The sequence below is a fragment of the Pedobacter sp. CG_S7 genome, from assembly GCF_040544395.1.
Taxonomy (GTDB): domain Bacteria; phylum Bacteroidota; class Bacteroidia; order Sphingobacteriales; family Sphingobacteriaceae; genus Pedobacter.
The window spans coordinates 1-57,671 of the sequence record NZ_JBEONS010000022.1; the positions used below are offsets into that span (position 1 = coordinate 1).

The following is a 57,671-nucleotide window of genomic DNA, read 5'->3' on the forward strand; positions in this document are numbered from 1 at the left end:
CGTTCTATTACCGACACCTGCAAGAAAAATGAGCAGGCCATCTTAAATGCTTTCTTGACTATTGCTTCATCATAGAGGTACCTGAGTAGTTACAATGAATTAAATAATATTTTCTTTAAAAGAAAACAATATGATAAAAATAATTACTATTAACCAAAAAGAAGAATGGATTGCTTATGTTGCAAAATCAAAAAAATATGACTTTTATCATTCCTGGACATACCATGCTATTGAGAAGATAGGATCAGCTTTATTATTTGTTTTCGAAGAAAATGGTGATTTTATTGCACTTCCATTATTTAAACGTAAGATTCCTGATACAGAATATTATGATTTGTGTTCTGCTTATGGTTACGTTGGTCCAATTTCAAATAATGAATTTGAAGATTTGAATGAACAATTTATCAATCATTTTAAAGAATCTTTACTTGATTTTTTGAAAGAAGAAAAAATAATTTCCATATTTTGTAGGTTACATCCGTTTATTAACCAAAATATATTACTTCAAAAATTTGGGGGAATATGTGCTAATGGAAAAGTTATAGTTTTAGATCTGAGCACGCCTATTATAGTTCAAAGGGCTAAATATCCAAAAGTTTATAGTAAGATTAAGCAGCTGAAACGTTTAGGCTATTATTTAAAAGAGGCAAATTCTTTAGAAGACATTAAAATATTCATCACTATTTACGAAGAAAATATGATACGCCTGAATGCAGATGATTCCTATTTCTTTACCGAAGAATATTGTATTAAACTCCTTCATTCAAAAGAATATGAAGCAAAGTTATATTTTGTTTATAATGAGAATGGAAATCCGATATGTGGGACTATTATTGTATTTACTAATCAAATTATACAAGGTCATTTATTAGCTACAAGAGAAGAATTCAAATCCGTATCACCCGCCAAACTATTAGTTGATGAGATAAGCGTGATTGGACGCAATAAAGGAATGAAATATTACAACCTTGGGGGGGGACTTGGCTATAAGGAGGATTCATTATATAACTGGAAAATAAAATTCTCTAATTTAACATTTGATCACAAATCCTGGAGGTATATTGTAAATCCAAAAGCTTATCACTTTATTTTAAATCAATTCGCGATTGATCCTTCCTCAAACATTGATTTTTTTCCTCTATATCGTAGTATTTTCAAAGCGGTATAACTTCCTTCTTCAAATTATATTTATACATCTTACTATTTCCTTTTCAGGTTGAATAGAAAATAAACATAAATCCAGGATCTTAACTCTTATTATAAATAATATGCATAATGGTGAAGTCATAGAGTTAGCAGTTCGACGTGATAATATAAGTATCAGTGAACTCTCTAGAAAATTAAAGGTTAGTAGAAAATCAATATATAATTGGTTTAAAAAAGAAAACCTTAGTCTTGAAATTATTAATAAAATTGGTGATATTCTCAATCATGACTTCATGAAAGATTTGCCAGAAAAGTATGGGCAATTAAATATTGAATTAAATAAACTTAAAAATGAAAAAGAATCAATTGTAAATTTTGACCCCAATTTAGCTCATTATTGGAAAACAAAATATATAAACCTTCTTGAAAACTACACTAATTTATTAATTAAGTGCAGGTCTTAGAATATCTTTATTATAAATAAAAAACGATAATTAATTATTATGTTTTTGTTCTTTTATTTTTCTAATTTTAAGTCATATTGGATGTTATACTCACCGCTTGTTATCACATTTACATAAAGACATGAAGGTTAAAAAGTTGAATAATAATTGTACGATTACCTCGAATAATCAAAATAGAATGCTAAATAGTCAGTTGCAGATGGTTCTTGTTATGATAGATGTTGATTTGAATTGTTTAATTATATCCAAAAATTGAATATTAATAGCTATTTATTGAGCACTAATAGGTTTACATATATAATAAAATTATATATTTTTAATTATGTAACCCATTTATTTATTGTATAATAAATTAGATAAAAAAAATTAATTTTTTTTATTATTACATTAATATCCATTAAGAATTAAAAAAGGTTTTAATTGGTTTGAATTTGAATGATCATATTATGAAATTAAATGCTGGAGAGATAGTTGAACATGCAGTTCGACGTCAAAATGTAAACATTAGTGAATTATCAAGAAGAATGAAGGTTAATAGAAGAACCTTATATAATTGGTTTCAACAAAAGAGTTTAAATGCTGATGTAATTTGTGGAATTGGAGAAGTCATAAACTATGATTTCTCCAAAGACTTCAATGAAGAATTAGAAACCAACAAATTAAAAAGCAAAGAAAGAGTACTAAATGCTAAAATAAATAAAGAATATGGATCTCAGGAATCCGTATATTATTGGATGGAAAAATACATATCCCTACTTGAAGATTACAAAAAATTATTGCAAAAATCATCATATGAATCTAATTATGAAAATATCAATCGTAAACAAAACGACTGATAAATCTTACTTATTAAAGATATCATTTTTTAGAATATTTCATCTCTATGTCATCTTTGAAACGCTTAGCTTTATCTATGAATTCAGGAGCCTTATGTTTAATATCATCAATAATAGATTTTCCATTAATGTTTTTTTTTGTAGCAAATTTAAAGGCGCCATATACTGCTGCGCCTATTAATGCCGTTTTAAATAATCCCATATAATTAGTGTTTTAGTTATTTAAAAAACACCATACTGATAAAAAAGTTTAAACTAATTTATTTTTCAAGGCTAACTTGTTGTAATAGTGTAATAGTATAGGATAAAAACACATAATTAAGTTATAGCTTCTAAACCAAACTTTTTGAGCATTTTAACATGTGATCTCAAGGCACCTATAAGTGTTGGGTTTTCGATATAAGGGATATTATGTTCCTGAGCAGTTTGTTTAATTATCCGACCAATGTTTTCATAATGGATATGACATACTTTTGGAAAAAGATGATGCTCTATCTGACGATTCAAACCACCTAAGAAGAAGGCTGCAAATTTGTTATGTGTTGCAAAGTTTGCTGTTGTTCTCATTTGATGCTCAGCCCAAGCCTCTTCAATATGGCCTCTTGAATCTGGAACTGGAAATTCCGTACCCTCTACAACATGCGCTAACTGAAATACTAATCCCATTGTTAATCCCTGTACAAAATGTAAGGCTAAAAAACCAATAATAAACTGCCAAAAGGTTATATCCAGAAAAATTAAAGGTGCAACAATAAAAAGCAAATAATATATGCCTTTATTAAAAAAAAGATTAAAATATTCTTTTTTAGGGTGTTTTGTCTTATGTTCCCCAATTTTAGGTTGAAAGAATTTTTTAAAATCCTTTCTAAATACCCATGAAATAGATGCAAGACAATAAAGAGGAAAAGCATACCAGTGTTGGTAACGCTGTAAACTATTTATTGGTTCATCATTAGATATTCTAATTAATCCAGGAGCAATCTCAATATCTTCATCGTGCCCAGGGATATTAGTGAAAGTATGGTGAACAATGTTATGCGTTATGCTCCACACATAAGGATTAGCCCCAACTAGGTTAAATATAAAGCTGAAAAATTTATTTACTTTTTGATTGGCAGAAAATGCCCCATGTATTGCATCATGACAAATATTAAAGCCTACAAATGCACTTGTCATTCCCAGTAAACAAGCTAGCAGAAACATAATCCAAATATTGAACAGATTAGCTAAGATCAGGGTGTACAAAATACAAAATGCACTTAGAAAAATAACCGCCTTAATCCACATCGAATCATTTGCAAAACGAGAAATATTTCCTTCTTTGAAATAGGCATCAACTCTTGATCGAGTAGTCGCAAGAAAAAGTGATTTAGATGTGTTGTTAAATTTTAGTTTTATAGTCATTAGATTTAAAGGCGGAACTTTTTCACAATCCAAAGACCTCTAGAAATTCTGGTTTTGCTGCTAAGTATGATTGTATGTTTAATTTTCGTATATATTTAAAATAGTGTTCGAATCAAAGTACACCCATTTAATTTATTAAAGTTAACAATAAACAAGCCAAATTTTATAAACTTTAAATATCTTTAATTCAACAGATAGGATATAACAACGCCCATAATAGCTGATGAGGTGAAACTTACTAGTGTTCCTACTAAAACATATTCCGTTTTTAACTGTGTGTTTGTTTCCTTTTCGCTAAATCTTAAAATAGATTTAGCTGTCATTAAGAATCCAATTGCAGTGTATTGATGTAGCAACATAAAAGTTAATATTAAAACTCTTTCGCAAATACCTATCCATTTACCGGCACTCGCCAATCCTAACCCTTGTTCTTCCTCTTGCAAATCCACTTGCTGTTCAGCCCCCTCTATCTTCCCCTCCATGCTCGCTTTATATAATTTATTAAATTGGACTTTCTCTTGCTCCTTTGCAATTTGATTTCTCCACTTTTGAGTTCCTTTACCGATCATGATGCCCAAGGGCCAGGTAACAAAAAGGTATGCAACCATAATTAACCAAAAATCTGTTTTAACCAATTGATCAGAAAGTAGAATAAGCCAATCACTCCATCTATTATCTATTGTTAACCAGATTATAATAATAACTAGAACATGTAGAAATTGATCAATAATAAAATTCCTGAAGCTATCTTGAAGGTGCGTTTTTAATAAATCAATACAGTAATGTGTGATAAAGATGGTCATCGGAATAAACCAATTCATATAATAACCGGAAAAAACGTAGGCCATAATTGCAGTAAGGGTAACGTGCATCAAAAACTTTACAGATTTAATTTTTTTTAAGGCTTTATCATCGACCCAATCTTTAGGTTGCAAAATAAAGTCGGTCAACAAATGTGCAATCAGAAGCCGAAGTAATAAGTTTATTTCCATTATTTTTCTTGTGCTAATTCTGAAATATAATTTAAAGCAATTTCGATCTCCTTCCAGTTAGATAATTTTATCCTACTGTTCACTGAAGGTTGAGATAGTGACAGCTCATTAGCAATTTCCTGTTGCGTTTTTCCTTCCACATGCAGAAGAATCACTTCCGCTTGTGCCAAAGTCCATTCTTTAATTAATTTATTAACAAAATTAAGGATGACCTGAATCGCTTTGTTTTCTGACTCATCGTTGGTCTTAATCGCCAATAATTCGCCACTTTTCATTTGATCGAAACTCCGGCCTGAAAGGTGAAAAGCTTCTCCATCCGAGCTCAGTACATTTTTCCCCCGATAGGAAACTTCCCCAATTCCGATAGAAATCTTTGTTCCCAAATAAATTTTATTAACCTGATCTGAACGAAGTTTAAACCAGCAAATTAATTGTATACTTCTGTACAAAGCCTCCTTAACATCTTCAAATAAAACTTGGAAACTATCGCCACGGTATATTTCAGCATCCACACTTTTTTTTATCCAACTTTTGAGTAATATTTCAGAATCTTCAATAAGAGATTGTCTTTTTGCTGGTGCCAACATTGTGAAATTAATAATATCACCAGTAATTACCGCATATATTTTCATCAGATATAATTTGTTTTTCAAATTTGATGAAGCTATCATGAGCAAAATTTAATGCTATTCCTAGGTATTTGCTCATGATGGTTTCATTAAAATGATTTTTCTTCTCTAAATATAGATTAAATAATCTATAATCTATATTTATATAATTTTTGTTGAATAATAACCATTTAGAGTATATATGTTATATAATTGTATATACAAACCCGTTGGGTGAAATTAAGTGATTTGAATTTTAATATTATTTATAGATCTATCAAATATAAACTTGAATTTGGAGGCTAATATCTGTCTAATTTTGTTTGTAAACCCGAACAAATTTCTTCAACGTTTATTATATTGACTTCGTTCAATCGAATAAGGTAAATCCACACGATTGATTTGTCTGAATAATGAATTTTCACTGTCTATTGACATATATTCAGATGTAAAACTTAAAGAAACAACCTCTAAATCAGATATTTTTGGTTTTTTTCCTGATTTATTTATAGGGTGATCCATTTCTAAAGAATTTAAAATTTCTAGTATTTTGATGTAATTTTTTATTGAATTTATCATGAATGTTGGGCTTGTTTAGTGATGTTAAGATAATTAATTTCAGTATCTTAACCAATATTTATGTCTATTTATTCTATTTTTACATTTCACCCAACGGGTTATATAAAAGTATTTTTGAATAAATAAAACAGCATTTTCTAAATATTGTTTTGATGTATAATACCTATGCAATAACGTAGAGCAGTATTTTCGCAAAAATGCTTGTTATATAATTATAGTAATAAATATAAGCTTCATCAACTTTAAAACAAATTACACCAATAAAAACCATTTTATTTTTTGGTGATAGCCACACTGCAGGCTATGGTCTTATGATGTGTTTTTAGAATTCCTACCAGCGCGAATTCAAAGAAAAATTAATGCAAATAATTTACCTTTTAAGGTTATCAATATAGGGTTAAGCGGAGAACCATCGGCAGTAGAGCTTGAACGGGTTGATTTATATATAGATCAGCATTTTGATTTGTTTGTTTTGGAGTTAGGAGCTAATGACATTCTAAAAGATATCCCATCTGAAATTACACAAAGGAATCTTCAAGCCCTTATCGATAAAGTTAAGGCAAATTATCCAAGTATCACAATGTTATTTCTTGGCATTAAAATCACATTCTGTTTGGCTGAGGCTAGAACAATTCCATTTAACTTTGTATTTAAAAAATAACAAAAAATAATGATATGGAATTAGTTCCTTTCTTATTGGAAGGCTAGGCTTGAGTTTCACACTTAAATGTGAATGATGTCTTTCATCCATCTGCAAAAGGTTATCAGGTTATAGCCCATAACATTTGGCCTCAATTAAAACAATTAATCTACTGACTTCTGAAAGTATCTGATGCAAAAAATGAAGATCAAGAAAAAAAATTAGTATAAATTATTGTCTTTTTTTTACTCCCATAATACTAATAAGACTTGTCAGCAAGCAACCAGTCAAAATAAATAGTGCTAATAACTAGTTTCAAAACCTATCCATGTAATCATATTCAAAATTCATACGATGCAAAAATTGCAAAAAAACTAAATAACAGGGTTATAAAACCAATGGTGTCCTAAACGTTTTAGAAATATGTAAAAGTAGGTGATTGAATTGAAACAGGGGTTATTTTATGATTATTTAGAAAAGAATCCCCTGTATGCAGAGATTTGGCTTCACTTTTGGCGGTTCATCAAATGGTTTATCAAGCCATTCCTGCAGGTTTATTTTAACAAATATGTTAAGCCTTATAAAAGCGACCAGGTTTGAGAGGTGCCACTTATATTTAGCCATAGCCTTGAACGCTTTTAAGATAAGTATGGTAATCAGAGCGGTCCATATTTGTATCATCACGGCATTTTCAGTAGTTCCCACAAATGATTTAATATGCAGGTTCTGCTTAATTTCCCGAAAGAAAATCTCAATTTGCTATCTGCTTTTATAAAGTTCGCTAATGGTATTGGCTGTCCATGTCATTTGATTGGTGATGAGTTCTATGGTTTGCTGGTTCTTCTCATCCCAGATGGCTACCCTTCTGAGCCTGTTACCATATTTCTTCTTAGAAGCAGGGGTTTTAAGTTCAATTAACTCATCCATGATGATGTTCTGGTGCCTGTTTTCCGGCAATAGGTTTTCTTTCAGGGATTCGTACTGAAGGTTTTCTTTATGTCTGATCACAAAATACACACCCTTGCTGTCCCAGACATTCAGCAGATAAAAATCATTGTAAAAACGGTCCGCTACAATGACGCTTACTTTATGAAGAGGCACCTGATAGGCTCCTTTATTATCGGCTGTTTTAGCCATCTGTTATATTCACGTAAGCTGGCAGGTTACCATCGTAATACAATAAGGTATGCATTTAATAGCTCCTTTGGCTGTTTTGTATTTAGCCCAATCAAATAGGGACAGGCATAAACTGATCGTGGTCGAATCCAGCAAAAAGATTTTGGACTTGATCCTGAACTTTACCTGCTTAAAGCCAGCCTGCTGTCCCAGACTTTGCAACAAGCAGAAATAATAGTCTTTAAATAGGTTATGGTCCCTATGCTTATTCTGATAGCTGACACTGGATTTTGACGGGCCTTTTTGCACGCCCATATGATTTAAATTACCTGTAGCTGAACGGAGTCCATTACTGATGTCACGTACCGATTGACTTTTTGCGAATTAGCAGAACAAAATGGAAACCAAATGCGTCCAGCTGTTATAACCTTATTGTGCTTGTCTGTTCCTTTGCTTAAAGAAAGTTTATTGAACTTCGAACGGTCCAACTTTGAAATAATTTGTGAAAACAACGTTATATTTACTATCGAGAAAGGGGTCGGTTTTTTTTGCACCTCAAAGGTAAACTTTGAGTTAAAAAACCCCCTTTCTTTTTTCAACGTTTAGGACGCCATTGTTATAAAACTTAATTGTTAGTGGTTGCTGTGAATAAAATTTCCGATATTGGTAATGTAAACCCAAATATTATGGAAAGAATAAACAAAAATAATGTCATTGCTGAAGTTATAGCACTTCAAAAGGCGCTTACTAAAGCAGACTTAAAAGTAAAAGAGTTAAATGAAATGATCGCTATGGCCGAACAGCAAATCAAAATAAATAAAATCAAAAAATATCCGGGCAGTTTACCTTCCTGATTAAACTAGTATTTTAATAAGAAATTAATAGTTCGTTTAGATCAGTAAAAATTTTCACCAAACCAATTGATATTAAAACGAGGTATGGTGTATTTTAATCTATATGTTCCTGTTTAGAAATCCTTGGTAGGTCGTGGTAAGTCCAACTTACCACGACCTACCAACTACATGGAGACGATCACCCCATCATAATCTCTATTCATGATGCAGAAACTATCAGGCAAGCAAGATTAAATTCGAATACTTCTATATTAAAAAAAGATGTAGATGATGTAGCAAAATACTGGTTGCTGGATTTTATCCAGATTGCTAGTGATGGCAGTCATACCATTGGCAAGGCTAAAATAGTTGAAGATTGGAAATCTATGTTTTTCCAAAGCAGTCCGGTTTTTGAATGCTTACCTAATGAAATTATATTCAATCGAAGCGGATATGACGCTTGGGAGCAGAGCACATGGTCATTTAAAGAGGAGGCATTCCATAAGAATTATACAACTATGTGGCGAAAAATAAAAGGACAATGGTTTACACAATGTGAATTGTATGTAAAACTCCATTAGTTTGCAAGAAAAAGATTGAATTCTCTTGTAAGTAAATTTTTTATTTATAAAAATAATAAAATACAATAAGTTAAAAATTATCAACTTATAAATCAAAATAATATCTTTATACTTAATGATAAAAATGTTGAATGAGAATATTATTTATAGCGCCACGCTTTCATACAAATCAAGCCTCACTAGTAAATAAATTATTAGAGGAAGGTCATCAGTTGGACTTTTTTGTACTAGGTAAAGGAAACAGTGAGGATTACACGGCAATTAAGCCTAAAGTTATTCCCATTTCTATTATTACCCGGAAATACATTCAATATTTTAAAAAGAAATTAGATATTGTTGAATTTCAACAATTCGCTATTCCAAAACTTTTTCAATATTATGCTATGATTAGAAAGTTCCACCCTGATGTGATAGTGATTAGGGGTGGGCCAGAACCTGTTTATGCTTGGTTTCTATTTCCCTTCCTTTTTTCTAAAACTAAATTGGTTTATTATACACAAACACCTAAGTTGGTAGTTAAAGGAAGTCTTTTGCGAAAAACTTATGACTATTTACTCTCCAATAGATATAAAATTAAATGGTATACCCCGGTATTACATACATCAAATAATACTGAAAAATTAACTGACTTAACTTATATGGAATATTTGCCGTTTTTTATTTATCCGAAAACTGTAGAAATTATTGATAATTCGGCAAATAATACTGTTCATTTCCTGTGTGTTGCTAAATATGAGCCCAGAAAAAACTTAAGTATGCTGATTGATGTAGTCATTAAATTGCATCAAAAACATAAAAACTTTAGATTAACCATAATAGGGAGTACAGGGACTGATAAAAGGGAGGGGATTTATAAAAATATTAAATCAAAAATTGACGGAAATAAATTACAAAATTTCATTAAGTTATTAAAAAATATTCCACATCCTAAAATGGAAGAATATTACCAGAAGCACCACGTTTTTTTAATGCCCAGTATTCAAGAACCAGCTTCTGTTTCACAATTAGAAGCAATGGCCAATGGCTTGGCGGTAATTTGCTCAATAGATAATGGTACTGCACATTATATCAAAGATAAAAAAAACGGCTTTTTAATCGAGGCAACACCAAAAAAACTTGAACAAGCCATGGAAAAATATCTATTACAACCAAGCCTAATAATGAAACACCGGCAGGCAAGTTTGGATTTAGTAAAAACAGATTTTTGTATCGATAAAAATTACGATAAATTCTTGGAAATTATCCAGTCACCTTAGGCTATTAAATATAGCATAATCACTTTAAAAAGCGATTTGATAATCTTAATTTCATTAAATTATCTAATAATATAATGAATTTCAAATAAAAACCAGCAATTATTACTTAATTTGGAATATGTATTTAAGTAATTTCTATGTTACCATCAAAATAATAGTGTAAAATGATTTCTGAACCTCAGAACGATAAATTACTTTTAATCGCATTGAAGTCTGGAGATCAACTTGCGTTTGAAACATTGTACAATAATTACAAAGGCATACTTTATGTATATGCTTATAAAAAGCTTCATGACAGAGAACAGGTTAAAGACATTATTCATGAAATTTTTCTCAGTATTTGGGAAAGAAGGAGAACACTTTCGATAAGAGACGGTTTTGCTAACTATTTATATCATGCCGTTAGGTATAAAGTTATTGATATAATCGAATCAAAATACACAGTAGAAAAATATAAAAACTTCCAGTCTTTTTTAGACAACAAAACAATACCTACAGATTACTTAGTTAGGGAACGGATATTTGCATCAATTATCAATAGAGAAATCGAAAGCTTCCCTCCTAAAATGAGGGAGGTATTTAAACTCAGTCGCATAGAAAACCTTAGCCATAGCGAAATAGCAGAAAAACTGGGCCTTTCTACTCAAAGCGTCAGAAGCCATATAAAAAACGCTTTACGCATCTTACGTGTAAAAATCAACACTTACGCTCCTTTTTTATTCTGGCTATTTATTTAAAAATAATTTCAGTTCCTTACCCCCCTAGGCTTTACTTGGCCGACTATTGTAGTATTAAGGAATTAATATATGGCAATTTCAAATTTCGATGCAAAAAAAATAATCAATAAATATAAAGCTGGGACCTGTACCGCAGAAGAAAAACTACTTGTAGAACTTTGGTATGGGGAGCTACCAGAATTTAATATTGATTTAGATACAGAACTTGTTGAAACTGACCTTAAAGGTGTTTGGCAGAGTTTGAAATCAGATATAAATCCCCATAAACATTTCCTATTTGCAGATTTTCTCATTAAAGCGGCAGCCATATTTTTGGGGGCTATGCTGCTATTGGGTGGTTCATTTTATTTCTTAGGTAAACCTAAAAATGCTATAGTTCATTATGTTAAATCGCAGATCAAACCAGGTGGGAATAAAGCTACCCTTACCCTTGCTGATGGCAAAACCATATTTTTAGATAAGGTAACCAAAGGTCCACTTTTTAGCGAAAAAAGTATTAAAATCACGAAAACTGGTGATGGACAAATTGAATATAGTTATAACTATGCTCAGAAAAATGCAAATACCAACAAAGGAAATCATCGTATTTCAACTCCAGTTGGGGGTCAGTACCAGGTAACATTACCTGATGGATCCAATGCTTGGCTAAATGCTGCTTCATCAATTACTTATCCTATAAATTTCGAAAATAAGGAACGCATTGTTGCTATTACAGGAGAAGTCTATTTTGAAATTGCAAAGAATAAGTCTAAACCATTTAAAGTAACAGTTAATGATATGACTGTTAAAGTGTTGGGTACGCATTTTAATATTGCAGCATACCAGGATGACCCAATAATTTCCACCACTTTATTTGAAGGTGCTGTTGAAATAAAAACGGCAAAAGACGTAATGAGGTTAAAACCCAGACAAATGGCTAAATGGAATAAAGGCGAGGAGAAAATTAAACAAATGCCTGCAGATTTGGAACAAGCATTAGCATGGAAAAACGGATACTTTGCATTTAATGACGAGAATATAAAAAGCATTATGCTCAAGTTGTCACGCTGGTATGATTTTGAAGTCGTCTATCAGGGTAATATTGCTGCGTTGAACTTTAGTGCCAAAATATCCCGGAGAAGCAACATTACCGAAGTTTTGGAAATATTTCAATCAACAGGAACGATAAAATTTAAAATCAAGGGAAGGAGGATCATCATTACTCCATAAAAAGATAAAAATAAAACATATATGGAAACCTATTTAATCTCAACACTTTAAAATTTATTTCTTTAGAATATTCGATTACTATTGAAAAATTAAACTGAACTTAAATAAGCTTAAAGGTTGCTACTGACTATTCAATAAGAGCGACATAAGAAAGAAGCCGTAATAAGTCTAGTGCTTAAAATAAAAATCAACCGAAGCTTTATAAACTTTTAAAACATATATATACCAATGAAAATAGAACTAAAAAAGGAACCACTATTTTTTAAGCCGTTAATGATATGGATGCTGTCACTATTTCTTTTAATTTCTACACATTGTGCAGCCAGTTCCGCACAAAAAATTACACTCAAAGAAAAGAATACCCCACTTAAAGAAGTACTTAAGAATATTAGACAACAATGTAATTATGAATTTGCATTCAATTCTGAAATCTTGAATAATGCCAACCCCGTAAATGTAGAATTAAAAAATGTATCTCTTAATGAAGCACTTACCAAAATTTTCAAAGTTCAACCATTAACTTTTATAATTAAAAATAATACCGTTGTGATCAAAAAGTTACCTAAAATTTTGAGTAAGGTTATTAAAGAAAAGACCATTGCACAGGAAATAATAACCGGACACGTAAAAGATTTGAAGGGCACACCTTTGCCAGGTGTTAACGTCATGATTAAAGGCACCTCAGTAGGTACGGTAACTGACGAGTTAGGTAACTACAAGCTAAATATTACACAAAGCTCTGTCGCACTTGTATTTAGTTATGTGGGTTACAACCGTCAGGAAGCTGAAATTGCGAATAGAAAAACCGTTGATATCATCTTAATAGAAGAAGCTTCTTCTTTAAATGAAGTGGTTGTAGTTGGTTATGGTACACAAAAGAAGTTAAACCTAACCGGCGCAGTTTCAACAGTTGATTTCACAAAAGAATTGGATAACAGGCCAATTACTAATGCTTCTCAAGCACTCTCTGGAAAAGTATCTGGGGTATGGGTTAGCCAAAATTCAGGTTCACCTGGAAGTGATGGCTCCACGTTAAGAGTTAGAGGCTTTGGAACATTAAACGATGCTAATCCCTTAATATTAATTGATGGTGTAGAAGGGAATTTAAATGAGTTGAACCCAAACGACATTGCTTCTATGACCGTACTTAAAGATGCTGCATCTTCAGCTATATACGGTTCTAGAGCAGCAAATGGAGTAGTATTAGTTACCACAAAAAAAGGAAGCTACAATGCTGCACCTCAATTAGCTTACAACGGCTATTACGGCTTACAAAAACTTGGACGTCGTTTCAATATTGTGGAAAATAGTGCTGAATTTATGACTATATGGAATAAAGCCATTCAGAATAATGGTGGTGATCCACTCTTTCCTCAAGAAGTAATCAATGGTTTTCAAACAGGCGGAGATCCTTTTATTTATCCGAATACGAACTTTTTTGATGAAGTTTTTACCGTAGCACCAATCCAGGAACATAACGTTTCGATAAAAGGCGGGTCAGAAAAAAGCAATCATTATTTATCCTTCAATTATATGAATCAGGATGGAATAATAAAAGAAACCCAATCACAGCGTTTTGGATTAAATTTAAACTTAAATTCTAAAATAACAAACTGGCTGGAAGTAGGAGGGGTAGTTCAGGCAACTAGAAAAGTTACCGAAAGACCTTATGATGATATCAATAGAATCATGTACCTGATGTCGAATGGTGGATATCCATTTACAGCCCCCTATACTACTGATGGAAATTTTGGTGCAACCCAAGCTATGTACCTCAGTGGAATTAATAAAGGGCAGCCAATTGTAGATACCAGAAACCCTTTGCCAGATATGTATAATGGGCTAACTCAATATGCAAATAACTTTATTAAAGGTAGTTTGAATGCAACGATTAAGTTCAGTAAAGACCTATCTTTTAAAACTTTATATTCTGGTCAATTTAACAACAACAGGATAGATCGTTATAATGAAATGAATTTTGCTTATACCAACACAGGTATAAAGACAAGTGTTCTCGATTATCCATCAACTATTAATAATTCCAGAAATAATACAGAGCGTTTTTACTGGGCCTTTTTCAATACATTAAATTACAATAAAACAATTAACAAGGCACACAACATCACAGCAATACTCGGTACACAAGTGGAGGAGGACCAAACAAAAACCATGCTTAGTCAGCGTTCAGGACCACCAAAAGAGGGCTTGCATGAAGTAGATGCAGGAACATTTAATGCAATTGCAAATGGAAATACCACAAGCTGGCGTATGGAATCTTATTTCGGCCGATTGAATTATAATTTTAATGAAAAATATCTATTTGAAGCTAATTTAAGAGCCGACGGTTCTTCGAGGTTTAATTCAGGAAATCGCTGGGGTATTTTTCCAGCCTTTTCTGTTGGGTGGCGAATAAGTGAAGAGTCTTTCATGAAAAATGTACAGGTAATTCAAAATCTAAAACTCAGGGCATCATGGGGCCGTTTAGGTAACCAGAACATCAATGGTATTGCCGGTGATTACCCGTATATACAATCCATTACGCAAGATTACGGTACCAGTTATAATTTTGGAGGGTCTCTGGTTCCCGGTGCGGCAATTACAAATTTAGTTGATCGCAACATTTCATGGGAGACCACTGAAAGTACCGATATAGGTTTAGACTTTAATATGTTTGATGGTAAATTGAGTGTTGAGTCCGATTATTTCACCAAAAAAACAGCGGATATCCTGGTAAGGTTACCAATTTCCCAAATTTTGGGTGGTGTGGGTGCACCAGTTGAGAACGTAGGTGAAATGATGAACAAAGGTATAGAAGTAGCAACTACCTACCAGTCGAGAAATGGAGATAATACTTTAAATTATAGAATTGGTGCAAACCTTACTTATATAACCAATCAGGTTACAAAATTTAGAGGTGGCCAATCACCAGATCAATTGTACTTAATTAGAGAAGGTTATTCTTACCAGTCGCTTTATGGTTTCAAATCAATTGGTGTTTTTCAAACAAATGAAGAAGCAAAGGGCTATATGGTAAACAATGGTTATACACCTACAGCAGGAAATTTAAAATATGAAGATGTGAATGGTGACGGCAAATTAAACTATCTGGATAAACAATCCTTGGGAAATACTATTCCAAAGTTCATCTTTGGTTTGAATCTAGGTTTCAGCTTTAAAAACTGGACACTAGATATAGTAACTTCTGGTGCAGCTGGTGTAAATGCTTTTACAAAAAGCAGTTGGACACAGCCATTAGGAATATCTGGTGGTGTAATTACAGAACGTTGGAAGGATGCCTGGACTCCAGAAAACCAAAGCAACACTTTACCTCTCATCAAAATCAATGATACATGGAACAGGTATGACTCCTCTTTTTGGGTGTCCAATCTTTCCTATTTTAAAATCAAAAATGTACAGTTAAGTTATGCACTCCCAAAAAATTTGATGAGTAAATTAAAAATGGGTAGCGCAAGTGTATATGCTAATTTCCAGAACCTGCCAGCTGTTGTTTTTGGCGACTATGAAGGCTTCGACCCAGAGCGAAATACATTTGACAGTGGCGGCAGTCTATATCCTACACCATTTATAAGCTCGTTAGGCATTAATTTACAATTTTAAAAAGGAAAAAATGAAACATATTTTAAGTTTAATATTAGGTGTTGTCGTTCTGTTTTTTGCCTCTTGCAGTAAGGACTTTCTGGAGGTAAAACCTGAAGATAGAATAACAGAAGAAAATTTTTGGAAAAGTCAGGACGATACTTATCTGGCACTATATGGTATTTATAATACCTTGCAAAAACCCAAAGTTTATGGCTATGGCGGTGGCTTGGATGCCGCAACACCCAATGCTTTCCAGTGGGCACATTGGGAAGGAATGGAAATGCAAGTAGGTAACGGTTCCATTCAGGCAGGTGATGCTGGAATTGTAATTGATAGATGGAGGGATTGTTATAAAGGCATCAACCGAGCTAATTATTTTTTAGATAACGTTGAGAAGGTACAGATGGATGATGCTTTAAAAATGACAATGAAAGGGGAGGCTTATTTTTTGAGAGGGGTATTTTATGCGCTTTTGGCAGATAGTTATGGTGGTGTACCCATTATCACTAAAACAATTACTGTAGAAGAATCAAGAAATTTAGAACGCTCAACGGCTACAGAAACCTGGGCGCAGGTGCACATGGATTATGATAAAGCAGAAGAACTGTTACCTATTACTGCGCCCCTAATGGGAAGGGCTACTAAAGGTGCTGTTTATGGAATGAAAATGCGTTCCTATTTATACCAGAAAAACTGGGAAAAAGTTATTGAATACGCTAATAAGGTTATTGGTATGGGAATTTACGACTTGTTTCCAAGTTACCATGGACTGTTCCAGGTGGCTAACGAAAACAATAAGGAAGTTTTATTTGACGTGCAATTTATGAGTGGACCTTTCTCTCAAGGAAGCATATTCGATCGCTATTGGCAGCCTCAAAACTTGAAGTATGGCATTATTGGTTCTAACTCTGTCGTTCCTATTCAAAATCTAGTGGATGCTTATGAAACATTAGATGGAACACCTTTAGATCCAAATCATCCGTATGACAATAGAGATCCAAGGCTAGATTTCACTGTTTTGAGGCCAGGAGCATACTTCCAGGGACAATTATACCCCGATGAAATTAAAAATCATACAGGACAGAAAGTTGGCTTTGCAATAAGGAAATACACTATTGAAGATCAACAAGTTATAGCTTCCCAGTCACCATTAAACTTTATCGTATTAAGATTTGCTGATGTATTGTTAACTAAAGCAGAAGCACTGATAGAAGGACCTAACAAAAATATTACAGAGGCGATCAATTTGATAAATAAAGTTAGAAACGGAAGAAATGACGTTAAGCTTCCAGATTTAGCTTCAGGCTTATCATTATTGCAGGCAAGAGAAAAATTAAGGAAAGAACGGAGAGTAGAGTTCGCAATGGAAGGCTTGTATTGGAGTGACATAAGACGCTGGGAAATCGGCATGGAAATTTATCCAATAGCTGTTAAAGGCCGAAATGGAGAATTGGTAGATACAAAATTTGCAAATGGATACAGCCTGAATAAAAACCAGTTGTTACCAATTCCAGATAGTGAAATTTCTTTAAATCCTAAACTAAAACAAAATCCAGGGTATTAATTTGCATTAAAGTTGGCTTATCAAACAACCTTCACAATTATAGCGGCCTATAAAAGCTTTCCAATTTAATGACGGTAAATTTCCTAAAGTTACTAACTTTAAAAATCAAAATATAAAACACATTAATCCACTAATTATAAATGAAACCAAATCAACCAAACCAAAGAAGAGAATTTATAAAAAAAACTGCTATTGGACTGGCAGCATTTACCATCGTTCCTAGATATGTATTAGGGGGGGCAGGTTTTATTGCTCCAAGCGATAAACTGACCAAAGCCGTAATTGGCGTAGGCGGAATGGGAAGAAACCATTTCCCTTATGATGGCACACAGGTTGTCGCCATTTGTGATGTAGACAAGAGACACATTGCCAAGTCATTACCTATGCTAGATAAAGGAGTGAAAACCTTTAGTGATTATCGGGAATTGATAAAATTACCTGAAGTAGATATAGTACATATTGCGACACCACCACACTGGCATGGAATTATGGCTGTTGATGCTGCCAATGCTGGTAAAGACATTTGGTGTGAAAAACCAATGACCCACACCATTGGAGAAGGTAAAAGAGTGATGGAGGCGGTACAACAGCATGGCAGCATATTTAGATTGAATACCTGGTTCCGTTTTAAAGATAATTTCTATGGAATGGGTACTCCCGTTCAGCCGATTAAAAAACTTGTAGATAGCGGCTTATTGGGTTGGCCATTAAAAGTTACCGTAAGTAAGCATACTGGTTTCGACTGGAAATTTTATTGGGTTGGTAAAGATAATTTACCCGTAGAGCCAGTTCCTTCAGAATTAGATTATGATGCATGGCTTGGTCCGGCACCTTTTAAACCTTATAGTACACACAGAGTACATCAAACCTTCAGGGGTTACTGGGATTATGATGGTGGTGGATTGAGTGACATGGGACAGCATTATTTAGACCCCATTCAATACTTTTTAGGTAAAGATGATACCAGTCCAGTTTCAGTTGAAATTGATGCACCACAACAACATACTGATGCCGTTGGAACATGGAGAAGGATTACTTTTACCTATGCAGATGGTTGTCAGATCATTTTAGACGGTGAGGGTAAAGATACTAATGTACCTTATATAGCAGGCACCAAGGGTAAACTTTATCCAGGATTTAAATCTGACATTCCTGATTTAGAACGTAAATTAGCTGCCTTTCCAGAGCCGGCTCCACAAATGACAGACTTTAATTTTGCTGTTAAAAACAGGAAACAATTTGCTTTAAATGAACAGAATGGTCACCGTTCCTGCACATTAATTAATATAGGATTAACTGCCTTAAGATTGGGTCGTTCATTAAAATTCGACCCAATTAAACAGGAATTTATTGATGATGAAGCCGCTAACAGGCTGATCAATCCGGTAATGAGAGCACCTTATATACTTTCATAACCACATATATATAATTCTGCAGAAACCTTTATTTAAAAAAAATGATTAAAAAGATATTCTTCATCCTGCTGGCTGCTGGATGGTTACAAAATTCAGCGATTGCTCAAAATAGTACTGACCAGCGTACTTTAACTACAAAAATAGCAGATTTACTCGCGCAGCTTCCTGCAAAGGATGCAAAACAACTTCAAGGTAATATGCTTGAAATCTCTCAACTAGGCGAAGAAGGCTATGTTACTTTGATTAATGGCCTCAGCGCAAACGGTAAAGGAAACAATTCTTCATTAGAATATGCTATTGGCGGATATTCTGCTTATGTAATGCAAACGGGAAAAGACCAGGAAAGAAGTAAGAGCGTTAACGCTTATTGTAAAGCTTTAAATAATGCAACAGATAAACAAGTTAAGCAATTCTTAATAAGTCAGTTAGAACTGGTTGGCAAAGACGATGCCATTGCTTGTCTTCAAACTTATTTAACAGACCTACAACTTGCTGATGCTGCCTCCAGAGCTTTGGTTAAAATCAATTCTCCAGCTTCAAAAGCAGCATTATTAAATGCTTTTCCAAAAACTAATGGGCTCGCGCAACTTTCAATTATGGAAGCCATGGGCTTAAGCCAAATCAAGGAAGCAGCGCCTGCCTTAAATCTTGTTGCTGTAAACGGAAACCAAAACCAGGCAAAAGTAGCTTTAATAGCCTTAGCAAATATTGCAGATCCCTCATCAGCACCTATTATGACAGCAGCTGCAGAAAAAGCAAATTATTTCTATGAAAATACTAGTGCTACAGTGGCTAATCTATTGTATGCAGAAGGACTTTTAAAAGCAGGTAATACCGAGCTTGCCATAAAAATAGCAACTCAGCTGTCTGAAAAGTCTTTAGCTAGTAATCAGGTTCATACCCGTATTGCGGCTTTAAAAATCCTTATAGAAAGCAATAAAAATAACAGTACAGCATTGCTTTTAAAGGCAATGGATGACACCAATTCAGCTTTTCGTATGGCAGCTTTAAAATTTGCAATTCCCTACATTACTCCAGCTACAACAGCCCTTTGGCTTAATAAATTGGGAAAAGTAAATACCCAGACGAAGGTTGAAATTATAGATATGCTTGCAATAAGCAAACCGAAAGAAGCTTTACCACAGTTAATTAAATTATTGAAAAGTAAAGATCAGCAATTGAAATTTGCTACAATAGCTGCAGCGGTTCAAATTGGGCAGGTACAGGTATTACCTGATTTGTATAAAGTGATGCGTAAAGGTGATTCAACAACCATTACGGAAGTGAAAAATGCGATCTTAAGGATGAAGGGAAATGGAATTCCAGAAAAAATTGCAGCTTATATTCCTAAGTCAAAACCTCCGGTTCAAATTGCATTAGTTGAAATTTTAGCTTCGCGTGCAGCTAACCAACAGATTAGCAGTATTTATGGCTTACTAAATCATAAAAATCCTGCTGTAAAGCAAGCAGCATATGCAGCTTTAAAGCAGACGGTAACCAATAAAGATCTACCTCAATTGTTTAACTTGTTAAATGAGACAACAGTTCAAAATGAACTAATGGAATTACAGAATGCCATTATTATGGCCGTAAAAGGAACTGAAAATAATGATGCTCAAGTTGATATGGTATTGGAACGCATGTCAGCTGCCCCACAAGAAAAAAAGCTGGTGTTTTATAACATATTAGCCAGTTTAGGTGGTGAAAAATCGTTAAAAGCGATAGCTGAAACTTATAATACTGGTGATGCCCAAAGCAAAAAAGCCGCTGTTACTGCTTTAGCTTTATGGACGGATAATGGTGCAACAGCATTGCTAATGAAAATTAGCCAGGAGTCTAAAGATGCTAATGAGGTCAACAATGCTTTAAGAGGTTACCTAGATTTGGTAAGGACTGCTTCTTATACTGATGTACAACGGTTTTTGAAATTACGTGAAGCAATGGCCATTGCGCAGACTAACGCACAAAAACTGTTAATATTGAAAGATATGGAAAAAGCAAAATCTTTTAATGCAGCAGTTTTTGCTGGAATATATCTTGATGATGCTGCCTTACAACAAACTGCTGCAAATGCAGTGATGAACATTGTTTTAGCTGATCAATCTTATAATGGTGAAATCATTAAACGTTTGTTGAATAAAACCATCAATGTAATTAAAGGTGGGGATAGCGAATATCAAAAAGAAGCAATGCGCAAGTATCTTGTAGAAATGCCAAAAGGAGAAGGTTATGTTGCGTTATTTAATGGAGTTGACCTCCAAGGTTGGAAAGGCTTAGTAGGAGACCCTATTAAAAGGGCAAAAATGGATGCTAAAACTTTAGCTGTTGCACAAGAAAAGGCAAATGTGGAGATGCTAGACAGTTGGAAGGTGATGGATGGCGAATTAAGATTTGCCAGTAAAGGAGAAAACCTGGCTACAGTTAAAAAATATGGTGATTTTGAAATGCTTGTTGATTGGAAAATTATAGATGACAAGAAACAAAATGGTGATGCAGGTATTTATTTGCGTGGTACACCTCAGGTTCAAATCTGGGATAATGCCAGAATTAAAGACGGTGCTCAAGTTGGATCTGGAGGTTTATACAACAATCAATCTAACCCAAGTAAACCACTTACAGTAGCCGACAATAAATTAGACGAATGGAATACATTCTACATTTCAATGAAGGGCGATCGTGTTACCGTTTATTTGAACGGAGTATTGGTTACTGATAATGTGATTTTGGAAAATTACTGGGATAGAAGTTTGCCTATTTTTGCAGAAGAACAAATTGAATTACAAGCACATGGATCTCCTATCGCTTACCGTGATATTTATATAAGAGAAATTCCACGCGTAAAACCTTTTGAATTAACTGCACAGGAAAAGAAAGAAGGTTTTAAAGTGCTTTTTGATGGTACCAATATGCATCAATGGACGGGTAATACAACTGACTATATTATTGAAGATGGAAATATTGCCATAAGACCAATACCGGGTAAAGGATCTGGTGGTAATTTGTTTACCAAAGAAGAATTCAGTGACTTTATTTATCGTTTTGAGTTTCAGTTAACACCAGGTGCCAATAATGGGTTAGGTATCAGAGCTCCACTTAACGGCGATGCGGCTTATGAAGGTATGGAATTGCAGATTTTGGATAACGATGCACCTATTTATAAAGACCTTCATATTTACCAATACCATGGTTCAATTTATGGAACTTTACCTGCAAAAAGAGGTTTTCTGAAACCAATGGGTGAATGGAACTATGAAGAAGTGATTGTGAAAGGACCTAAAATTAAAGTGATTTTAAATGGTACAGTAATTCTTGATGGAGATATTACGGAAGCCCGTAAAAACGGTGCTGCAGATGGCAAGTCACATCCAGGATTGTTACGCGAAAGTGGTCATATCGGATTTCTTGGTCATGGCTCTCCGGTACAATTTAAGAATATCCGAATCAAAGATTTAAGCAAAAAATAACCATTATTAAAATATAAAATAATACCATTCCAAATATATGACTGAAGGCAATAAGGATTCAACTTCTATAAATTCAAGAAGAAGTTTCATTAAGACCACTGCACTGGCTGCAGCAGGATTTATGATCGTTCCTAGACATGTTCTTGGTGGAAAAGGTTTTTTAGCCCCCAGTGACCGGCTTTATGTTGCTGGGATAGGCGTTGGTGGAAAAGGCCAAAGTAATTTAAGTAACATCTATAAAGGGGGAAAAGCAGAAATTGCTTTTCTCTGTGATGTTGACGACCGCAGAGCGGCAACATCAGTTATAAACTTTCCCAAAGCAAAATATTATAAAGATTACAGGGAAATGCTGGATAAGGAAGCCAAAAACATTGATGCCGTTGTGGTTTCAACCCCAGATCATAACCATGCGATGATAGCAATGGCTGCGATGCAATTAGGTAAACATGTTTATGTAGAAAAACCGCTATCTCATGATATCTTCGAAGCTCGTCAATTAACTCAGGCGGCTAAACACTACCAGGTAGTTACCCAAATGGGCAACCAGGGGGCGTCTGGTGATGGAGTTAGACAATTAAAAGACTGGGTGGATGCAGGAGTTATCGGGAAAGTAGAAAAAGTCTATTGTTGGACCGACCGTCCGTCATGGCCACAAGGCATAATGTGGCCTCCCACAACTGCTGAAATCCCAAAAGAGCTAGATTGGGATCTCTGGCTGGGTAGTGCCCCAGAAAAGTCTTATATAGATAAACTTGTTCCTTTTAATTGGAGAGGCTGGTGGGATTTCGGCACTGGAGCCATTGGTGATATGGGCTGCCATTTGGTAGAACCACCATTCCGAATATTGGAATTAGATACACCAACAGAGGTACAGTGTAGTGTGGGAAGTATTTATGTTGATGAATTTAAAAGAGGCTATTTTCCAGATAGTTGTCCACCATCAAGTCATGTTATCATGACATTCAAGAAAACAAAGAAAACTAAAGATGATTTACAAATACACTGGATGGATGGGGGTATTAAACCTGCACGTCCAGAAGAATTAGGAGCCAATGAACCATTTGGTGCTAATGGTGTCTTGTTTGAAGGTACTAGAGGTAAAATGATTTGTGATGTATATGGCGCAAACCCAAGGCTTTTACCTTTATCACGTACCAATGAAGTACGAGTAAAACAAAGTATAGAAAGGGTACCTGGTGGCGTAGACGGCCATTATTGGTCGTGGGTAGAAGCTTGTATTGCCGGTTATGGCAAAAAAGAGCTAAGTTCTCCGTTTGAAATTGCAGGGCCACTTACAGAAACTTTATTAATCGCTAATCTGGCTATAAGAGGAACAGTTGTACAAATACCAAAAGTGACTGGTAAAGGTTTTAATTATCCAGGTAGAGATATTAAACTGCTATGGGATAAAGAAAATTTAAGGGTAACAAATTTTGATGAGGTAAACCAGTTTGTGAAAAGGGAATATCGCCAGGGTTGGAGTTTAGGTGTTTAGCAATAGAATTATGAGACTGGAAAATAAAAACTTACGCGTATTAGTTGTTGGTTGTGGAAACATGGGTTCATCACACGCAACTGCATATCATGAACTAGATGGCTTTGAAATATGCGGATTGGTATCAACAGGAAATAGTAAAGTGGTATTAAATGAAAAACTAGGCGGACAGTATCAACTATTTAATGATTACGAAGAGGCTTTGGAAAAAACGCTGCCTGATGCAGTATGTATATCCACTTATCCAGATACCCATGAAATTTACGCTATTAAAGCTTTTGAAAAAGGCTGTCATGTCTTTATAGAAAAACGACTTGCGGACTCTTTAGAAGGCGCTATACGGGTAGCAGCAGCAGCGAAAGTGTATGGTAAGAAATTATTGGTTGGATATATTTTACGTTACCACCCTTCATGGCAACGTTTTATTGAGTTGTCTGGCGAAATGGGTAAACTTTAGTGATGAGGATGAACCTCAACCAGCAAAGTTCTGGTGCCAAATGGTTGGTGCACCGTAACCTGATGAAAAGTTTAAGTCCGATTGTTGATTGCGGCGTACATTATATTGATGTAATGTGTCAAATGACCCGTTCAAAACCTGTGCAGGTTTCTGCAATTGGGGCCAGGCTAAGTGATGATATTCCAGAAGGTAATTACAATTACGGACAGTTGCAGATCCGTTTTGAAGATGGATCTATAGGTTGGTATGAAGCAGGTTGGGGGCCTATGATCAGCGAAACTGCTTTTTTCATTAAAGATGTTATTGGCCCTAAGGGTTCTGTCTCTATTTTGGCTAAAGAAGCTGGATCAGCAGGGAAATCCGCCTTAATTGATGCACATACTAAAACTGAATCTATTAAAGTACATTATGCTGCACTTAATGAAGACAATGGTTTCGCTAAGCAAGATCTTTGGATTGATTTAAGTGATGAGCCTGATCACCAGGAACTTTGCAATCGGGAACAGCGCTATTTCCTTAAAGCAATTTTGGAGAATATAGATCTTAATGATCCAACAACAGATGCAATTAATAGTTTACGTATTGCCTTTGCCTGTGATAAATCCGTTAGAACTGGTCAAATCATTGCGCTTTAAATAATATAGCCTAATTTGAAAAAATTGAGTAACTAAAACTATTTTCGTAAAGGCTGGTTATAGCGTAACATAAAAGCTGTAAAGATGGAAACAAATAGTGAAATAATTAGTGATTTAAAAGATTTATTATCAATCGTGAATGATGGCAAAGAAGGCTATGAATCTGCTAGTGAGGTTACAGACAAAATTGATTTACAAGGCGTATTTTTAAAATATGCAGCACAGCGCGCGGATTATGCAGTGGAGTTGAAAGCCCATATTGCCACACATGGAGGTCTTGCCGACAACGAAAGTGGTGGTATTTTAGGTGCATTCCACCGAACCTGGATTGACCTAAAGGTAGCCTTGAGTACTAAAATGGATGTTGCTATTCTGAAAGCCGTGGTTACAGGAGAAAAGGCAGCTATAGAAAAATATGATAAATACATAGCTGATTATGTAGACCATGCTGATCATATGCTTTTACTAGAAAAACAAAGAGAAGGTATAGTGACTGCTTTAAAAGAAATAGAAAGTTTACTTCTTCAAAGAGAGTTACATTGATTTTAAAATAAGTAAGCATTAAAACAGTGAGTTAATAAACCTTTTTAATGCTTACTTTCCAGTATTTACCTTAAGAACACGTAATAAATTACCGCCAAGAATTTTATGAATGTCCTTTTCCGGATACTTCAATCTCAATAAAGCTGCTGTTATTTTCGGATAATCTTGAACACCATCCATTTCCAGAGGATAAGATTCAGCTCCTTCAAAATCTACACCACTCACCATTTGGTTTAATAAAACATCATTATGAGTATCAATAACAAATGCCTTTTCATGAAATTGTTTTGTCTTTTGTGCAGACAATTCAAAGGTCTGCAATAGGAGTAAGAATAGTAGTAATCTTTCCATTTCCGAAAGTCAATAATTTATCGAAAAATTATAACAGAATGGATAAAATTTAATTTCTAATATATCTTTTATAAAAAGAGCTCATTCTAATAGAATTGTTCAGATCTATTAAAATCTCCTCTTCAATTAATTAATCATAACATTCTGAATTCCATTTTAAGAACAATACCACTAAAATCGCATCATAACAAAAAGGTTTTTTTACTTAAAAATGCACTTTAAATGCTAACTATAGGTGTTTTTTTAGTAAAAAGTATATATTTGGGAATAAATTAAAAAGCAAAAATGGAAAAATTCACAAAACTTAAAGAACTTATCGCTTCTATTGAGGCAGATATGGAGAAATTTTACAATTCAGGAAATGGTGCTGCAGGAACAAGAGTTCGTAAAGCAATGCAAGATTTAAAGGTTCTTGCTCAAGATATCCGTACCGAAGTAACTGAAAAAAAAAACACAGCTAAATAATTCATCTTAGCTATACATGAAAACAACCTACACTAAAACAGGTTGTTTTCATGTATATAATCTGGGCTTTACATCTGTTCTAAAGGTTTTTAAGCCATGCTTTAACCAAGCTATTTTCACAACATATTTTTTTGATTCAATAATATATAATTAAAAACACTTCATTTAGCAGGTTTTTTATACCTTGTCAGGAGGGCTGTGTCATTATATATTTTGCATCCAGGCCTTTAATAATTTATAAAATGAAATATACACCTGCATCAAACAGATACCAGCAAATGCAATATCGCCGTTGTGGTAACAGCGGAATTAAACTACCAGCCTTATCACTTGGTTTGTGGCATAATTTCGGACATGTTGATGTCCTCGAGAATTCAAGAGATATACTTAAACTAGCTTTTGATCAAGGTATCACACATTTTGATTTGGCAAATAACTATGGTCCACCTCCAGGATCTGCTGAAGAAAATTTCGGAAAGATTCTTCAAGAGAATTTTAATGGCTACCGTGATGAAATGATTATTTCCACAAAAGCAGGATATAATATGTGGGAAGGACCTTACGGTGATTGGGGATCTAAAAAATACCTGGTCTCTAGTTTGGATCAAAGTTTAAAAAGAATGAAACTGGATTATGTAGATATTTTTTATCACCATCGTCCCGATCCAGACACTCCATTAGAGGAAACCATGGCCACACTTGATTTAATTGTGCGTCAGGGAAAAGCATTATATGCTGGTATATCAAATTACGGTGCAGAAGAGGCTAGCAAAGCTATCCAAATGCTGAAGGAAATGGGAACACCATGCCTTATTCACCAACCGAAGTACTCCATGTTCGAGCGTTGGCCAGAAGATGGTTTATTAGACATATTGGAACAAACAGGGGTGGGCTGCATACCTTTTTCGCCTTTAGCACAGGGATTATTAACAAATAAATACCTTAACGGTATACCTGCAGATTCTAGAGTTGCAAAAGCACATGGATTTCTTCAGGCCAACCAGCTTACAGCAGAAAAATTAGATCAGATTAAAAAACTAAATGATATTGCTGAATTGCGCGGACAAAAATTAGCTCAAATGGCATTATCATGGCTATTGAAAGATAATAGAGTAACCTCTGTTTTGGTTGGCGCAAGTAAACCAGCGCAATTGGCAGATTCTTTAAAATGTTTGGAAAACTTGGATTTTAGTACAGCAGAATTAACATCTATAGACAATATTCTTAATCAGAAATTGCTTTCTTAAGCTATATTACTAGACGGAAATGCCTAATGGCAATACCCTGAGCCGATTTTAACATCAACTCAGGGTATTAATTCTCAAGAGAATTACTTTTGCTGGCCATAATCAAAATTTATCATCCAATAAATGCCGAATTTATCTTTGAAGGTTCCGAAATAGGCATTCCAAAAGGTATCTGCCATGGGCATCTCAATAGTACCACCAGCGGAGAGTCGATTAAATAAGTGATCTGCTTCATCCTTATTTTCAGGATGAAGAGAAATATAATTATTATTACCCTCTATAAGTTTCTGACCCATTGATGGGCAGATATCAGACCCCATTAGGGTATATCCTTCGGCAATGGGTAATGAAATATAAAACACCCGGTTTTTTTCTTCTTCTAGAAGGTTTTCCATACCAGGTGCATCACTCATCCTGCTGATGCTACCCTGGAAATCACCCCCAAATATAGATTTATAGAAATTGAAAGCTTCTTCGGCATTACCGTCAAAGTTTAAATAAGGACTCATCTTTGCCATAACTTTAAATTTTTGAATTTTATATTAATGATTTAGCGATTTAAAATAAATGCACGTAAATTAAAAGATCAAATTAATAAACAATAAACAAGCTTCATTGTTTAAAACAAACAACATAAATTTAATTACCTCGTTACGGTATTGGATATTTTGGTGCCATTACCGAATCTGCTTCATCGTTAAAAAACGCATAAATAAGAAGTTTATGGGCAACTATAAGTCAAAAATCCTAACAGGAAAAACGGTAATCATTATTGATGATGGAATGGCAACAGTTTGAAAAAAGAACCACGTGCAGTGAAATTTGCAGCAGATCGAGCAGAAAAGTTGCTATTTAAGTATTATTGAGAAGATCAGAGCCAACTGATTAACTAATTGCAAGTGGTGCTGATATAGCATTTATTGCAGACGATAATCTTAAAAAATACCATCTTATCGCATTGATTATGCTTTTATTAATATTATATTAGAAATATGCCATATCAATTCAAAGTTATTGAGTTATGAACATCTTAGTTTTTGGATTACCCGGTAGCGGAAAGACCTTTTTTGCTAGTCAGCTAGCTTTAAAAATTAATGCCTTGCACATTAGTAGTGATGCGATTAGAAATGAATTAAAACAAATGGGCAAGTATGACGAAAAAACTAAAATTGCTATTTATGATGCAATGCTTGAAACGATGAAAAAGGGTATAAAGAGCCAAATAAATACAGTTTTAGACGCCACTTTTTATAAAGGAAACATTCGTAAAATTTTTAAAGAAAAATGCCAGGAACTTCATAGTCCCTTATATTTTATTGAAATTAGTGCAAATGAGGCGCTGATTAAAGAACGGATTGAAAAAAAAAGGCCTAATAGTGAAGCTGATTTTGACGTTTATTTAAAAGTAAAAAATGAGTTTGAGCAATTAAAGGAGAATCATTTAGTGTTACATTCAGACCAGGAATCTATAAAAGACATGCTGGAAAGCGCATTGAACTATATTAAATATACCAGTAATGGAGCAGCGAGAGATTGATAAACTTATTAAGTGCAAAGATTTGCAAGAGCCTGAGCACCAACCAATTTTAGTTGAAACCCATATCTCATGGGTCATCCTGGCTGGCAATTATGCCTATAAGATCAAAAAACCTGTAAAATTTTCCTTTCTTGATTTTTCTACACTTGAAAAAAGAGGCTACTATTGCGATCGTGAAGTATTGTTGAACAAACGCCTGGCTGCTGAAATGTATTTGCGAACTATTCCAATCTTTAAGCGTGATAGAGAAATTTCCTTTAGCAATCAAGATGGTGTATTAATTGATTATGCGGTGCTAATGATGCGGATGGACACCAACATGGAAATGGATAAACTCCTCCTTAATGACCAAATAAGTGAAGTTGCGATAGAAAAGTTAGCAATTAAAATTGCGGAATTCCATCGGCAGGCTAAAGTTATTGACCATCATAGTCCTATTGAAAGCTTAAAAAACAGGTTTAATGATATTGAAGATATTGCGGCAAATGTCCTGCATCACCTGGGAGATACCTTCACTTCAATTATTCAAGAATCTGTAAAAATATCAAATTATTTTTTGGATAAGTATCAGGATATTTTCGCTGAAAGAACGCTTAATGGATTTGTACGGGACGTGCACGGCGACCTCCATACGGGAAATATTTTTTTATATCCAGACCCGGTAGTATTTGATTGTATAGAATTTAATGATGAATTAAGGCAAATGGATGTTTTGGATGAAATTGCTTTCTTATGTATGGATTTGGATGCCTATTCCAGAAGCGATTTAAGTGAATACTTTTACAAAAAATACGTTCATTATTCGGGCATTAAGGAAAACAATAAAGCGCGCTTACTTTTTGATTATTATAAATTTTACCGTGCCAATGTTAGAGCAAAAGTTTACATGCTTAATGCAGGAAAAACAAAAAACCAGCTTTTAATGGAACAACAAATAATACCCGCTACCCGCTATTTAAATTTGTTAGGAAAATATATGGTTAATTTGGCGGTATTGAATGATAGGAATCATCAGGAAGGCTGATCTTTCCAAATCCTGTGCATCCTTCTGAGATCAAACCACCTGTTGACCTGGAAGAGGTTTTTCTTCCAGAAGAAGATCTAGAAATTATACTTTGGGAAGATTTCTATTTATTTTTTTGCTACTAATCTTTTTAATTGTCCTAGAAATTGTCTTCCGATAGGGATTTCAATCTTGTCAATTTCAACGTCATTATTCGTAAAAGCTGTCAATTTATTTATGGATACAATAAAGGATCGGTGTATTCTAACAAACAAATGACATGGCAATATATATTCTAAGGAAGTAAGCGATTGTTTGACCAATATAGGCGGATGCAGTTCTGTGTAAATTTTAATATAGTCTTTAATACTTTCCACATAAGTAATCTCATCCAGAAATATTTTCACCATTTTTCTATTCGTCCTAAAAAATAATGATCCACGAATCATTGGCAAAGCATGTCCCTCTTCACCGTGGTTCACCATATTCACTAACTTATTCACTGCAATTAAAAAGCGTTCTATACTTACGGGTTTTAACAAATAATCTACAGCGCCAAGTTCAAAAGCTTCAACAGCAAATTCAGGACTAGAAGTAATAAAAATAAATTTAGGAGGATGCAGTAAGGATTTTATAAAACTTGTTCCAGGTAAATTGGGCAATTGTATATCCAGAAAAATCAGATCGACCCTTCCAGTTTGCATAAAAGTCATTGCTTGAAAAGCATCATTACACGTACATACCACTTCAAGTTGTTCTACCAATCTGATGTACTGTTGGATACATTTTAAAGCATTAGGATCACCATCTACTAGTAGGCATTTCCATATCATTAGTCAATTGATCTAATTATAGTCTCATACACATAAAATAGTTAAACACAAGACCTGATCTATTGTTTAGTTCTTGATAAAAAAAGCAAAGCATTTACATTTATTAAAAAAAAGAAGGTCAGTAACTTGTTTAAGTGGACAAGCTGCAATTTATTGCGCTTAAAGCAGCATATAGCTTTATAAATGTTTTATAAATCCAGTTACTTTGTTTATGAATACGACACTATTTTCGGGGATAAAAACTTATTATTTTTACTCAGAAATAAATATAAAATCATGAAAAAGTTAATAATCCTATTGTTTGCTGGTGCAGTAATGCTTTTTGTGGAAACTAAAAGTGCATCGGCGCAAATAAAACTGGCAGAAATAGAAATTTTTGGAACAACGAACAAGACCGCAATTTCTGAAAAAGTAACAAAATCATTTAATCAAATTTTTAAAGATGCAGAATCACCAAAATGGTATGTGTCTAATAAGCAAATCATAGTAAATTTTATACTGAATGATCAAAGGAACAAAGCCGTATTTGAAAAAAATGGCCGACTTGTTTACAATTTAGTATTTGGGGTTGAAGGACAAATGCCTGCCGAGGTTAGAAAGGTTGTTAAAAGTAAATATTTTGACTACAAAATCAATTCTACTGTGAAAGTGAATACAGAAGGTAGAAGTATTTGGATAGTCAATATTTCAGATCCAAAAGAGATCATGGTGCTAAGGGTTGAGGATGGTACCATGGATGTTATGGATAAATTTGTGAATAGTGGGGTTTAACCTTTGTTAAACCTTGCCATGTTTCTGGCACGCGTATAATACAGACCTTGTAGCGACTTTGTTTGCTTGGAGCGCAACCAAGTCGCTACGAGGTCGGTACAAGGTCGGTACAATGTGCCTACCACGTGCCTATCAGTTACAACGCAAATATCAATTTCGTATTAATTGAGGAAAAGAGGAAGATAAATCCTATCTTTCAAGTAAGTTCACAGAAATTAGTAGAATGGCCGCATTTAATAGGCTTATCGGTTCTTTTTTTGTGTAAATAAAAAAGCTTTAAATCAAAATTTTTATTGATCAGGAGTATGGCTATTATATTACTAAATAATTTATGAAACACGGACTACTAATTGACATGGATGGGGTAATTTATAGTGGAGAAACCTTAATTGAAGGAGCTGATAAATTTATTAGTGACTTACAAAAGCATGGTATCCCATTTACTTTTATGACCAACAATAGTCAGCGGACAAGACTAGATGGGGTTAGAAAGCTTAAACATCTTGGCATTGACGTAACTGAAGACCAGATTTATACCAGCGCTATGGCTACGGGAAAATTCCTTGGCGATCAGGGTGCACAAGGTACTGCATACGTTTTGGGTGAGGGTGGTCTGTTAACCAGTTTACACGAAAATGGGATTAGTTTAGTGAATACAGATCCTGAATTTGTAGTGTTAGGAGAAGGCAGAAATTTCACCTTAGAAATGGTACAACGTGCCGTAGACATGATATTGGCAGGTGCCAAATTTATAACTACCAACAGGGATCCTTCACCAAAAAAACCAGGATGGAGCAACTTAGGTATTGCTGCAACTACCGCCATGATTGAAGAAGCTACAGGCCGGAAAGCATTTGTGACCGGAAAACCAAGTCCGGTAATGATGCGTTCTGCAAGAAAATATTTAGGATTGGAAACAGCGGAAACAACTGTGATAGGGGATACCATGGAAACAGATATTCAAGGAGGGGTGCAAATGGGTTATAAAACCATTTTAGTACTGTCTGGTATTGCAAAAAAAGAAGATTTGAGCAGGTATGCTTTCAAACCAGATTTAACGGTAAGTTCTGTAGCTCAAATTGCAATGCCATTAAAATGGTGGTAAAGTAGCCTGTTTACCCTATTATAGTCAATGGTAAAAAAGTTATGGAAACCTTAATGAGTATTCAACACAGTTATTCATTTAATAGCACTTGTAATTTTTCAAAAAATAAACCAAGATGAAAACCATCCACTAAGGCGTGATGAACGTGAAGCCCGAAAGGCATTTGCTTTTTTCCGTTTTCTTCCACAAGTTTTCCAATAGAAAATTTCGGACAACTGTCACCTGATTTTAGTTTAGAAGCTTGAGACACTGATGTAAAATCTAACCAGGGCAAGGCAGAAAAATGAATAATATTCTCTTTGTTTTCGGCAGTAAATAAGCCTGAAGTACTTTTAACCCTTGCAATTTCCTCCTTAACAGCTATGTTAAACAATTCAAAATCAGGGAAGTATTTCATGTATGAAAATCCAAAAGTATGATCTGCTCTTAAAACTGTTGCAGAAGCATCTATACAATCGTAAATATACACTTCCTTGTTTTCAATTCTATACCTGAAATTTTCTATGGCATTTACAGCAATTAACGTTTTATGTAAATAATAATTAAAAAAAGAAACACCAAGTTCTTTAGCACGGAGATAGGCTCTGGTGCAGTCTAATTTAACAGTTACACCATAATAAGGTTCATCAAACTCTTTAAAGAAATGATAATGTTCTTTTCTGTTCCAACTGTTTAAATCTAATTTTTGCTTCATTATTGTATTTCAGAATTTACATTCATTAATTATGGAAAAAAGTTTTTCAGCTGGCAGCTATCAATAATTACACCAACTCTTAGTTTTGTCATGATTGCATTTTCAAGAATATGTTGTCTAATTACATGCTGCGACGTTGATTTTAAAAAATGATTTTGAAATCCCTGGTAGGAGAACCATTAGAAAAGAGGGGATTTTTTTATGGTTCTTGCTTAATAGCACAACAGATTGTAGCATAACGCTACAATTTATTAATTCTTAAAATAATTTAAATTACTGAATTTCAATCAATTAGCAATTAATATTTTTTTAGGCACCATTATATAGCATACCCTAAACATAATTAACAAGAATTTTAATTGATTTAAAATAAATATTATGAAAAAGATCATCTTATCAGCAGCATTTTTAGCTGTAGCAGGTTTAACCTCAGTAAAAGCAAGCGAAATCAAAAATCCAATTAAAATTGCTGTATATCAAGATAGCACTACCAAAACTCCGGTTGAGTTGAAAGATCTCCCAGAGCCAGTGCAAAACGTTTTAAAATCAGAACAAGCGAAAGATTTGATACCAGTAGCAGCATTTTTGGTAGTCAATGCAGATAAAACCGAGTATTATCAAATAGATGTTAAGAAAGGTGAAGAAACTGGAGCTATTAAAATTGACAAAGATGGTAAAGTGATTCAATAATCACCTTTTAGCTATCATCATATAAAAAAAGCCGGAGTGATCCGGCTTTTTTTATGATTAATAAATCTTATTTATAATTTTTTATATCCTATCCAGTCTTTTTATTTTAGAAAGACCGAATAAATGCTATTCTAATCATTCTAAATTGTATGTCATACCTGGGCTATGATTTGATAAAGTAATTATCATTATTGTAGACGCAGTTACTTTAATAATTTTTATAAATAGCATTTTTTACTTCATATAACTTCCGAATAATCGATATTCAGATTAGCATCTAATATTGTATCTGTTAATGATTGGGTGTAAATTCATTCTTTAGCTTATTATTATCAAATTTAAATGATAAGCTATTTTCGCTGTCAATAAGGTTCACCTTTTTGCCCATCTTTTTTTGGATTACCTCAAAATGGTGTAATTCATTCTGGCTAACTAAGGAAATGGCGTCACCTGCTGTGTCAGCACGGCCTGTTCTGCCAATGCGGTGAATATAATCTTTAGGTGATCGGGGCAACTCATAATTAATTACAAAAGGGAGGTAATTAATGTCAATTCCTCTTGCCATTAAATCTGTGGCCACTAATACCCTAAGCTTGCCTGATTTAAAATGATTTAATGCTTCGGTTCTGGCTCCTTGACTTTTTTTGCTATGAATGGCTTTTGCATCAATATTATTTTTACGAAGCTTGTTAACTATGGCTTCCGTTTGGTGAACCGAAGAAGCAAACACTAAAACTTGCTTCATTTCATGATGATTAATTAAGTAACGCAAAAATGGGCCTTTCTTTTCATCCGAAACTATATAAGCAACCTGGTTGATCAGATCAAGAGAATTCTCTTCAGTTTCTATTTTAATAACCACCGGATCGTGCAATAAGATTTGGTGAATGTGTTGGAGATCATTATTTAAAGTAGCAGACAACAATATATTCTGACGTTTTTCAGGTAAAAGAGAAATAATTTTGTTGACTTCTTCTTTAAAACCTAAGTTCAGCATCTTATCAGCTTCGTCCAGCACCAATGTTTCAATAGTAGATAGGTGTACTGCATTTGAATCAATTAATTCCAATAGCCTTCCTGGTGTAGCTACAAGCACGTTTACACCTTGTAAAGCCATCATTTGCGGGTTAATGGAAACACCACCATATACGGCCAATGTTTTAATAGACTGAGGAAGTGCCTGACTAAAAGTCTGGAAAACATCTTTTACCTGTTCTGCCAGTTCACGTGTGGGCACTAAAACCAATATATTGGCGTGACGGTTTTTTACGCCGAATGTTTCTTGTAAATTCATTAAAAGTGGCAAAACATAGCTTGCAGTTTTCCCTGAACCTGTTTTAGCTATTGCTAAAACATCTTTTTTATTTAATATAGCTGGTATAGCAATTTGTTGAATAGGGGTGGGTACTGTAAAATTCTGATTTACCAATGCTTTTAATAAAGCAAGTGATAGACCTAAGGATGTAAAAGGCATATTACTTAATTTTTGGTGTAAAAATAAACAAAAATCGTTGTTATCCTGTTCTTCCTTTAAATAATCAAGGCGGTAATGTAGGAGAAGTAATTCATTTATTAAATGACTATACACTCGAAGGGGAATTATGACAACAAATGGAGGTAAATTTAAATGCCTAGTTTCTACCCCATATAACTCCGCCAAATCACTATCTAGCATAACTTTTTGCCCCCTGATATAATAGATTTTATTCATGATGATTTCATCAGGAACTATTATTCTGTTATTTTCTTCACTCATTTCGTCCAATTTTTATAAATAACAAGTCTGCTTTTCTAGCTTACAGGCTTAAAATTATGCCTAAATATTAAATAATTGCTACTTTCTTTTTTAACAATGCCATGTTTGCACCAACCTTTATATCAAGGATTTTAGCAAAGTGCTGGGTTGTTCGAATATTGGTATTCCCGACTGAAATAACCTTTCTTAAAGGTACACTGTTGAACAGCGTTACCTTTGTGGCAAAGATATGGCGTGCAATGTGCGATGTTAGTTTTTCACAAATTTTACACCGATACTCAATCTCCTTCAGGTATTCGTTCATTTTTTGATTGCTTGGAACAGGAAGCACGGAACCCTTCTTAAGACATGCTGGATGGTTTTTATACTTTTCGATGATGTTGATGGCAGAAGGCAACAATGTAATTACAGACCTGATATTGGTTTTCTGGCGGTTCTAGATGATCCAGCATTTGCCATCAATGCCCTTGTTAATATTGGCGTGCTGTAGTTTTTTACATCGGCATAGGCAAGCCCCATACAATAGCAAAAAAGAAATACATCCCTGATCATATCCAGCCTTTCGAAAGCGAATTTTTTGTTCGCAACATATTCCTCTTTCCACAAGAGACTCTACCTTTTCATTATGCTCGATAATGGCCTGTATCTAGATCTGAGACTTTATTCTTTTACCCAAAAACATGTTCTTTATGGATTCAACCATAATCTCATGTCCAGATTTAAGTAGTTAGATGTGTGCATTCCCACGATCTAACAGTTGCAGATTCTGCTCTTTCCCGTTGATCGTAATACAGAGATAGAGGGTGCAACTCCCTTTGTATAGTTCTTTTGCTTCTTCATGTAGAAAAAACTAATCACCTAATTACTCACCATTTTATTTGCGATTAATTAGATATTTTGGGTTTTCCCGGTAAACAAAAAAGCTTGCAATTATTTGATTTGCAAGCTTTTACGTATTTTTGATACTATTGTCTGTGATCCCGCTGGGATTCGAACCCAGGACCACTACATTAAAAGTGTAATGCTCTACCAGCTGAGCTACGGAATCATATTTTCTTTTTGATGAGGATGCAAAGATAGAACTTTTCTTTTAAGCACGAAATAATAAAACAAAAAGTTAAATAAAGCGACTGTAACCTACTGATAAACAGAAACAATAAATTATGCTTCACCCATAGTAGGTAAATCTCCATTTCGCCATAAGAATCACCTAATTCCCCTTCCACTTTCTTCTTCCCCTTGCAAGAAGACTAAACATAAGCCCCCGCTTTAAAATAGGAATTTTTGAAAGCTTTTTGTATTTAATTTTTAATTCGAAATTGTAATAACATTCAGTTTCATTATCTCGAACCTTAAACATCAAAGTAAACGTTTTGCCTAATTGATAATTTGCATCTTGAACTGGATCTTTCCCATTATCTATTTTCACAAACAGTTTCTTGTTCTCCAAACGAAAAGCGAAGATATCATCTTCCCATCATGAATTTGCACGAAAATGATATGAGGCTTTACACCAGTAAATGAGTAACACTTGCTTTTATCGTCTTTTTCTAAAGCCGGATTTATACCTGTACCAGAAAGGAGATGGAAAACAGAAGACGCAATACCACTCTGTAAACTTTCGTTAAGATCGTAAAACTCACACTCTCACCTCCACTTATCTTAAAGCTTCGTGCTTTTCGTTTCACGATTTTAACCGCTGGCTGATACCATGTTGACCAGAATATTTAAATAAAGCAACTGTAAACCCTTATTGTCGTAGTCCACCAGACTTAAACAAGTCATAAGCGGTTTGGTAATTAGCTATGGCCTTAGAGATAATTAGTTTCGGAAATACTGCTGGTATTTGCTCATTTTTAGCTTTGTTATATATATAAGTTTCTACTTTCCTCTGTGGGCTCAGTATAACCAGACTATCAGATTTCATATACACCAACTTTTGATAAGTACCCAATAAGACTCGAGGTTGATATGTTGGGTCCAAAACATTTTGTCCATAAAAATTACTCTCATATTTCCAACCCATCAGCGACCAAAGGGTAGGGAAAAGGTCAATCTGGGAACTCATTGTAGAAATATTCTGCTTTAATTCACCCTTAACATTTAATATCATACAGGGTATTTGGTATTTAGACAAATCGATTTCGTTTTTACCTGCACTACTGGCACAGTGATCTGCTATAATAATAACGACCGTATTGTTATACCAGGGTTTGGTTTTTATCTTTTTCAAAAAACTACCAATGGCATAATCAGTATATCGCACAGCACCTTCACGATTAGTTCCTGAAGGAATATTTATTTTTCCATTTGGATAAGTAAAAGGACGATGATTGGAGGTAGTCATTACAAAATTATTAAACAGCTGGTGTTGCTTAAATTTTTTATCCGCATCTTCTATTACTACGTTCAATACATCTTCATCGCAAACACCCCATGCATTCTCAAATTTAACTTCTTTATCGGTAATAGGCGTTCTTGTAGCCGGGAAATCATCATTCAGGATCTTTCGTCCGCGATCAACAATGTTATAACCATTATTACCAAAATAATGGTTCATGTTATCAAAGTAACCGTCACCCCCATAAAAAAAGGTGCTGATATATTTTTTCTGATTAAATACATGACCGATACTAAAAAGTAGTTCGTTTTCTGGTCTTCTAACAATACTACTTCCAGGTGTTGGTGGGATAGAAAGCGACAAGGCTTCCATGCCCCTAACAGTACGGGTGCCAGTGGCATACATATTACTAAAGAAAATACTGTTTTTTGCAAGTGAATCCAGAACTGGAGTTAAGTTTTGTGTATTTCCATAATAAGCCATAAAATCTGCACTCAAACTTTCCACAGTGATCATGATTACATTTGGCCGGTAAGTGGAATTTCCAGCATCAATTGTTCTGGAAATGGAAGAAAATGGTTTCTTAAAAACAGCATTACTTTTCTTCAATTCAGCTCTGATCAGTTCAAAAGCTTTATTGTTATCTATTAAGTGATAAAACTCCCGATAATTCAATTCATTGTTTTTGAAAGCAGCAAAAAAAGAATAAATACCAGCCTTACTCAATTCATTTGCATAACGGTTGCGACTATTTTCAGTCCAGGAGTTTTTGACAATCAATCCATAAAAACATAACAACAAAAAAAGACATCCCGTGGTATATAAGCGATATTTTAATGGAGTGTTGGATTGGAAACTACTTTTGAAAACATTTAGCTTATAGAAAATAAAACTCAAGCCAAAGGTGGTCAGTAACATTCCTCCTATTAAAATAGGTAGTGGATAAGATTCATTGATATTATTGACTACTTCATAGGTATAGATAAGATAATCAACCGCTATAAAATTAAAACGACTTTCAAACTCCTGCCAAAAAGTAAGTTCAGCAAAAAAAGAAAACAAAGAAAGGAATACAAAAAATGAAAACAGTACTATAGTGAAAAGCTGGTTTACTTTATGTGAATTAAACCTATTGGGTATAACCAAGAGGTACAAGCTATATGAAAAAGTAAGAAAAACAACAGTTCCAAAATCGTAAAAAAGACCTGTGAGGTAAAGTTTTAGGATAGCTGTTATTCCAAAAGAGGTTTGTTGACTTGCAGACAACAATAATGTCGTTCTGATTAAGAAGGAAGAAATTAAAAAGTAAAGTATATACCCAGTAAAAATGCTGTATCTATTTTGCAGGAAATTTTTAAACATATTTAATATTTGATTATAAAAACATAGCATCCAAACCTGTAGAAAATTTGAAGTTATAAAACAATTCTTTTGCCGCTACCAGCTGATCTTTTAGCTGCATCAAGAATTTCCATGACAATCATATTGAACTTTAAGGAAGAAAGATCATCACTTGGTTGAAGTTTATGATTGATTATCGCCGCTAGGTAAACCATAGGATCATTAAAAGGAATGGTCATTGGTTCCGCTTTTTTAGCGTCCATTTTATTTTCACCAATGCGACTATTAATATTAACATTATCCAGCGCATGAAGATATCCTGTTTCTCCAAATACCTCTAGATCTTTGATTGAAAAAGGCCAGTTCCAAGATGCTTCAATCAAACCAGTTGCTTCCGGATATTCCAATATAATAGTTGCATCATCATCAACTTTAGGATATAAATCTGGTTTATAATTCCTGGTAACAGCCGTTACCGCGATGGGTTTATGGCCTTTCATCAGCCAAGTCATCAGTACCGCCCCATAACACCCAAAATCGTTTAGCGCACCCGCACCATTCAAAACTGGATTGGTAAGCCAGCTTAAAAACTCCGGACTACAGCCAATTTCTTTTGGCCCCTGATGTCCATCATGCACAATCATTTTTTTAATCTTTCCGATACTATTCTTATTAATAGTGTTGTAAAGCTCATGATACGAAGGGTACCAAGTCGTTTCATAATTTGTCAACACTTTAATATTGTGTTTAATAGCTAATGCTTCAATTTGTTTAGCTTGCTGCAAGTTAGCCGCTAAAGGTTTTTCAACCATTACCGTAATCCCCAGTGGCGCACAGATTTGAACAATAGCCAAATGTTCGCCAACGGCATTATAACCCAATACGGCATCTGGTTTTTTCAGTACCAATAAATTTTTAAGGTCATCAAAAAACAGGGAATCGGGGATGTGGTAAAGTTTTCCAAATTTTTTGTGTAACTGTTTATTAGGCTCAACAATCCCAACAACATTCACCTCTCCTTTATTAAACTGCTGTAAAACATTGTGTATATGGTCATGATTCAAACCGGCAATAACTACACGCAATTTCTGTTGTGCAAAAACACTGGCAGATAACCCAACGAACAGGAAAAGTACGATCAAAAGTATTTTACAAAATGAAGGTGAATATTTTAGATAAAAGTGTTTCATAAGGCTTATTTAACAATGATGATTAATGTATACATTTATAACTTAAATTCATTCATAAGCGCAGAAAAGCAATTGATTAAACCAAAAAAACAGTTAATTAGAAACTAAGGTAAAACGATCGATTTTACATTTTACAATCTGCCTATTAAAAGCAGATCTATATATTTTAATTCTACCAATACTTAATTGTTATAAAAAATTACTAGGAAATTAAAATTAAAAACCAGGCTTTATCATTGCATTTGTGATAAAGCCTGGTTTAATAACGGCCCGCATATTACAGAGTCTCGTTTGTAGTTTGAATAGTTTTTTCTAAGGCGCGAACGATTGAGTCTTTATATAACAGGAAGTTATTCTGACGTGCCTCATCTGAATCACTTTCTTTAATCGCTATTTTACCACTTTTTATTTCCTGTAATTCATTTTTGTAGAGCTCACTAAATGTATCTGGTTCTTTATTCTTCAATATCCTCACAGTATGTGAATATTTTTCATGGCTATCATTGAGAATCACTAAATTTTTCTCATCGTAAGTATTTAAACTAACAATTCTTATTAACAGCTTTTCTAGCTTTCCTCTTTCTTTTGCGTAACCCATAATTGAGGCAAATATACCAGTTATCCGGAAGATTATACTATGATAAGATCCATATTTTCACCTAGCCTGTTCATCATAGAATGAGAAAGTTCTAACCATATACAAAAGCGCACAAATCTTACTAGATTTACGATGCAAAATCAGGCAAAGACCTTTAACCATTGTTGTGTACACGAAGTTTTAATTCGTTTTTTTTATGTATGTTGCTGTATTATACTCAAATTAATACTAGGCTCCCTTCCTACAGAATAAAAAATTATGTAGTTTAGTCAGACTATTTTAGAATTTATAAAACTTATTGATTAAATATTATTTTGGTATATCAACTACTAACTGCCTTTGAATAAAACAATTAAATAATGTAGATAATTGTTTTACAAGAATAGGTAATGTTATATTAAATTTTTAACTGTGAGCAAAATATACAAGAATCAAGTTGAAAGTGAACGTCTAAAAGCCTTACGCGACTATCAAATTTTAGATAGTATAAGTGAGGAGGAGTTTGATCACTTTACAGAACTAGCAGCGATGATCTGCGAGGTACCAATTTCACTTATTTCATTAATTGATGAAGATCGCCAATGGTTTAAGTCAAAGGTGGGTATTGATATCAATGAAACACCACGCAATATTGCTTTTTGTCACCATACTATACAAACAGATCATATTTTTGAAATAGAGGATGCTACAAAGGATGACCGATTTAAAAACAATGCCTTAGTTACTAATGGGCACAAAATACGTTTTTATGCAGGACAACCTTTAATAGATCCCAAAGGTTTTGCTTTAGGTACAATCTGTGTGATCGATAGTAAACCTAAAATCTTATCAGAGAAACAAAAACGAGGACTATATTTACTTGGAGGCGAAGTAATCAAGCTTATCGTAGAACGGAGACAAAAACAAGAGCTTAAGCATTTCGAAAAACTTTTCCAATTATCAAATGATCTAATCTGCATAGCAGACACAGATGGTTACTTCAAAAAAGTTAATCCTTCCTTTCAAAATCTTTTAGGATGGGATATGGAGACCATACTCCATAAATCTTTTTATGAGCTCGTGCATCCTGATGATCTGGAGCCCACCCAAAATGAGATCCATAAAATAGTTTCTGGCGAAAGCGTTATCAATCTTACACATCGGATTCAAACAAATACAGGTGAATATAAGACGCTACAATGGGCAGCCACACCAGAACCCGGTACAGGTAATTTATTTGCTATAGCCCGTGATGTAACTGATGAAAAAGAAAAAGAGAGAAAGCTCCGTATAAGCGAGGATAGGTTGAAGGTGTTTTTTGAAAACTCGCAAGGATTAATGTGCACTCATGATTTAGAAGGGAATTTTTTATCTGTTAATGAAGCAGGTGCTCACATATTAGGTTATACCCGGGAAGAGCTGATGAAATTGAGCTTGTTTGATATTGTTGCTAAAAAGCATCACGAGGGCATATCTGCTTACCTTGCAGAGATTAAACAAGTTGGACATGTAAAAGGTCAAATGATTACACTTAATAAAAATGGTGGAAATCATATCTGGATGTTTAATAATGTCCTCGAGAAAAACCCGGCGAATGCAATCGACTATATTATAGGGAATGGCATTGATATTACCGAAAGATTTAGTTTGGAGGAAGACCTCAAATATACGAAAGGACTTTTAGAGCAGACAAATAAAGTAGCCAGGGTTGGAGGCTGGGAATTTGACATCCAAAAACAACATATTGTTTGGAGCGCTGTAACTAAAGATATTCACAGCGTTGAAAGTAATTACCAACCAGAACTGCTAACTGCTATTGATTTTTATAAAGAAGGCGAAAGCAGGGAGAGCATTAAAAAAGCGATCAATGTTGCTATATGTGAAGGTAAATCCTGGGACCTGGAATTAGAAATTATAAATCAGAAAAAGGAAACACTCTGGGTTAGGTCTTTGGGGAATTCAGAATTTATCAATGGAAACTGCAAAAGATTATTTGGAACGTTCCAGGATGTAAATGAAAGTAAACTTGCGAAAATTGAATTAAATGCATCTAAAAAATTACTAGCCGATGTGCTCAATGCCGCCTCCACCGTTAGTATAATAGCTACCGACGTCAATGGTATGATAACACTTTTTAATTCTGGTGCAGAAAGGCTACTTGGTTATGCTGCCGAAGAGATGGTTAGAAAAAATACACCTGCTATCTTGCACTGCCCTAAAGAAATATCCAGACGAGGGGAGGAATTAACAAAAGAATTTAACCTTCCGATTTCGGATTATAGAGTTTTTGTTCATCTAGCTGAATCCCAAGGCTCTGAAAACAGGGAATGGACATATCTAAGAAAAGATGGGGCCAAAAGGACGGTTGCATTAGTGACCACTGCGATAAGGGATGCAAATAACCTGATAATAGGTTACCTTGGTATTGCAACAGATATCACACAGCGGAAGCTTATAGAACAAGCTTTGCTAACAGAAAAATCAAGGCTATCCGCATTTGTAGAACATGCACCAGCGGCAGTTGCTATGTTGGATAAGGAAATGAAATACCTTGCTGTAAGCAATAAATGGATACAAGATTACCATCTTCAGGAACAAAAGGTAATTGGTATGTCCCATTATGATGTTTTCCCTAACCTGAATCGGGAACGCATAGAAAGGCACAAACTTGTTTTACAAGGAGAGGTACTGCGAAAAGAAGAAGATATTTATAGATCAGCCAACAGTGAATTTGATATCTATCTAACCTGGGAAATGCGTCCTTGGTATGAATATGATGGAAAAATAGGGGGAATGATGATATGCACACAAAATATTACCTCTATTATAGAACAACGCGAAGAACTGAAAAAAGCCAAATTTATGGCTGAACAAGCAAGTGTTGCTAAATCCGAGTTTTTAGCTAATATGAGCCATGAAATCCGTACCCCTTTAAATGGGGTAATTGGATTTACCGACCTTGTTTTAAAAACAAATCTTAATGAAACACAAGAGCAATATTTATCTATTGTAAACCACTCAGCCACGGCCTTACTCAGTATTATCAATGATATTTTAGATTTCTCCAAAATTGAAGCAGGTAAGCTGGAACTAGATATTGAAAAATTCGATTTATACGAAATGAGTTGTCAGGCTTCTGATATTATTGCTTATCAAATCCAAACCAAAGGACTTGAAATGCTATTAAATATCTCACCAGATTTACCAAGATTCATTTATGCAGATTCGGTAAGGCTGAAACAAATATTGATTAATCTTTTGGGAAATGCTTCTAAATTTACTGAAAATGGCGAAATTGAACTAAAAATTGAAGTATTAAATCACCAGGAAGATCATACTGTGATTCGGTTTGGAGTGAGAGATACTGGAATTGGTATCAGGCCAGATAAACAAAGCAAAATATTTGAGGCTTTTTCACAAGAAGACGGCTCAATAACTAAAAAATATGGCGGTACAGGACTAGGCTTAACGATCTCCAATAGGCTCCTTGCCTTGATGGGTAGTCGTTTGCAACTCTTAAGTGAGCCAGGCAAAGGAAGTGTTTTTTATTTTGAGGTTTCCTTGAAATCTGAAATTGGAGTACCTATCAACAGGGGAAATATGGAACAGATTAAAAAAGTACTAGTTGTTGATGATAATGAGAACAACCGACTAATTATTAGTCAAATGTTATTACTCAAAAACATTCAAACAGTCCAGGCAAAAAATGGAGTTGAAGCCTTACGGTTATTAGCATCAGGAAATCATTTTGATGTTATTTTAATGGATTATCACATGCCATTTATGGACGGATTGGAAACGATTAAAAAGATCCGGGAGCGTTCAGGCGACACGCCTAAAGACCAGCCAATCATCATGTTGCATAGTTCTTCTGATGATGGGAAACTGATTAAAGCATGTGAAGAATTAAATGTAAACCAACGTTTAGTAAAGCCGCTTAAAATGCAGGACATCTATAATGCATTGTCACGGATCAATAAAACAGAAGAAACAACTAAAAAATCTCCGATAAATAAAGCTGAAATTTCTAAAGAGGTCTTTACAATTCTGGTTGCTGAAGACAATGCTATAAATATGTTGCTTTCTAGAACCATTATTAAAAGAATTTTGCCAAATGCCAAGTTAATACAGGCCATAAATGGGGTAGAAGCAGTAGCTTTCTGTAAGGAGCAGTTGCCAGACTTAATTTTGATGGATGTTCAAATGCCAGAACTCAATGGCTATCAAGCCACAACGCAAATAAGGATATTAGAAGTGGATACCCACATCCCCATTATTGCATTAACAGCGGCTAGCGTAAAAGGCGAAAAGGAGAAGTGCCTACTTTCGGGAATGGATGACTTTGTTGCCAAGCCGATTATTGAGGCTTCTCTTGTTGTTGTGTTCAATAAATGGCTAAACTTAAATTCTTCCTCTAGAAACATATAATAATAAGCTTAGTTAACGCTGCTCACTTAACCAATTGGATTCAAACAGGAAGCACTTTTGAGCTAGATTAAGATGCCTTTTCTCTGGCACCAATAGAAAGGACGCAAGCTAGGCTGTTAGTTATTTGAAAAGCAATTTGCTCAAGTTTAAAATTTTGAATAAATCAATAGAGATAATTTAAAAATTCACATTAATTTCAAACAAATTATTTTCTTAAAATCAAACAATTTCTTTATTCTAATGTTTATGTATTAAGCTTTAAAATACTAATCATTTAATGATCATTCAAAGAATAAATGACTGTTTTTTACCTAATAAGTGCATATTAATTTGAGGGCATAAACACTTTCCCTATTTACGCAGAAAAATACAGCATTGTTAACGGAACCAAAAAGCTTTCAAGCTGTTCTTGACTTTTCGACAGGAAAGTAAAAGACAATAATTACCTTAACAAAAAAAGCATGAATTTACTCAACAAACATCTAGTTCAAGAACTCTTATTGGTTAATGAAGACCCTTGTTTATCACTTTATATGCCTACTCATCGCAGTCATCCTGAAAACCTTCAAGATCCTATAAAGTTTAAGAATCTCGTTAAACAACTGGAAGAATCCCTGCTAAAACAATATTCAAGCAAAGAAGTAGCGAAAATTCTTGAGCCTATTGAAGAATTGGGTAATAATTCCAGTTTTTGGAACCATGTAACTGATGGACTTGCGGTATTTAGTAGTCCTTCGCTTTTCAAAACCATCAATTTGCAAGTACCCGTTGAAAAATTAGCAATTGTTGCGAATAGTATGCATACCAAGCCACTGCGCAAATATTTACAATCTCTTGACCGATACCAAGTACTTGGTTTAAGCTTAAACGATATTAAACTCTTTGAAGGCAATCGACATTCGCTTATTGAGGTAAAAATACCCAGTGATTTTCCAACAACGATAGAGGCTGTACTTGGTGACAAGTTAACAGAAAAACATTCAACAGTTGCAAGTTATGGCGGCGCAGGAGGTGACAGTTCAAAGATGCATCACGGTCATGGCGGTAAAAAAGATGAAGTAGACGTAGATTCTGAACGATTCTTTCGTGTTGTTGCCACCAATGTTTACGAGAAATACAGTAAGCCTTCCGGTTTACCTCTTATACTTGCAGCATTACCTGAACACCATAACCTTTTTCACAAAGTAAGTAACAACCACTTGTTATTGGAAAACGGAATTCATGCGAATTATAAAGCTATCTCCATTGACAAACTTACAACGATGTCTTGGGAGGTTATAGAACCAGCATATATACTTAAGTTAAAAGGATTAGTGGAAGATTTTGAGCAGGCAAAAGCGAATAAAATAGGAAGCGATAATATTAAGGACGTAGCTAAAGCAGTTGCAGAAGGAAAGGTGGGTACACTTTTATTAGAGTCAGACCGAATAATAGCAGGAAAAATAACAAATAAGGACACAGGAGCTATTCAGACCACAGCTGTAATTGACCCTAAAGTAGATGATCTTCTTGATGACATTGGCGAATTGGTTACACAATTAGGAGGACAAGTCTTTATTGTGCCAAAAATATATATGCCAAGTGAAACTGGTATTGCTGCCATTTTCAGGTACTAGTCATAAACTTTCCTAAAAGTTTCAATAGAAATGACACTTATTTAATCGTAATAGTTAATTTAAAATAAAATTAAAGATGACAATTCAATTTAACACAGACAACAACATAGCCGGAAAGAATGAACTTGAAACTCATTTAACAACTATTGTAGCAGACAAGCTAGGTAGATTTAGTGAACATTTGACACGATTAGAAATACACCTTTCTGATGAAGATGGCAGTAAAAACGGACAAAATAGTATCAGATGTTTGCTTGAAGCAAGAATGGAAGGCAGACAGCCAATTGCAGTTAATCTTTCTTCGAATACATCAGAACAAGCTGTAGAAGGTGCAATTGAAAAATTAAAGGCTGCATTAGAAACCATTATCGGACGAATGAATAATTAGGTTTTTTTCTTGATGGTTTTCAAATTCGCGATAATTACTGAAATTAGAATAATAAAAACGCCTAACCATTGTATTAAAAATACCTGTTCTCCCAAAATTAATTGTGCTGATATAATTGATACAGGAATTTCTATCGAAATTAGAATACTTGCCAGGCCTAGTCCAATATAAGGGATTCCTTTGGTGAAAAGTAAAGGGGGCAATACGGTTCCAAATAGCCCTAAAACAATACCACTAACAATGATATCAGCACGATTAAAGTTGCTCAGAATAGAAATGTTCCAAAAAAGGATAACAGCAATAAATCCACCAATAATTAAATATTTGCTCCTTATATAGCTTTCAATATTTCGCTCTACATTACTCGAGGCATAAAGTGACAAAGTATAAGACGCAGCGGCTCCTAAACCCCAAAAAATACCTATCCAATGGATTTCAGCTTTTTGGAATAAAACATTAGACGCTAAAACGGTTCCTAAGATGGTTATAATTGCAGCTAATATTTTAGCTGAAGAAATTGTTTTTTTTGTGATGATATATTCGAGTATAACTCCCATCCAAATAGATTGCATTAGCAGTATAATACCCAAAGAAACTGGAATATATTGTAAAGCATAATAGTATAAACAACTTGTAACACCCACAGAAGTACCAAATAGTACCAGCTTAAGTTTTGATGAAGCTGTTGGACGCTGGATATGCCCTGTTTTTTGCTTTATTCCAACAATAACACTCAATACCACTACACCAACCAAATATTGCATAAATGCGAGTGTACTAGTGTGCATTCCTAAGTTGTTTGAATACTTTACAATAGTAGCAAGTATTCCATAACTCATTGCACCAGAAACCACTAATAACACCCCTTTTAAATTAGTCCCCATTAACAACTTTTTTTTGGGCAATTTACAATAAAAAGATTCAAACGGACTTCAGAAATTGGGAGATCATCATCCCTACGCCTTCACGATCATGTCCATGGCAAAAGCAAACCGTTAGTTAAAGGTCTATTTGTACCGTCAAATAAAGCAGTAAGGAATCAACGAATTTTAAAAACACCCTGGAGCGCTGTTGGTGCTAAGCAAAAAATACCTCGAAATGGAACTGATACACCATAGTAGTAAATGGAGGAAAGTGAAGGTGCAGAAGCTTTTTTAACTGATAATGGATTAAAGGTTTCATGTAAATAATATGGTTGATTAGCAGTGAATTATAATTATTTGATATATTATTACATTTTTTTTAGAATAAAATTATATCTTTGCATTTCTTCAAAAAGGAAGATGATTCCGTAGCTCAGCTGGTAGAGCATTACACTTTTAATGTAGTGGTCCTGGGTTCGAATCCCAGCGGGATCACAAAATGCCTCAATGCAAATTGAGGCATTTTACGTTATAAAATATTGGAAAGAATAAAGGTTAGTTTAATCTAATTGTAAAGTCTACAGCAGGGGCAATGACCAACAAAGAAATTATAGACGAGGCCTTCTAAAAAGCAAAGCGTTAAGTAATCCTTTTTCTGTCAATGGCTTCCACCCATAAATTCTTTTTACAGTTTTCACAAATTACCGTCTCACTAACCTGCAATAAATAAGTGCTGCCACAATTAGCACATGCAAAAAGGCCTGGCTTTACAATACTGCAATTTTTCTTAGCATATTCATCCGGCAGAATTGGTAAACCTGGCTTAACCTCCTCATCCGTATAATAAAAAACACTTATTTTACCCGTATCCTCTAAAATAGCAAACCGTATTTGCCCCAAATGTTCAATATTAAAACCACGCAGTTCACCGAAAAATTCATCTGAGCCTAAATCATCACCATTGGTTTCATTCAAGCAAAGTTTGCCATGCCTAATAATATAAAGGGGCTCACCCTCTAACAGCTTCTCGACTTTTTCACTTTTAGTTATAAAAAAAATGAGAAGCCTATAGATACCCAGAACTATTACAAAAACTGCAATCGCATGGAGTAAGCCCACTTCCTTATAAAACATGGCATCACCAGCAGCAGAACCCAGAGTGATGATCATCACCATTTCAAAAATAGAAAGCTGCTGAACACCTCTCTTTCCAGTAAACCGCAAAACCAATACAACTGCTAAAAACATCAATGGTGTCCGAAATAATATTTCTAGAAAGAAGCTATAAGGTTGATCACTAAAAAATAAGTTATGCCAATCCATTTTCATAAATGTCTCTATTTGTACATCACGAACACCTTAACAATTCAAAATGTTTGAAATATTACAACGGCAAACATAAAGAAGCGATTATGAAAGTATTTTTTCATTAGGATTAACAAATACGTTTTATCTGGCTTTAAAAATACATAGATGTCCTGAAAATGGAGGAAAAATAAATAAATATTTTATTATGAAAATAAACAATATGGATTAAATAATAAATTGTACTTTTATATGAAAGTTTATAAATACTTGAATTAAGTATTTATAAACAAATCGAAATTATAATTCCCTGCAATCATCATCAATTTAAACGGAAATTGTCATGAAAAGTAAAATATTAATTATTGATGATGATGACGCTGTTTTAGATATACTGAACGAATGGTTTAGTGAAGAAGGATTTATTGTTAAAGCATTATCAGAAACCAACAACTTGTTAGACTTAATTAAAAAGTTTAAACCAAATCTAGTTCTGCTTGATTACCAGCTTAAAGATGTAAATGGAGGCAGGCTTTGTCAGCAGATTAAAAGCAATAATAAATATAACAAAATACCTGTAGTCATTTTTTCTGCTTTTCCTGAAAGTCTCTTATTGCCAAGTCTTTATCAATGTGATTTGTTTGTTGAAAAACCATTTGACCTCTATCTTTTAACGCAACAATTTAATACGTTAATTTCTGCCAGTAATGTAGTTGAGCTAAACATTTGGCTTAATTAAATACTTTTTATTCACATAAAATTTTTATTTTTGTGTGATGCGTTATATTTCTATCCTAATTATCTATTTAATCATGGTACTTCATTTAGTGCCCTGTACAGATATGGAAGTTTGGAAAGAAACCAAAACCGTTAACCATCATCAGGATAAAACTGATCAATGCTCCCCATTTTGTTATTGCGCCTGCTGCTCTATTCCAGCCATCGGCAAGATTTCTGTGGTTTTAAATTCTGATTATTCTCTTCCAAAAGGACCTTATCCAGTTTATTTTACCTCAGACTTTATTGACATCAGTTTTCCCATCTGGCAACCGCCAAGATTTACTAAACATTTGAATTTAATTTAAATCCATAACTGCAGTAAACACTGCGTATGGAATCACCATTTATTTCATATAAACACCAAAAATGTTAGATAAAATCATTGGGTTTTCTATAAACAATAAGTTCATTATAGGACTGTTTATGCTTGCCCTTATCCTTTGGGGAGGGTATTCAGTAACCCAGCTGCCTATAGATGCAGTTCCCGACATCACTAATAATCAAGTACAGATCATCACCGTTTCTCCCTCAAATGGCGCACAGGATATAGAACGTTTTGTTACTTTTCCTGTTGAACAAACCATGGCCACTATACCTGGAATTGAAGAGGTAAGGTCATTCTCCCGCTTCGGCCTTTCCGTTGTAACCCTGGTCTTTAAAGACAATATCGACAATTACTTTGCCCGCGCTCAAATTAGCGAACGACTGCCATTGGCCAAAAATCAAATTCCTGCAGGTATGGGCTCCCCCGAAATGGCTCCGGCAACTACTGGTCTTGGCGAAATATTCCAGTATATGGTACTAGCGAAGCCCGGTTACGAGAAAAAATACCCACCCGTGGAACTTAGGAGCATCCAGGATGGCATTATCCGCCGTCAATTATTAGGCACCGAAGGTGTCGCTGATGTAAGCAGTTTTGGTGGCTACCTCAAACAGTATGAAATTGCACTAAACCCTGATAAATTACGCAGCTTAAACCTGAGTGTTACTGATGTATTTAATGCCTTACAAAAGAATAATCAAAATACAGGTGGTGCTTATATTGATAAAAAGCCAAATGCTTACTTTATCAGGAGCGAAGGACTGATTACCAGCCTGGAAGACATAAAAAATATCGTTGTTAAAACTGAAAAAAACGGCATTCCTTTGCTATTGAGCAATGTAGGTACCGTCCAATTTGGGGCTGCAGTACGTTATGGCGCCATGACCAGAAATGGAACCGGGGAAGTTGTTGGTGCATTGGTTTTAATGTTGAGGGGCGCAAATGCCTCCGAAGTAATTAAAAATGTAAAAACAAAGATCGCCCAGATAGAAAAAACACTTCCTGAAGGGGTAATCATTGAACCTTTTCTAGACAGGACCAAATTAGTTAACAATGCCATCAGTACCGTAACTAAAAACCTTGCCGAAGGTGCTTTAATCGTCATTTTCGTATTGGTATTGTTCCTGGGTAATTTTAGGGCCGGCTTAATTGTGGCCTCCGTTATTCCATTATCTATGTTGTTTGCGGTGATCATGATGAATATCTTCGGGGTCAGTGGAAACCTCATGTCATTAGGTGCCCTCGATTTTGGTTTAATTGTCGATGGTGCGGTAATTATAGTGGAAAGCGTATTACACCATATTACCAGCGGTAAGAAGAAACATGCCACACTGCAATTATCGAAGCAGGAAATGGACCTGGAAGTGAAACATTCCGCATCCAGCATGATGAATTCTGCCGTCTTCGGACAAATCATTATCCTCATTGTTTACCTTCCTATTTTGTCACTGGTCGGTATTGAAGGTAAGATGTTTAAACCCATGGCACAAACCGTGATATTCGCTATTATAGGCGCTTTTATTTTGTCGCTCACTTATGTACCCATGATTACGGCTTTGTTTTTAAGCAAAAAAACAACCCATAAGCAAAATATTTCCGATCGCTTTGTAAATAAATTACAAAAAATCTATCGCCCTGTGTTGCTCTTCACTTTAAAAAAGAAAGTACTAGTAATCGCTACTTCCATTGTCATATTTATAATCAGCTTAATTGTCTTTTTGAACATGGGTGGCGAATTTATCCCCCAACTAGAAGAAGGTGATTTTGCCGTAGAAACCAGGGTAATGACTGGCAGTAGCCTTTCTGAAACTATACAAGCCACAGAACGTGGTGCCAAGGTATTGCTCCAGAATTTCCCTGAGGTTAAACAGGTGGTAGGGAAAATTGGGTCTTCAGAAATCCCGACAGATCCAATGCCTATCGAAGCGGCAGATATGATGATAATCCTGAAAGAAAAAAAGGAGTGGACCAGCGCCTCCTCCCGAGAAGAACTGGCAGAAAAAATGCATCATAAATTAGAACAGGAAATTGCTGGGGTAAACTTCTCCTTCCAACAGCCCATTCAAATGCGCTTTAATGAACTCATGACAGGCTCGCGACAAGATGTGGTGCTGAAGATCTTTGGAGATGACCTCGCTAAACTTTCTTTATATGCTGCTCAAGCCGGCGCTATTGCCAGGAAAACTTCCGGTGCCGTTGATGTGTACGTAGAAGAAGTTACTGGTCTGCCTCAAATTGTAGTCAAATATAAAAGAGATAGAATTGCGCAATATGGCTTAAACATTGAAGACATCAATCAGGTGTTGCGCGCAGGTTTTGCCGGTGAGGTAGCCGGACAAGTTTACGAGGCCGAAAAAAGATTTGACCTGGTGGTAAGGCTGGAAAAACAAAGTAGGGAGAGTATCGATGACATCAAAAACTTAAGTGTTACCGCTCCAAATGGCAACCATGTGCCCTTAAATCAATTGGCAGACATTAGCTTTGAAGTCGGCCCTAATCAAATCCAAAGGGATGATGCCAAACGAAGGATCATCGTAGGCTTCAATGTGAGAGGAAGAGATGTGGAAAGTATTGTCAATGAAATGCAGGAAAAAATAGACCAGCAAATTAAGTTTGAGCCCGGTTATTCCATTAGTTATGGGGGGACGTTTGAAAACCTCAATAAAGCAACAGCGCGCCTTGGCATTGCTGTACCCGCTGCCTTATTGCTCATCCTAACCTTACTTTATATCACTTTCAATTCCTTTAAACATGCAATGCTCATCTTTTCGGCAATACCATTATCAGCTATAGGCGGCATATTAGCCCTTTGGCTGAGAGACATGCCTTTCAGCATCTCTGCTGGGGTTGGTTTCATTGCCTTATTTGGCGTGGCCGTATTGAATGGAATTGTGTTGATTGCCGAGTTTAACCGGTTAAAAAAAGAAGGTATGACAGATTTATTTGAAATTGTTTTAAAAGGAACGGCAACGCGTTTACGGCCGGTATTGCTGACCGCCTCGGTGGCATCCCTTGGTTTCCTGCCAATGGCATTCTCTAGTGGCAGTGGTGCTGAAGTGCAAAAACCTTTAGCTACAGTAGTAATAGGCGGTTTAATTACTGCTACTTTATTGACCTTGCTGGTCTTACCATCACTGTACATTTTAATGGAACAACTGAAAAAAAAGGGAATTAAAAAAATTGCATTGCCTTTAGTTGGACTCGTTTTGTTTACGCCTTCTTATTCTCAAGCACAAAACACTCCATTAACCCTTGACCAGGCAATCCATCAAGCGCTGAAAAATAATTATGCTATTGGCTCCGCACATTTAGGTATCGACTTTCAGCAACAGCAAAAAAAGGCTCGCATAGCACTGCCCAAAACGGATGTTTCTTTGTTGTATGGGCAATACAATACCGTAAATAAAACCGATAACAATATTACAGTGACCCAAACCATACCTTTTCCAACATTTTTTGGCGCACAGGCAGCATTGGGAAACGCTAACATAGAAAGCAGCCATATTAAACTGGCCGTAACCGAAAATGAAATCCGTTTCCAGGTCAAAGAAACTTATTTTCAGTTGCAATATTTAGCAGCAAAAGGCCACTTGCTCCTCAGGGAGGATAGTCTTTATACTGGCTTTCTTAAATCGGCAGACCTCAGGTATAGAACTGGGGAGACTAACCTACTGGAGAAAACCACCGCACAAACACAATTACTCGAACTACGTAACCAGGTGCAGGAAAATGAAGCTGAATACAGCACCTGGCTGGAGCAATTAAAAGCCCTACTGAATTACAGTATCGATTCTAACACGAATGAAAATCATAATTGGGGTATTGAGGCCATGAATTTGTCGGAAAGACCATTTTCATTTGCTGATAGCGCTTCTATCGATAGAAACCCCAATCTAGCCCTTTTTAAACAACAGCTTCAAATTGCTGAAAATGAAAAAAGAGTTGAAAAAGCATTGGTACTGCCAGATATTACCATTGGCTATTTTAACCAAACACTCATCGGCAGTCAGCAAGTGAATGGAAAAGAAGTATACTATGGTTCAGGCGACCGCTTTCAGGGCATACACCTGGGTTTAAGTCTTCCAATTTTTTCGGGTGCAAAAGCAAAAGTTAAAGCAGCAGCAATACATGCTCAAATTGCAGAAAGCGACTACCTTTTACAGCAAAACAAACTTAGTCGCCAATACCAACAGGCCATACAAGCGTACCTCAAACACCAACGCAGCCTTAAGTATTATAAAAGTGCTGCATTGGCCAATGCAGAGCTAATTTTAAAGCAAGTTCAACTGGCTTATAAAAGCGGCGACATCAGTTTTGCAGAATACCTGATCAGTGTTAGAAATGCCCTCAGCATCCGCAATGGCCACCTGCAAGCTTTAAATAATTACAATCAAAGTGTGGTACAACTGGAGTTTTTGACCGGCATTAACCCTTAATATTTACGATTATAAAAATTATAAAATGAAGATTCTTTTAAATAACCTTTTTTCAATAGGGCTTCTGCTTTTTATTGCCGCTTGCAGTAATAAAAAAGAAACCGATAATACTCAAGCCGAAATAGCACCTGCAATAGTAACAAATGAAGTTGTGCTCAGTGCCGAGCAATCCAAAACTGCAGACATACAATTTGGGGCCATTCAAAACCGCATATTGAGTGCTACAGTTAAAGTTAATGGCATGCTAGACGTTCCCCCTCAAAACAAGGTTTCTGTAGTGGCTGTGATGGGCGGTATTTTAAAACAAACCTCCCTTTTGCAAGGTTTAAAAGTGAAAAAAGGTCAGGTCATTGCCGTAATGCAACATCCTGACTATATACAGTTGCAACAGGATTACCTTGATCATAAAAGCCAGTTAACCTTTCTAACAGCAGAATACGAACGACAGGAGGCGCTTGCCAAAGAGCAAGTTAACGCTCAAAAAACGCTGCAACAAGCCTCATCCGCTTTTCAAAGCATGAAAGCAAGGGTGCAGGGTTTACGCCAGCGCTTGCAACTGTTAAACATCAATATGAGCACGCTGGAAAAAGGGAATATCCAAAATACCATTAACCTTTATGCACCCATTACAGGCTACGTAACCAAGGTAAATGTAAATATTGGCTCCTATGTAGACCCTACTAATGTCATGTTTGAAATTGTAGATACCGAACACCTTCATGCCGAGTTAACGGTGTTTGAAAATGACATCCCTAATATCAAAATAGGCCAGAAAGTACGCTTCACCCTAGCTAATGAAAACGAGGAAAGGATGGCTACGGTTTATTTAATTGGCCGCGAAATTAGTGACAACCGGACAGTTAATATCCATTGCCACTTGGATAAAGAAGACAAACAACTTTTACCCGGGATGTATTTAAAAGCACTGGTGGAAACAGGGAGCCTTGAAAAGCCAGCTTTACCAGAAAAAGCTATCGTAGATTACCAGGGCAATAAATATATCTTCATTTCAGAAAAAGCACAACATTTCGATATGATCGCCATTAAAACAGGCGTAACAGAATCAGGTTTCACCGAAGTTACATTACCTGAAAGCTTTAATAAGAAAAATTATAAAGTGGTGTTTAACGGCGCTTATGACCTGTTGGCTAAATTGAAGAACACAGCAGAAGAAGAATAACCTTCCCAATTCAAATCTCCTCATTCTAAACGTGGCTAAATATAGGTTAACGCAATGTTAACGCAATGATAACGCAATAGTAACGCAATGATTACACAATGCCAAATGTAGCAGCTTTGCGTTAAATGTGTCTAAATAAAGGAATGCTGTTGTTAACTTGCAGAACTTTACTTATCTTTATGATGATGAATTAAAAACTTAAAATTAAAAATAAGATGGGAAAAGCAAAAGATGGTGTATTTGGCGGTGTTACAGGAAAAGTAGGCAATCTGGTTGGCTATTATTTAAACGGCCAATATATACTCAGGTCAGCACCTGGAAAAAGACGTCGAAAAGGAAAATTGGGTGAAAAAGAAAACCGTAAAAAATTTGGCATAGCACAAGCTTGGCTTAAGCCTATTTGTTTTTTTGTAAGGGTTGGTTTTAAAAATTATGGCAGCAGCACTGGCGGTTACAAAGCAGCAGTTTCATACACTTTATTGAATGCGATTGCTGGGGAGTATCCCAACCAATATGTTGACCCAGAATTGGTGCAGGTAAGTGGGGGAGACCTGGAATTTCCGGAGCAGGTAAGCATGGAGTTGGAGGCCGAAAATGTTCTTCGTTTTCAATGGTCTCCAGCTTCAGAAAATGGTGATGATTATGACCAGGCCATGTTACTTGCCTATGATGAAAAGGGGAAAAATATTGTAGGTAAAGAAACAGCAGCGATCAGGATTGCCGGAACAGATTTTTTATCGCTAAACCCAGATGTAAATGGCGCAACGTACCATATTTACATGGGTTTTGTGGCTCAGGACCGTTCTCGCCAGTCAAAAAGTATATACCTTGGGAAAATAATAATACCCGCAATTTAATAATTTGACTGCCAACTTGCA

The 57,671-nt window shown here is 34.9% G+C and carries 50 protein-coding genes, 2 tRNA genes and 1 pseudogene; 34 read left to right on the forward strand and 19 right to left on the reverse strand.

Annotation, left to right across the window (positions count from 1 at the left end):
- Positions 1 to 130: 130 nt before the first annotated feature.
- The 3 genes from AAKU52_RS12015 (at position 131) to AAKU52_RS12025 (ending at position 2,446) form a co-directional block, all read left to right on the forward strand.
- The gene (locus AAKU52_RS12015) at positions 131 to 1,168 is read left to right on the forward strand and encodes a GNAT family N-acetyltransferase (RefSeq protein WP_354333745.1); all 1,038 of its coding nucleotides are present in this window, start codon (positions 131 to 133) and stop codon (positions 1,166 to 1,168) included.
- 100 nt (positions 1,169 to 1,268) lie between these two features.
- Complete coding sequence (locus AAKU52_RS12020; RefSeq protein ID WP_354333747.1) at positions 1,269 to 1,610, forward strand: helix-turn-helix domain-containing protein; 342 nt, start codon at positions 1,269 to 1,271, stop codon at positions 1,608 to 1,610.
- A gap of 446 nt (positions 1,611 to 2,056) precedes the next feature.
- Entirely contained in the window at positions 2,057 to 2,446 is a 390-nt protein-coding gene (locus AAKU52_RS12025; RefSeq protein ID WP_354333749.1) for a hypothetical protein, read from the forward strand.
- A 22-nt stretch (positions 2,447 to 2,468) separates the two neighbouring features.
- Here AAKU52_RS12025 and AAKU52_RS12030 read toward each other — a convergent pair whose 3' ends face one another.
- The 5 genes from AAKU52_RS12030 to AAKU52_RS12050 form a co-directional block, all read right to left on the reverse strand.
- A complete protein-coding gene (locus AAKU52_RS12030; RefSeq protein ID WP_354333751.1) occupies positions 2,469 to 2,648 on the reverse strand; it encodes a YtxH domain-containing protein in 180 nt (59 codons plus the stop codon).
- 116 nt (positions 2,649 to 2,764) lie between these two features.
- On the reverse strand, positions 2,765 to 3,850 hold the full coding sequence (locus AAKU52_RS12035) for a fatty acid desaturase family protein (protein WP_354333753.1): 1,086 nt from the start codon (positions 3,848 to 3,850) through the stop codon (positions 2,765 to 2,767).
- A 182-nt stretch (positions 3,851 to 4,032) separates the two neighbouring features.
- Positions 4,033 to 4,842, reverse strand: a complete 810-nt coding sequence (locus AAKU52_RS12040; RefSeq protein ID WP_354333755.1) for a DUF3307 domain-containing protein — start codon at positions 4,840 to 4,842, stop codon at positions 4,033 to 4,035.
- Complete coding sequence (locus tag AAKU52_RS12045) at positions 4,842 to 5,474, reverse strand: hypothetical protein (RefSeq protein WP_354333757.1); 633 nt, start codon at positions 5,472 to 5,474, stop codon at positions 4,842 to 4,844. The genes AAKU52_RS12040 and AAKU52_RS12045 overlap by 1 nt, the downstream gene beginning before the upstream one ends.
- 321 nt (positions 5,475 to 5,795) lie before the next feature.
- Positions 5,796 to 6,029, reverse strand: a complete 234-nt coding sequence (locus AAKU52_RS12050; RefSeq protein WP_354333759.1) for a hypothetical protein — start codon at positions 6,027 to 6,029, stop codon at positions 5,796 to 5,798.
- 316 nt (positions 6,030 to 6,345) lie between these two features.
- Here AAKU52_RS12050 and AAKU52_RS12055 point away from each other — a divergent pair, with 316 nt between their 5' ends.
- Entirely contained in the window at positions 6,346 to 6,690 is a 345-nt protein-coding gene (locus tag AAKU52_RS12055; protein ID WP_354333761.1) for a GDSL-type esterase/lipase family protein, read from the forward strand.
- A gap of 450 nt (positions 6,691 to 7,140) precedes the next feature.
- Here the strand turns inward: AAKU52_RS12055 and AAKU52_RS12060 are convergent.
- A pseudogene (locus tag AAKU52_RS12060) lies at positions 7,141 to 8,312 on the reverse strand (IS4 family transposase).
- A gap of 159 nt (positions 8,313 to 8,471) precedes the next feature.
- Between AAKU52_RS12060 and AAKU52_RS12065 the strand changes: the two are divergent.
- From AAKU52_RS12065 to AAKU52_RS12125, 13 genes are all read left to right on the forward strand, one after another.
- The gene (locus AAKU52_RS12065; RefSeq protein WP_354333763.1) at positions 8,472 to 8,639 is read left to right on the forward strand and encodes a hypothetical protein; all 168 of its coding nucleotides are present in this window, start codon (positions 8,472 to 8,474) and stop codon (positions 8,637 to 8,639) included.
- 287 nt (positions 8,640 to 8,926) lie between these two features.
- Positions 8,927 to 9,199: a hypothetical protein gene (locus AAKU52_RS12070; protein WP_354333765.1), complete on the forward strand. Its 273-nt coding sequence runs from the start codon at positions 8,927 to 8,929 to the stop codon at positions 9,197 to 9,199.
- A 131-nt stretch (positions 9,200 to 9,330) separates the two neighbouring features.
- The gene (locus AAKU52_RS12075; RefSeq protein WP_354333767.1) at positions 9,331 to 10,455 is read left to right on the forward strand and encodes a glycosyltransferase family 4 protein; all 1,125 of its coding nucleotides are present in this window, start codon (positions 9,331 to 9,333) and stop codon (positions 10,453 to 10,455) included.
- Between the two features lie 164 nt (positions 10,456 to 10,619).
- Positions 10,620 to 11,192 carry an RNA polymerase sigma factor gene (locus tag AAKU52_RS12080; protein WP_354333769.1) on the forward strand — a complete coding sequence of 191 codons (573 nt, stop codon included), beginning with the start codon at positions 10,620 to 10,622 and terminating at the stop codon, positions 11,190 to 11,192.
- A 69-nt stretch (positions 11,193 to 11,261) separates the two neighbouring features.
- A complete protein-coding gene (locus AAKU52_RS12085; RefSeq protein WP_354333771.1) occupies positions 11,262 to 12,401 on the forward strand; it encodes a FecR family protein in 1,140 nt (379 codons plus the stop codon).
- A gap of 228 nt (positions 12,402 to 12,629) precedes the next feature.
- Positions 12,630 to 16,019 carry a TonB-dependent receptor gene (locus tag AAKU52_RS12090; protein ID WP_354333773.1) on the forward strand — a complete coding sequence of 1,130 codons (3,390 nt, stop codon included), beginning with the start codon at positions 12,630 to 12,632 and terminating at the stop codon, positions 16,017 to 16,019.
- A 10-nt stretch (positions 16,020 to 16,029) separates the two neighbouring features.
- On the forward strand, positions 16,030 to 17,565 hold the full coding sequence (locus tag AAKU52_RS12095; RefSeq protein ID WP_354333776.1) for a RagB/SusD family nutrient uptake outer membrane protein: 1,536 nt from the start codon (positions 16,030 to 16,032) through the stop codon (positions 17,563 to 17,565).
- 140 nt (positions 17,566 to 17,705) lie between these two features.
- Positions 17,706 to 18,980, forward strand: coding sequence for a Gfo/Idh/MocA family oxidoreductase (locus tag AAKU52_RS12100; RefSeq protein ID WP_354333778.1), 1,275 nt, complete (start codon positions 17,706 to 17,708; stop codon positions 18,978 to 18,980).
- Between the two features lie 41 nt (positions 18,981 to 19,021).
- A complete protein-coding gene (locus tag AAKU52_RS12105; RefSeq protein ID WP_354333780.1) occupies positions 19,022 to 22,444 on the forward strand; it encodes a DUF1080 domain-containing protein in 3,423 nt (1,140 codons plus the stop codon).
- A 37-nt stretch (positions 22,445 to 22,481) separates the two neighbouring features.
- Complete coding sequence (locus tag AAKU52_RS12110; protein WP_354333783.1) at positions 22,482 to 23,939, forward strand: Gfo/Idh/MocA family protein; 1,458 nt, start codon at positions 22,482 to 22,484, stop codon at positions 23,937 to 23,939.
- A gap of 10 nt (positions 23,940 to 23,949) precedes the next feature.
- Positions 23,950 to 24,396: a Gfo/Idh/MocA family protein gene (locus AAKU52_RS12115; protein ID WP_354333785.1), complete on the forward strand. Its 447-nt coding sequence runs from the start codon at positions 23,950 to 23,952 to the stop codon at positions 24,394 to 24,396.
- Between the two features lie 8 nt (positions 24,397 to 24,404).
- The gene (locus AAKU52_RS12120) at positions 24,405 to 25,031 is read left to right on the forward strand and encodes a Gfo/Idh/MocA family protein (protein WP_354333788.1); all 627 of its coding nucleotides are present in this window, start codon (positions 24,405 to 24,407) and stop codon (positions 25,029 to 25,031) included.
- Positions 25,032 to 25,115: 84 nt separating this feature from the next.
- Positions 25,116 to 25,574 carry a ferritin-like domain-containing protein gene (locus tag AAKU52_RS12125; protein ID WP_354333789.1) on the forward strand — a complete coding sequence of 153 codons (459 nt, stop codon included), beginning with the start codon at positions 25,116 to 25,118 and terminating at the stop codon, positions 25,572 to 25,574.
- Positions 25,575 to 25,625: 51 nt separating this feature from the next.
- Here AAKU52_RS12125 and AAKU52_RS12130 read toward each other — a convergent pair whose 3' ends face one another.
- The gene (locus tag AAKU52_RS12130) at positions 25,626 to 25,925 is read right to left on the reverse strand and encodes a membrane dipeptidase (RefSeq protein WP_354333792.1); all 300 of its coding nucleotides are present in this window, start codon (positions 25,923 to 25,925) and stop codon (positions 25,626 to 25,628) included.
- A 285-nt stretch (positions 25,926 to 26,210) separates the two neighbouring features.
- Between AAKU52_RS12130 and AAKU52_RS12135 the strand changes: the two genes are divergently transcribed.
- Together AAKU52_RS12135 and mgrA are read left to right on the forward strand one after the other, a co-directional pair.
- Positions 26,211 to 26,390 (forward strand): BF3379 family histone-like protein, encoded by a 180-nt coding sequence (locus AAKU52_RS12135; RefSeq protein WP_354333794.1) that lies wholly within the window; start codon positions 26,211 to 26,213, stop codon positions 26,388 to 26,390.
- 242 nt (positions 26,391 to 26,632) lie between these two features.
- A complete protein-coding gene (mgrA, locus tag AAKU52_RS12140; protein ID WP_354333796.1) occupies positions 26,633 to 27,637 on the forward strand; it encodes an L-glyceraldehyde 3-phosphate reductase in 1,005 nt (334 codons plus the stop codon).
- 83 nt (positions 27,638 to 27,720) lie between these two features.
- Here the strand turns inward: mgrA and AAKU52_RS12145 are convergent, their stop codons facing one another.
- Complete coding sequence (locus AAKU52_RS12145) at positions 27,721 to 28,155, reverse strand: VOC family protein (protein ID WP_354333799.1); 435 nt, start codon at positions 28,153 to 28,155, stop codon at positions 27,721 to 27,723.
- A 503-nt stretch (positions 28,156 to 28,658) separates the two neighbouring features.
- Between AAKU52_RS12145 and AAKU52_RS12150 the strand changes: the two genes are divergently transcribed.
- Positions 28,659 to 29,174 carry a P-loop nucleotide/nucleoside kinase family protein gene (locus AAKU52_RS12150; RefSeq protein WP_354333801.1) on the forward strand — a complete coding sequence of 172 codons (516 nt, stop codon included), beginning with the start codon at positions 28,659 to 28,661 and terminating at the stop codon, positions 29,172 to 29,174.
- Entirely contained in the window at positions 29,155 to 30,198 is a 1,044-nt protein-coding gene (locus AAKU52_RS12155; protein WP_354333803.1) for a hypothetical protein, read from the forward strand. Before AAKU52_RS12150 ends, AAKU52_RS12155 begins: the two co-directional genes overlap by 20 nt.
- A gap of 107 nt (positions 30,199 to 30,305) precedes the next feature.
- Here AAKU52_RS12155 and AAKU52_RS12160 read toward each other — a convergent pair whose 3' ends face one another.
- On the reverse strand, positions 30,306 to 31,010 hold the full coding sequence (locus tag AAKU52_RS12160) for a LytR/AlgR family response regulator transcription factor (protein ID WP_354333805.1): 705 nt from the start codon (positions 31,008 to 31,010) through the stop codon (positions 30,306 to 30,308).
- 276 nt (positions 31,011 to 31,286) lie between these two features.
- Between AAKU52_RS12160 and AAKU52_RS12165 the strand changes: the two genes are divergently transcribed.
- Positions 31,287 to 31,781, forward strand: coding sequence for a hypothetical protein (locus tag AAKU52_RS12165; protein WP_354333807.1), 495 nt, complete (start codon positions 31,287 to 31,289; stop codon positions 31,779 to 31,781).
- Positions 31,782 to 32,112: 331 nt separating this feature from the next.
- Entirely contained in the window at positions 32,113 to 32,886 is a 774-nt protein-coding gene (locus AAKU52_RS12170) for an HAD-IIA family hydrolase (RefSeq protein ID WP_354333809.1), read from the forward strand.
- Positions 32,887 to 32,956: 70 nt separating this feature from the next.
- On the opposite strand, the gene AAKU52_RS12175 is transcribed toward AAKU52_RS12170, so the two are convergent.
- The gene (locus AAKU52_RS12175; protein WP_354333811.1) at positions 32,957 to 33,580 is read right to left on the reverse strand and encodes a CatA-like O-acetyltransferase; all 624 of its coding nucleotides are present in this window, start codon (positions 33,578 to 33,580) and stop codon (positions 32,957 to 32,959) included.
- 378 nt (positions 33,581 to 33,958) lie between these two features.
- On the opposite strand from AAKU52_RS12175, the gene AAKU52_RS12180 reads away from it, so the two are divergent.
- A complete protein-coding gene (locus tag AAKU52_RS12180; RefSeq protein WP_354333813.1) occupies positions 33,959 to 34,270 on the forward strand; it encodes a hypothetical protein in 312 nt (103 codons plus the stop codon).
- 292 nt (positions 34,271 to 34,562) lie between these two features.
- Here the strand turns inward: AAKU52_RS12180 and AAKU52_RS12185 are convergent, their stop codons facing one another.
- Both AAKU52_RS12185 and AAKU52_RS12190 read right to left on the reverse strand, forming a co-directional pair.
- The gene (locus AAKU52_RS12185; RefSeq protein ID WP_354333815.1) at positions 34,563 to 36,026 is read right to left on the reverse strand and encodes a DEAD/DEAH box helicase; all 1,464 of its coding nucleotides are present in this window, start codon (positions 36,024 to 36,026) and stop codon (positions 34,563 to 34,565) included.
- 67 nt (positions 36,027 to 36,093) lie between these two features.
- Positions 36,094 to 36,330, reverse strand: a complete 237-nt coding sequence (locus AAKU52_RS12190) for a site-specific integrase (RefSeq protein WP_354333817.1) — start codon at positions 36,328 to 36,330, stop codon at positions 36,094 to 36,096.
- 51 nt (positions 36,331 to 36,381) lie between these two features.
- Here AAKU52_RS12190 and AAKU52_RS12195 point away from each other — a divergent pair, with 51 nt between their 5' ends.
- Complete coding sequence (locus tag AAKU52_RS12195) at positions 36,382 to 36,516, forward strand: hypothetical protein (protein ID WP_354333819.1); 135 nt, start codon at positions 36,382 to 36,384, stop codon at positions 36,514 to 36,516.
- Between the two features lie 485 nt (positions 36,517 to 37,001).
- On the opposite strand, the gene AAKU52_RS12200 is transcribed toward AAKU52_RS12195, so the two are convergent.
- The 5 genes from AAKU52_RS12200 to AAKU52_RS12220 form a co-directional block, all read right to left on the reverse strand.
- A tRNA-Lys gene (locus AAKU52_RS12200) sits at positions 37,002 to 37,074 on the reverse strand.
- 162 nt (positions 37,075 to 37,236) lie between these two features.
- A complete protein-coding gene (locus AAKU52_RS12205) occupies positions 37,237 to 37,455 on the reverse strand; it encodes a hypothetical protein (protein WP_354333822.1) in 219 nt (72 codons plus the stop codon).
- Between the two features lie 321 nt (positions 37,456 to 37,776).
- On the reverse strand, positions 37,777 to 39,729 hold the full coding sequence (locus AAKU52_RS12210) for an LTA synthase family protein (RefSeq protein ID WP_354333825.1): 1,953 nt from the start codon (positions 39,727 to 39,729) through the stop codon (positions 37,777 to 37,779).
- A 53-nt stretch (positions 39,730 to 39,782) separates the two neighbouring features.
- Positions 39,783 to 40,898: a Gfo/Idh/MocA family protein gene (locus AAKU52_RS12215; protein ID WP_354333827.1), complete on the reverse strand. Its 1,116-nt coding sequence runs from the start codon at positions 40,896 to 40,898 to the stop codon at positions 39,783 to 39,785.
- A gap of 277 nt (positions 40,899 to 41,175) precedes the next feature.
- Complete coding sequence (locus AAKU52_RS12220) at positions 41,176 to 41,496, reverse strand: hypothetical protein (protein ID WP_354333829.1); 321 nt, start codon at positions 41,494 to 41,496, stop codon at positions 41,176 to 41,178.
- Between the two features lie 411 nt (positions 41,497 to 41,907).
- On the opposite strand from AAKU52_RS12220, the gene AAKU52_RS12225 reads away from it, so the two are divergent.
- From AAKU52_RS12225 to AAKU52_RS12235, 3 genes are all read left to right on the forward strand, one after another.
- Complete coding sequence (locus AAKU52_RS12225; RefSeq protein WP_354333831.1) at positions 41,908 to 45,903, forward strand: PAS domain S-box protein; 3,996 nt, start codon at positions 41,908 to 41,910, stop codon at positions 45,901 to 45,903.
- 461 nt (positions 45,904 to 46,364) lie between these two features.
- The gene (locus AAKU52_RS12230) at positions 46,365 to 47,519 is read left to right on the forward strand and encodes a baeRF3 domain-containing protein (RefSeq protein ID WP_354333833.1); all 1,155 of its coding nucleotides are present in this window, start codon (positions 46,365 to 46,367) and stop codon (positions 47,517 to 47,519) included.
- A 76-nt stretch (positions 47,520 to 47,595) separates the two neighbouring features.
- Complete coding sequence (locus tag AAKU52_RS12235; RefSeq protein ID WP_354333835.1) at positions 47,596 to 47,907, forward strand: HPF/RaiA family ribosome-associated protein; 312 nt, start codon at positions 47,596 to 47,598, stop codon at positions 47,905 to 47,907.
- Here the strand turns inward: AAKU52_RS12235 and AAKU52_RS12240 are convergent.
- Complete coding sequence (locus tag AAKU52_RS12240) at positions 47,904 to 48,791, reverse strand: EamA family transporter (protein WP_354333837.1); 888 nt, start codon at positions 48,789 to 48,791, stop codon at positions 47,904 to 47,906. The genes AAKU52_RS12235 and AAKU52_RS12240 overlap by 4 nt on opposite strands.
- 401 nt (positions 48,792 to 49,192) lie before the next feature.
- Between AAKU52_RS12240 and AAKU52_RS12245 the strand changes: the two genes are divergently transcribed.
- Positions 49,193 to 49,265: transfer RNA gene (locus AAKU52_RS12245), tRNA-Lys, on the forward strand.
- 144 nt (positions 49,266 to 49,409) lie between these two features.
- Here AAKU52_RS12245 and AAKU52_RS12250 read toward each other — a convergent pair.
- A complete protein-coding gene (locus tag AAKU52_RS12250) occupies positions 49,410 to 50,093 on the reverse strand; it encodes a DUF421 domain-containing protein (RefSeq protein ID WP_354333839.1) in 684 nt (227 codons plus the stop codon).
- A gap of 325 nt (positions 50,094 to 50,418) precedes the next feature.
- Here AAKU52_RS12250 and AAKU52_RS12255 point away from each other — a divergent pair, with 325 nt between their 5' ends.
- The 5 genes from AAKU52_RS12255 to AAKU52_RS12275 all read left to right on the forward strand — a co-directional run bounded on the left by AAKU52_RS12255 (position 50,419) and on the right by AAKU52_RS12275 (position 57,650).
- The gene (locus AAKU52_RS12255) at positions 50,419 to 50,814 is read left to right on the forward strand and encodes a response regulator (RefSeq protein WP_354333841.1); all 396 of its coding nucleotides are present in this window, start codon (positions 50,419 to 50,421) and stop codon (positions 50,812 to 50,814) included.
- A gap of 37 nt (positions 50,815 to 50,851) precedes the next feature.
- Complete coding sequence (locus AAKU52_RS12260) at positions 50,852 to 51,160, forward strand: DUF6660 family protein (RefSeq protein WP_354333843.1); 309 nt, start codon at positions 50,852 to 50,854, stop codon at positions 51,158 to 51,160.
- Between the two features lie 61 nt (positions 51,161 to 51,221).
- Positions 51,222 to 55,613, forward strand: coding sequence for a CusA/CzcA family heavy metal efflux RND transporter (locus tag AAKU52_RS12265; RefSeq protein ID WP_354333845.1), 4,392 nt, complete (start codon positions 51,222 to 51,224; stop codon positions 55,611 to 55,613).
- Between the two features lie 25 nt (positions 55,614 to 55,638).
- On the forward strand, positions 55,639 to 56,793 hold the full coding sequence (locus AAKU52_RS12270) for an efflux RND transporter periplasmic adaptor subunit (RefSeq protein ID WP_354333847.1): 1,155 nt from the start codon (positions 55,639 to 55,641) through the stop codon (positions 56,791 to 56,793).
- Between the two features lie 215 nt (positions 56,794 to 57,008).
- Positions 57,009 to 57,650, forward strand: a complete 642-nt coding sequence (locus AAKU52_RS12275) for a DUF6266 family protein (protein WP_354333849.1) — start codon at positions 57,009 to 57,011, stop codon at positions 57,648 to 57,650.
- The last annotated feature ends 21 nt before the right edge of the window (positions 57,651 to 57,671 follow it).

What these genes read in the sequence shown, in the direction of transcription:
- AAKU52_RS12015 (WP_354333745.1), top strand. Translation starts at nt 131, where the DNA reads ATGATAAAAATAATTACTATTAACCAAAAAGAAGAATGGATTGCTTAT.
- AAKU52_RS12020 (WP_354333747.1), top strand. Translation starts at nt 1,269, where the DNA reads ATGCATAATGGTGAAGTCATAGAGTTAGCAGTTCGACGTGATAATATA.
- AAKU52_RS12025 (WP_354333749.1), top strand. Translation starts at nt 2,057, where the DNA reads ATGAAATTAAATGCTGGAGAGATAGTTGAACATGCAGTTCGACGTCAA.
- AAKU52_RS12030 (WP_354333751.1), bottom strand. Translation starts at nt 2,648, where the DNA reads ATGGGATTATTTAAAACGGCATTAATAGGCGCAGCAGTATATGGCGCC.
- AAKU52_RS12035 (WP_354333753.1), bottom strand. Translation starts at nt 3,850, where the DNA reads ATGACTATAAAACTAAAATTTAACAACACATCTAAATCACTTTTTCTT.
- AAKU52_RS12040 (WP_354333755.1), bottom strand. Translation starts at nt 4,842, where the DNA reads ATGGAAATAAACTTATTACTTCGGCTTCTGATTGCACATTTGTTGACC.
- AAKU52_RS12045 (WP_354333757.1), bottom strand. Translation starts at nt 5,474, where the DNA reads ATGAAAATATATGCGGTAATTACTGGTGATATTATTAATTTCACAATG.
- AAKU52_RS12050 (WP_354333759.1), bottom strand. Translation starts at nt 6,029, where the DNA reads ATGATAAATTCAATAAAAAATTACATCAAAATACTAGAAATTTTAAAT.
- AAKU52_RS12065 (WP_354333763.1), top strand. Translation starts at nt 8,472, where the DNA reads ATGGAAAGAATAAACAAAAATAATGTCATTGCTGAAGTTATAGCACTT.
- AAKU52_RS12075 (WP_354333767.1), top strand. Translation starts at nt 9,331, where the DNA reads ATGAGAATATTATTTATAGCGCCACGCTTTCATACAAATCAAGCCTCA.
- AAKU52_RS12080 (WP_354333769.1), top strand. Translation starts at nt 10,620, where the DNA reads ATGATTTCTGAACCTCAGAACGATAAATTACTTTTAATCGCATTGAAG.
- AAKU52_RS12085 (WP_354333771.1), top strand. Translation starts at nt 11,262, where the DNA reads ATGGCAATTTCAAATTTCGATGCAAAAAAAATAATCAATAAATATAAA.
- AAKU52_RS12090 (WP_354333773.1), top strand. Translation starts at nt 12,630, where the DNA reads ATGAAAATAGAACTAAAAAAGGAACCACTATTTTTTAAGCCGTTAATG.
- AAKU52_RS12095 (WP_354333776.1), top strand. Translation starts at nt 16,030, where the DNA reads ATGAAACATATTTTAAGTTTAATATTAGGTGTTGTCGTTCTGTTTTTT.
- AAKU52_RS12100 (WP_354333778.1), top strand. Translation starts at nt 17,706, where the DNA reads ATGAAACCAAATCAACCAAACCAAAGAAGAGAATTTATAAAAAAAACT.
- AAKU52_RS12105 (WP_354333780.1), top strand. Translation starts at nt 19,022, where the DNA reads ATGATTAAAAAGATATTCTTCATCCTGCTGGCTGCTGGATGGTTACAA.
- AAKU52_RS12110 (WP_354333783.1), top strand. Translation starts at nt 22,482, where the DNA reads ATGACTGAAGGCAATAAGGATTCAACTTCTATAAATTCAAGAAGAAGT.
- AAKU52_RS12115 (WP_354333785.1), top strand. Translation starts at nt 23,950, where the DNA reads ATGAGACTGGAAAATAAAAACTTACGCGTATTAGTTGTTGGTTGTGGA.
- AAKU52_RS12120 (WP_354333788.1), top strand. Translation starts at nt 24,405, where the DNA reads ATGAACCTCAACCAGCAAAGTTCTGGTGCCAAATGGTTGGTGCACCGT.
- AAKU52_RS12125 (WP_354333789.1), top strand. Translation starts at nt 25,116, where the DNA reads ATGGAAACAAATAGTGAAATAATTAGTGATTTAAAAGATTTATTATCA.
- AAKU52_RS12130 (WP_354333792.1), bottom strand. Translation starts at nt 25,925, where the DNA reads ATGGAAAGATTACTACTATTCTTACTCCTATTGCAGACCTTTGAATTG.
- AAKU52_RS12135 (WP_354333794.1), top strand. Translation starts at nt 26,211, where the DNA reads ATGGAAAAATTCACAAAACTTAAAGAACTTATCGCTTCTATTGAGGCA.
- mgrA (WP_354333796.1), top strand. Translation starts at nt 26,633, where the DNA reads ATGAAATATACACCTGCATCAAACAGATACCAGCAAATGCAATATCGC.
- AAKU52_RS12145 (WP_354333799.1), bottom strand. Translation starts at nt 28,155, where the DNA reads ATGGCAAAGATGAGTCCTTATTTAAACTTTGACGGTAATGCCGAAGAA.
- AAKU52_RS12150 (WP_354333801.1), top strand. Translation starts at nt 28,659, where the DNA reads ATGAACATCTTAGTTTTTGGATTACCCGGTAGCGGAAAGACCTTTTTT.
- AAKU52_RS12155 (WP_354333803.1), top strand. Translation starts at nt 29,155, where the DNA reads ATGGAGCAGCGAGAGATTGATAAACTTATTAAGTGCAAAGATTTGCAA.
- AAKU52_RS12160 (WP_354333805.1), bottom strand. Translation starts at nt 31,010, where the DNA reads ATGATATGGAAATGCCTACTAGTAGATGGTGATCCTAATGCTTTAAAA.
- AAKU52_RS12165 (WP_354333807.1), top strand. Translation starts at nt 31,287, where the DNA reads ATGAAAAAGTTAATAATCCTATTGTTTGCTGGTGCAGTAATGCTTTTT.
- AAKU52_RS12170 (WP_354333809.1), top strand. Translation starts at nt 32,113, where the DNA reads ATGAAACACGGACTACTAATTGACATGGATGGGGTAATTTATAGTGGA.
- AAKU52_RS12175 (WP_354333811.1), bottom strand. Translation starts at nt 33,580, where the DNA reads ATGAAGCAAAAATTAGATTTAAACAGTTGGAACAGAAAAGAACATTAT.
- AAKU52_RS12180 (WP_354333813.1), top strand. Translation starts at nt 33,959, where the DNA reads ATGAAAAAGATCATCTTATCAGCAGCATTTTTAGCTGTAGCAGGTTTA.
- AAKU52_RS12185 (WP_354333815.1), bottom strand. Translation starts at nt 36,026, where the DNA reads ATGAGTGAAGAAAATAACAGAATAATAGTTCCTGATGAAATCATCATG.
- AAKU52_RS12190 (WP_354333817.1), bottom strand. Translation starts at nt 36,330, where the DNA reads ATGAACGAATACCTGAAGGAGATTGAGTATCGGTGTAAAATTTGTGAA.
- AAKU52_RS12195 (WP_354333819.1), top strand. Translation starts at nt 36,382, where the DNA reads ATGGTTTTTATACTTTTCGATGATGTTGATGGCAGAAGGCAACAATGT.
- AAKU52_RS12210 (WP_354333825.1), bottom strand. Translation starts at nt 39,729, where the DNA reads ATGTTTAAAAATTTCCTGCAAAATAGATACAGCATTTTTACTGGGTAT.
- AAKU52_RS12215 (WP_354333827.1), bottom strand. Translation starts at nt 40,898, where the DNA reads ATGAAACACTTTTATCTAAAATATTCACCTTCATTTTGTAAAATACTT.
- AAKU52_RS12220 (WP_354333829.1), bottom strand. Translation starts at nt 41,496, where the DNA reads ATGGGTTACGCAAAAGAAAGAGGAAAGCTAGAAAAGCTGTTAATAAGA.
- AAKU52_RS12230 (WP_354333833.1), top strand. Translation starts at nt 46,365, where the DNA reads ATGAATTTACTCAACAAACATCTAGTTCAAGAACTCTTATTGGTTAAT.
- AAKU52_RS12235 (WP_354333835.1), top strand. Translation starts at nt 47,596, where the DNA reads ATGACAATTCAATTTAACACAGACAACAACATAGCCGGAAAGAATGAA.
- AAKU52_RS12240 (WP_354333837.1), bottom strand. Translation starts at nt 48,791, where the DNA reads ATGGGGACTAATTTAAAAGGGGTGTTATTAGTGGTTTCTGGTGCAATG.
- AAKU52_RS12250 (WP_354333839.1), bottom strand. Translation starts at nt 50,093, where the DNA reads ATGGATTGGCATAACTTATTTTTTAGTGATCAACCTTATAGCTTCTTT.
- AAKU52_RS12255 (WP_354333841.1), top strand. Translation starts at nt 50,419, where the DNA reads ATGAAAAGTAAAATATTAATTATTGATGATGATGACGCTGTTTTAGAT.
- AAKU52_RS12260 (WP_354333843.1), top strand. Translation starts at nt 50,852, where the DNA reads ATGCGTTATATTTCTATCCTAATTATCTATTTAATCATGGTACTTCAT.
- AAKU52_RS12265 (WP_354333845.1), top strand. Translation starts at nt 51,222, where the DNA reads ATGTTAGATAAAATCATTGGGTTTTCTATAAACAATAAGTTCATTATA.
- AAKU52_RS12270 (WP_354333847.1), top strand. Translation starts at nt 55,639, where the DNA reads ATGAAGATTCTTTTAAATAACCTTTTTTCAATAGGGCTTCTGCTTTTT.
- AAKU52_RS12275 (WP_354333849.1), top strand. Translation starts at nt 57,009, where the DNA reads ATGGGAAAAGCAAAAGATGGTGTATTTGGCGGTGTTACAGGAAAAGTA.